General features: G+C 72.2%; 50 protein-coding genes and 1 pseudogene (2 of these 51 running past the window's edge). 30 read left to right on the top strand and 21 right to left on the bottom strand.

Annotated features, from left to right (window positions below):
- Positions 1 to 728, bottom strand: partial view of a 1,2-phenylacetyl-CoA epoxidase subunit PaaA gene (gene paaA, locus EIZ62_RS15865; protein ID WP_156693320.1) — the 5' portion only. It extends 226 nt beyond the left edge of the window; only the first 728 of its 954 coding nucleotides appear in the window; it begins with the start codon at positions 726 to 728; its stop codon lies beyond the left edge, outside the window.
- A 116-nt stretch (positions 729 to 844) separates the two neighbouring features.
- Here paaA and EIZ62_RS15860 point away from each other — a divergent pair, with 116 nt between their 5' ends.
- From EIZ62_RS15860 to EIZ62_RS15850, 3 genes are read left to right on the top strand one after another with little or no spacing between them, the layout of a single operon-like run.
- Positions 845 to 1,777, top strand: a complete 933-nt coding sequence (locus EIZ62_RS15860) for a DUF5819 family protein (RefSeq protein WP_244375732.1) — start codon at positions 845 to 847, stop codon at positions 1,775 to 1,777.
- Positions 1,774 to 2,994: an HTTM domain-containing protein gene (locus tag EIZ62_RS15855; RefSeq protein WP_156693319.1), complete on the top strand. Its 1,221-nt coding sequence runs from the start codon at positions 1,774 to 1,776 to the stop codon at positions 2,992 to 2,994. The genes EIZ62_RS15860 and EIZ62_RS15855 overlap by 4 nt, the downstream gene beginning before the upstream one ends.
- Positions 2,991 to 3,647, top strand: a complete 657-nt coding sequence (locus EIZ62_RS15850) for a TrmH family RNA methyltransferase (RefSeq protein WP_156693318.1) — start codon at positions 2,991 to 2,993, stop codon at positions 3,645 to 3,647. The genes EIZ62_RS15855 and EIZ62_RS15850 overlap by 4 nt, the downstream gene beginning before the upstream one ends.
- Positions 3,648 to 3,660: 13 nt before the next feature.
- On the opposite strand, the gene paaN is transcribed toward EIZ62_RS15850, so the two are convergent.
- The gene (paaN, locus tag EIZ62_RS15845) at positions 3,661 to 5,355 is read right to left on the bottom strand and encodes a phenylacetic acid degradation protein PaaN (protein WP_156693317.1); all 1,695 of its coding nucleotides are present in this window, start codon (positions 5,353 to 5,355) and stop codon (positions 3,661 to 3,663) included.
- A 123-nt stretch (positions 5,356 to 5,478) separates the two neighbouring features.
- On the opposite strand from paaN, the gene EIZ62_RS15840 reads away from it, so the two are divergent.
- Positions 5,479 to 7,011 carry a 3-hydroxyacyl-CoA dehydrogenase gene (locus tag EIZ62_RS15840; RefSeq protein ID WP_156693316.1) on the top strand — a complete coding sequence of 511 codons (1,533 nt, stop codon included), beginning with the start codon at positions 5,479 to 5,481 and terminating at the stop codon, positions 7,009 to 7,011.
- Positions 7,008 to 7,601 carry a TetR/AcrR family transcriptional regulator gene (locus EIZ62_RS15835; RefSeq protein ID WP_156693315.1) on the top strand — a complete coding sequence of 198 codons (594 nt, stop codon included), beginning with the start codon at positions 7,008 to 7,010 and terminating at the stop codon, positions 7,599 to 7,601. Before EIZ62_RS15840 ends, EIZ62_RS15835 begins: the two co-directional genes overlap by 4 nt.
- A gap of 34 nt (positions 7,602 to 7,635) precedes the next feature.
- Here the strand turns inward: EIZ62_RS15835 and EIZ62_RS15830 are convergent, their stop codons facing one another.
- Positions 7,636 to 8,148 carry an Lrp/AsnC family transcriptional regulator gene (locus EIZ62_RS15830; protein ID WP_156696428.1) on the bottom strand — a complete coding sequence of 171 codons (513 nt, stop codon included), beginning with the start codon at positions 8,146 to 8,148 and terminating at the stop codon, positions 7,636 to 7,638.
- Between the two features lie 198 nt (positions 8,149 to 8,346).
- Between EIZ62_RS15830 and pdhA (EIZ62_RS15825) the strand changes: the two genes are divergently transcribed.
- The 7 genes from pdhA (EIZ62_RS15825) (at position 8,347) to EIZ62_RS15795 (ending at position 16,267) form a co-directional block, all read left to right on the top strand.
- Positions 8,347 to 9,480: a pyruvate dehydrogenase (acetyl-transferring) E1 component subunit alpha gene (pdhA, locus tag EIZ62_RS15825; RefSeq protein WP_156693314.1), complete on the top strand. Its 1,134-nt coding sequence runs from the start codon at positions 8,347 to 8,349 to the stop codon at positions 9,478 to 9,480.
- Positions 9,481 to 9,488: 8 nt separating this feature from the next.
- Positions 9,489 to 10,493, top strand: a complete 1,005-nt coding sequence (locus EIZ62_RS15820) for an alpha-ketoacid dehydrogenase subunit beta (protein WP_425281878.1) — start codon at positions 9,489 to 9,491, stop codon at positions 10,491 to 10,493.
- The gene (locus EIZ62_RS15815; RefSeq protein ID WP_156693312.1) at positions 10,493 to 11,875 is read left to right on the top strand and encodes a dihydrolipoamide acetyltransferase family protein; all 1,383 of its coding nucleotides are present in this window, start codon (positions 10,493 to 10,495) and stop codon (positions 11,873 to 11,875) included. Before EIZ62_RS15820 ends, EIZ62_RS15815 begins: the two co-directional genes overlap by 1 nt.
- A 79-nt stretch (positions 11,876 to 11,954) precedes the next feature.
- On the top strand, positions 11,955 to 12,821 hold the full coding sequence (locus EIZ62_RS15810) for an NTP transferase domain-containing protein (protein ID WP_156693311.1): 867 nt from the start codon (positions 11,955 to 11,957) through the stop codon (positions 12,819 to 12,821).
- Complete coding sequence (locus tag EIZ62_RS15805; RefSeq protein ID WP_156693310.1) at positions 12,818 to 14,185, top strand: molybdopterin molybdotransferase MoeA; 1,368 nt, start codon at positions 12,818 to 12,820, stop codon at positions 14,183 to 14,185. The genes EIZ62_RS15810 and EIZ62_RS15805 overlap by 4 nt, the downstream gene beginning before the upstream one ends.
- The gene (locus tag EIZ62_RS15800; protein WP_244375730.1) at positions 14,182 to 15,261 is read left to right on the top strand and encodes a potassium channel family protein; all 1,080 of its coding nucleotides are present in this window, start codon (positions 14,182 to 14,184) and stop codon (positions 15,259 to 15,261) included. Before EIZ62_RS15805 ends, EIZ62_RS15800 begins: the two co-directional genes overlap by 4 nt.
- Before the next feature lie 19 nt (positions 15,262 to 15,280).
- Complete coding sequence (locus EIZ62_RS15795) at positions 15,281 to 16,267, top strand: NAD(P)H-quinone oxidoreductase (protein WP_156693309.1); 987 nt, start codon at positions 15,281 to 15,283, stop codon at positions 16,265 to 16,267.
- Positions 16,268 to 16,363: 96 nt separating this feature from the next.
- Here EIZ62_RS15795 and EIZ62_RS15790 read toward each other — a convergent pair whose 3' ends face one another.
- The 6 genes from EIZ62_RS15790 to EIZ62_RS15765 form a co-directional block, all read right to left on the bottom strand.
- A complete protein-coding gene (locus EIZ62_RS15790) occupies positions 16,364 to 16,915 on the bottom strand; it encodes a bacterial proteasome activator family protein (RefSeq protein WP_156693308.1) in 552 nt (183 codons plus the stop codon).
- A gap of 98 nt (positions 16,916 to 17,013) precedes the next feature.
- Positions 17,014 to 19,878, bottom strand: coding sequence for an ABC transporter permease (locus tag EIZ62_RS15785; protein ID WP_156693307.1), 2,865 nt, complete (start codon positions 19,876 to 19,878; stop codon positions 17,014 to 17,016).
- Complete coding sequence (locus EIZ62_RS15780; RefSeq protein WP_156693306.1) at positions 19,875 to 20,591, bottom strand: ABC transporter ATP-binding protein; 717 nt, start codon at positions 20,589 to 20,591, stop codon at positions 19,875 to 19,877. The genes EIZ62_RS15785 and EIZ62_RS15780 overlap by 4 nt, the downstream gene beginning before the upstream one ends.
- 235 nt (positions 20,592 to 20,826) lie before the next feature.
- Positions 20,827 to 21,474, bottom strand: coding sequence for a PadR family transcriptional regulator (locus EIZ62_RS15775; RefSeq protein ID WP_156693305.1), 648 nt, complete (start codon positions 21,472 to 21,474; stop codon positions 20,827 to 20,829).
- 96 nt (positions 21,475 to 21,570) lie between these two features.
- The gene (locus EIZ62_RS15770) at positions 21,571 to 22,233 is read right to left on the bottom strand and encodes a hypothetical protein (protein ID WP_156693304.1); all 663 of its coding nucleotides are present in this window, start codon (positions 22,231 to 22,233) and stop codon (positions 21,571 to 21,573) included.
- Positions 22,234 to 22,536: 303 nt separating this feature from the next.
- Entirely contained in the window at positions 22,537 to 24,156 is a 1,620-nt protein-coding gene (locus tag EIZ62_RS15765; RefSeq protein WP_156693303.1) for a protein kinase domain-containing protein, read from the bottom strand.
- Between the two features lie 354 nt (positions 24,157 to 24,510).
- On the opposite strand from EIZ62_RS15765, the gene EIZ62_RS15760 reads away from it, so the two are divergent.
- Positions 24,511 to 26,139 carry a protein kinase domain-containing protein gene (locus EIZ62_RS15760; RefSeq protein WP_156693302.1) on the top strand — a complete coding sequence of 543 codons (1,629 nt, stop codon included), beginning with the start codon at positions 24,511 to 24,513 and terminating at the stop codon, positions 26,137 to 26,139.
- Positions 26,140 to 26,165: 26 nt separating this feature from the next.
- On the opposite strand, the gene EIZ62_RS15755 is transcribed toward EIZ62_RS15760, so the two are convergent.
- Both EIZ62_RS15755 and EIZ62_RS15750 read right to left on the bottom strand, forming a co-directional pair.
- On the bottom strand, positions 26,166 to 27,179 hold the full coding sequence (locus EIZ62_RS15755; protein WP_156693301.1) for a phosphotransferase: 1,014 nt from the start codon (positions 27,177 to 27,179) through the stop codon (positions 26,166 to 26,168).
- Between the two features lie 68 nt (positions 27,180 to 27,247).
- The gene (locus tag EIZ62_RS15750; RefSeq protein WP_156693300.1) at positions 27,248 to 27,907 is read right to left on the bottom strand and encodes a response regulator; all 660 of its coding nucleotides are present in this window, start codon (positions 27,905 to 27,907) and stop codon (positions 27,248 to 27,250) included.
- 360 nt (positions 27,908 to 28,267) lie between these two features.
- Here EIZ62_RS15750 and pdhA (EIZ62_RS15745) point away from each other — a divergent pair, with 360 nt between their 5' ends.
- The 3 genes from pdhA (EIZ62_RS15745) to EIZ62_RS15735 are packed head-to-tail and all read left to right on the top strand — an operon-like array spanning position 28,268 to position 31,895.
- Positions 28,268 to 29,437 (top strand): pyruvate dehydrogenase (acetyl-transferring) E1 component subunit alpha, encoded by a 1,170-nt coding sequence (pdhA, locus tag EIZ62_RS15745; RefSeq protein WP_156693299.1) that lies wholly within the window; start codon positions 28,268 to 28,270, stop codon positions 29,435 to 29,437.
- A gap of 2 nt (positions 29,438 to 29,439) precedes the next feature.
- On the top strand, positions 29,440 to 30,420 hold the full coding sequence (locus tag EIZ62_RS15740) for an alpha-ketoacid dehydrogenase subunit beta (RefSeq protein WP_156693298.1): 981 nt from the start codon (positions 29,440 to 29,442) through the stop codon (positions 30,418 to 30,420).
- Between the two features lie 29 nt (positions 30,421 to 30,449).
- The gene (locus EIZ62_RS15735; RefSeq protein ID WP_156696426.1) at positions 30,450 to 31,895 is read left to right on the top strand and encodes a dihydrolipoamide acetyltransferase family protein; all 1,446 of its coding nucleotides are present in this window, start codon (positions 30,450 to 30,452) and stop codon (positions 31,893 to 31,895) included.
- Positions 31,896 to 32,032: 137 nt separating this feature from the next.
- On the opposite strand, the gene EIZ62_RS15730 is transcribed toward EIZ62_RS15735, so the two are convergent.
- The gene (locus EIZ62_RS15730; protein WP_244376211.1) at positions 32,033 to 32,968 is read right to left on the bottom strand and encodes a D-alanyl-D-alanine carboxypeptidase family protein; all 936 of its coding nucleotides are present in this window, start codon (positions 32,966 to 32,968) and stop codon (positions 32,033 to 32,035) included.
- A 257-nt stretch (positions 32,969 to 33,225) separates the two neighbouring features.
- Here EIZ62_RS15730 and EIZ62_RS15725 point away from each other — a divergent pair, with 257 nt between their 5' ends.
- Positions 33,226 to 33,867 (top strand): GntR family transcriptional regulator, encoded by a 642-nt coding sequence (locus EIZ62_RS15725; protein ID WP_156693297.1) that lies wholly within the window; start codon positions 33,226 to 33,228, stop codon positions 33,865 to 33,867.
- Positions 33,864 to 35,180 (top strand): MFS transporter, encoded by a 1,317-nt coding sequence (locus EIZ62_RS15720; protein ID WP_156693296.1) that lies wholly within the window; start codon positions 33,864 to 33,866, stop codon positions 35,178 to 35,180. The genes EIZ62_RS15725 and EIZ62_RS15720 overlap by 4 nt, the downstream gene beginning before the upstream one ends.
- 56 nt (positions 35,181 to 35,236) lie before the next feature.
- Here EIZ62_RS15720 and EIZ62_RS15715 read toward each other — a convergent pair whose 3' ends face one another.
- Positions 35,237 to 36,061, bottom strand: coding sequence for a maleylpyruvate isomerase family mycothiol-dependent enzyme (locus tag EIZ62_RS15715; protein WP_156693295.1), 825 nt, complete (start codon positions 36,059 to 36,061; stop codon positions 35,237 to 35,239).
- 168 nt (positions 36,062 to 36,229) lie between these two features.
- Here EIZ62_RS15715 and EIZ62_RS15710 point away from each other — a divergent pair, with 168 nt between their 5' ends.
- A complete protein-coding gene (locus EIZ62_RS15710) occupies positions 36,230 to 37,030 on the top strand; it encodes a carbon-nitrogen family hydrolase (RefSeq protein ID WP_156693294.1) in 801 nt (266 codons plus the stop codon).
- Positions 37,031 to 37,082: 52 nt separating this feature from the next.
- Here EIZ62_RS15710 and EIZ62_RS15705 read toward each other — a convergent pair whose 3' ends face one another.
- A complete protein-coding gene (locus EIZ62_RS15705) occupies positions 37,083 to 37,568 on the bottom strand; it encodes an LURP-one-related/scramblase family protein (protein WP_156693293.1) in 486 nt (161 codons plus the stop codon).
- A gap of 52 nt (positions 37,569 to 37,620) precedes the next feature.
- The gene (locus tag EIZ62_RS15700) at positions 37,621 to 38,022 is read right to left on the bottom strand and encodes a winged helix-turn-helix transcriptional regulator (protein WP_244375728.1); all 402 of its coding nucleotides are present in this window, start codon (positions 38,020 to 38,022) and stop codon (positions 37,621 to 37,623) included.
- 85 nt (positions 38,023 to 38,107) lie between these two features.
- Here EIZ62_RS15700 and EIZ62_RS15695 point away from each other — a divergent pair, with 85 nt between their 5' ends.
- Positions 38,108 to 38,734, top strand: coding sequence for an NADPH-dependent F420 reductase (locus EIZ62_RS15695; protein WP_156693292.1), 627 nt, complete (start codon positions 38,108 to 38,110; stop codon positions 38,732 to 38,734).
- A gap of 81 nt (positions 38,735 to 38,815) precedes the next feature.
- Here the strand turns inward: EIZ62_RS15695 and EIZ62_RS15690 are convergent.
- A pseudogene (locus EIZ62_RS15690) lies at positions 38,816 to 39,238 on the bottom strand (universal stress protein); the annotation flags it as partial.
- 34 nt (positions 39,239 to 39,272) lie between these two features.
- Here EIZ62_RS15690 and EIZ62_RS15685 point away from each other — a divergent pair.
- Positions 39,273 to 40,622 carry a recombinase family protein gene (locus tag EIZ62_RS15685; RefSeq protein ID WP_156693290.1) on the top strand — a complete coding sequence of 450 codons (1,350 nt, stop codon included), beginning with the start codon at positions 39,273 to 39,275 and terminating at the stop codon, positions 40,620 to 40,622.
- Between the two features lie 315 nt (positions 40,623 to 40,937).
- Here the strand turns inward: EIZ62_RS15685 and EIZ62_RS15680 are convergent, their stop codons facing one another.
- Complete coding sequence (locus tag EIZ62_RS15680; RefSeq protein WP_156693289.1) at positions 40,938 to 41,717, bottom strand: helix-turn-helix domain-containing protein; 780 nt, start codon at positions 41,715 to 41,717, stop codon at positions 40,938 to 40,940.
- Positions 41,718 to 42,056: 339 nt separating this feature from the next.
- On the opposite strand from EIZ62_RS15680, the gene EIZ62_RS15675 reads away from it, so the two are divergent.
- From EIZ62_RS15675 to EIZ62_RS15665, 3 genes are all read left to right on the top strand, one after another.
- Complete coding sequence (locus tag EIZ62_RS15675; protein WP_156693288.1) at positions 42,057 to 42,515, top strand: glycine-rich domain-containing protein; 459 nt, start codon at positions 42,057 to 42,059, stop codon at positions 42,513 to 42,515.
- A gap of 92 nt (positions 42,516 to 42,607) precedes the next feature.
- Positions 42,608 to 43,285 (top strand): class I SAM-dependent methyltransferase, encoded by a 678-nt coding sequence (locus tag EIZ62_RS15670; protein ID WP_156696423.1) that lies wholly within the window; start codon positions 42,608 to 42,610, stop codon positions 43,283 to 43,285.
- A 90-nt stretch (positions 43,286 to 43,375) separates the two neighbouring features.
- Positions 43,376 to 45,220 (top strand): NHL domain-containing thioredoxin family protein, encoded by a 1,845-nt coding sequence (locus EIZ62_RS15665; RefSeq protein ID WP_156693287.1) that lies wholly within the window; start codon positions 43,376 to 43,378, stop codon positions 45,218 to 45,220.
- Between the two features lie 174 nt (positions 45,221 to 45,394).
- On the opposite strand, the gene EIZ62_RS15660 is transcribed toward EIZ62_RS15665, so the two are convergent.
- On the bottom strand, positions 45,395 to 45,619 hold the full coding sequence (locus tag EIZ62_RS15660) for a DUF6458 family protein (protein ID WP_073756639.1): 225 nt from the start codon (positions 45,617 to 45,619) through the stop codon (positions 45,395 to 45,397).
- Positions 45,620 to 45,686: 67 nt separating this feature from the next.
- A complete protein-coding gene (locus EIZ62_RS15655; protein ID WP_156693286.1) occupies positions 45,687 to 46,979 on the bottom strand; it encodes a M18 family aminopeptidase in 1,293 nt (430 codons plus the stop codon).
- Between the two features lie 135 nt (positions 46,980 to 47,114).
- Here EIZ62_RS15655 and EIZ62_RS15650 point away from each other — a divergent pair, with 135 nt between their 5' ends.
- Entirely contained in the window at positions 47,115 to 47,561 is a 447-nt protein-coding gene (locus EIZ62_RS15650; protein WP_244375723.1) for a DUF6083 domain-containing protein, read from the top strand.
- Between the two features lie 127 nt (positions 47,562 to 47,688).
- On the opposite strand, the gene EIZ62_RS15645 is transcribed toward EIZ62_RS15650, so the two are convergent.
- On the bottom strand, positions 47,689 to 49,515 hold the full coding sequence (locus tag EIZ62_RS15645; RefSeq protein WP_156693285.1) for an acyl-CoA dehydrogenase: 1,827 nt from the start codon (positions 49,513 to 49,515) through the stop codon (positions 47,689 to 47,691).
- 219 nt (positions 49,516 to 49,734) lie between these two features.
- Between EIZ62_RS15645 and EIZ62_RS15640 the strand changes: the two genes are divergently transcribed.
- The 4 genes from EIZ62_RS15640 to EIZ62_RS15625 all read left to right on the top strand — a co-directional run bounded on the left by EIZ62_RS15640 (position 49,735) and on the right by EIZ62_RS15625 (position 53,453).
- The gene (locus EIZ62_RS15640; protein ID WP_156693284.1) at positions 49,735 to 50,187 is read left to right on the top strand and encodes an SseB family protein; all 453 of its coding nucleotides are present in this window, start codon (positions 49,735 to 49,737) and stop codon (positions 50,185 to 50,187) included.
- A gap of 199 nt (positions 50,188 to 50,386) precedes the next feature.
- Complete coding sequence (locus EIZ62_RS15635; protein ID WP_156693283.1) at positions 50,387 to 51,367, top strand: pirin family protein; 981 nt, start codon at positions 50,387 to 50,389, stop codon at positions 51,365 to 51,367.
- Between the two features lie 119 nt (positions 51,368 to 51,486).
- Positions 51,487 to 52,482, top strand: coding sequence for an AI-2E family transporter (locus EIZ62_RS15630; protein ID WP_156696421.1), 996 nt, complete (start codon positions 51,487 to 51,489; stop codon positions 52,480 to 52,482).
- 164 nt (positions 52,483 to 52,646) lie between these two features.
- A complete protein-coding gene (locus EIZ62_RS15625; RefSeq protein ID WP_156693282.1) occupies positions 52,647 to 53,453 on the top strand; it encodes a class I SAM-dependent methyltransferase in 807 nt (268 codons plus the stop codon).
- Between the two features lie 145 nt (positions 53,454 to 53,598).
- Here the strand turns inward: EIZ62_RS15625 and EIZ62_RS15620 are convergent, their stop codons facing one another.
- Positions 53,599 to 55,701 carry an ATP-binding SpoIIE family protein phosphatase gene (locus EIZ62_RS15620; protein ID WP_156693281.1) on the bottom strand — a complete coding sequence of 701 codons (2,103 nt, stop codon included), beginning with the start codon at positions 55,699 to 55,701 and terminating at the stop codon, positions 53,599 to 53,601.
- A gap of 143 nt (positions 55,702 to 55,844) precedes the next feature.
- Here EIZ62_RS15620 and aspS point away from each other — a divergent pair, with 143 nt between their 5' ends.
- Positions 55,845 to 56,445: the start of an aspartate--tRNA ligase gene (gene aspS / locus EIZ62_RS15615; RefSeq protein WP_156693280.1), read on the top strand. Its footprint extends 1,166 nt past the window's final position; only the first 601 of its 1,767 coding nucleotides appear in the window; it begins with the start codon at positions 55,845 to 55,847; its stop codon lies off the right edge, out of view.

Here is a 56,445-nt window from a genome sequence, read left to right as displayed (position 1 = left end):
TCGGCCTGCGGGACGCAGATGTCGACGAACCGCTGGCGCAGCTCGTCGTTCGAGTGCCGCTTGATCTTCCAGGCCATCGACTGGGCGGAGTGCGCCGACTCGTCGTCCGGCGGGCCGAACATCATCAGCGACGGCCACCACCAGCGGTCCACGGCGTCCTGCGCCATCGCGTGCTGCTCGGGCGTCCCGCGCGAGAGGGCGAGGAGCGACTCGTACCCCTGGCGCTGGTGGAACGACTCCTCCTTGCAGACCCGCACCATGGCGCGGGCGTACGGGCCGTAGGAGCAGCGGCACAGCGGCACCTGGTTGGTGATCGCCGCGCCGTCCACGAGCCAGCCGATCGCACCGACGTCGGCCCAGGTCAGCGTGGGGTAGTTGAAGATCGAGGAGTACTTCTGGCGGCCGGAGTGGAGCTTGTCGAGCAGCTCGTCCCGGCTGGTGCCGAGGGTCTCGGCGGCGCTGTACAGGTACAGGCCGTGCCCGGCCTCGTCCTGCACCTTGGCCATCAGGATCGCCTTGCGGCGCAGCGAGGGCGCGCGGGTGATCCAGTTCGCCTCGGGCTGCATGCCGATGATCTCGGAGTGGGCGTGCTGCGCGATCTGGCGGACGAGCGTCGCGCGGTACGCCTCCGGCATCCAGTCGCGCGGCTCGATCCGCTCGTCGGCGGCCACCGCGGCGTCGAACGCCGCCTCGTGCGCCTCCTGCGTGTCCGCAGTCACTGCCGTCATCGGGCCCCCTACCGACCGATCGTTCGGTTGAATGACTTCAATGGTGAGTCGGCGGCCCGTATGGTGTCAACCCTGTGGATAACTCCGGCGGACGATGGGGACGGGAACGGGGCGGGATGGACTCGTACGACAAGGAGGCCGGTGCCCACCCCCGGCGCGCCACCGAACCGGAGGGTTCCGCCCCGGTGACGCCCCCGGGCGAGCAGCGCCCCGAGCAGGGCCACGGGCCGCGATCCGCCCGGGAAGCGGGGCCCGCGTCCGCGCCGGCGTCCCCCGGCACATCCGCCGGACCGGACTACGCCGACCGGGCGAGCGCCGCCGGAGGCCCCGTACCGCGGACGCCGGAAGCGCCGGGCCCGCCGGCGGGGAGCCCGCGGCCGGACGGGGCCGGCGGGATCGCCGCGCTGTCGTTGCCGTACCAGGTCGTGGCGGCCGTCTCGCTCGCCGTCGTGGGAATGTTCGCGTGCGTCCACCTGGCCATGGCGTTCCTGCACGTCGCGCCCTCGAACACGCTCACCAAGCAGCACGGCGAGGCCGTGGACGACTGGGTCTTCCCCGAGTTCGAGCAGAACTGGAAGCTCTTCGCCCCCAACCCCCTCCAGCAGAACATCGCCGTCCACGTCCGGGCCGAGGTCACCGGGAGCGACGGCGGCCGGCGCACGACCGGGTGGATCGACCTCTCCGGCGACGACGGGGAAGCGATCCGGGGCAACCTCCTCCCCAGCCACGTGAACCAGAACGAGCTCCGCCGGGGCTGGGACTTCTACGTGAACTCGCACACCAACGACAACCGTCCCAACGGGCTGCGCGGCCGGCTGTCCGAGAGTTACGTCCGGCGCATCGCCATGCTGCGGCTCGAGGAGCACCAGCTGGGCGGCAGGATCGAACGGATCCAGATGCGCTCGGCCACGCAGGGCGTCAAGGCTCCGGTCTGGAGCGACGAGAAGACCGACACCCGGCCCTACTACCGGGTGCTCCCGTGGTGGACCGTGACCGAGGCCGACCTGCCCGGCGGGGTCGACGGCGGCCGTACGGAGGCGGACCAGTGACCCTCGGCAAGGCCCCCACCCGCAGCGAGCCGTTCGACCGGCGGCTGGCCCGCGCCATCCAGCGCGTCACCGGCACCGCCCTCGGCCCGTACCAGACCGCGGTCGTGCGCATCGGCTTCTCCGCCGCCTGGCTGCTGTTCCTGCTGCGGGAGTTCCCCCACCGGCACGAGTTGTACGGGCCGGACGGCCCCTGGTCCTGGGACATGGGCCAGCAGCTCATCGCCAACAACCACGCCTTCACGGTGCTGATGTGGTCGGACAGCACCCTGTGGTTCGAGATCGTGTACGCCCTCGCGGTGCTGTCCAGCGTCCTGCTGCTGGTCGGCTGGCGCACCCGCACCATGTCGGTGCTGTTCATGGTGGGCGTGCTGTCGTTGCAGAACCGCTCCATCTTCATGGGCGACGGCGGCGACAACGTCATCCACCTGATGGCCCTCTACCTGGTCCTGACGCGGTGCAGCCAGGTGTGGTCGCTCGACGCCCGCCGTGCCGCCCGCCCCGGACCCTCCCCGCGCGACCCGCTGGGGCCCGTGCTGTGGGCCGTCCTCGCCCTTGGGCTGGTGGCGGCGACCCTGTTCATCGGCCGCACCGGCGAGACGTGGCTGCTGGTACTGATGTGGGTGCTGTGGGCCGCGCAGGGCGTGTGGTGGCTGGTGTCGCGGTACGCCCCCGGGGAGCCGCGCACCCTGGCCGACGTCCTCGCCAACCTCGCCCACAACGCCGCCCTCCTGGTGATCATGGGCGAGGTGTGCCTGATCTACGCCACGGCCGGCTGGTACAAGATCCAGGGGTCCCGCTGGCAGGACGGCACCGCGCTGTACTACCCGCTCCAGCTGGACTACTTCACCCCCTGGCCGTTCCTCTCCGACCTGCTCGCCGGCAGCGGGCTCGTGGTCATGATCCTGACGTACGGCACGGTGATCGTGCAGGTCGCCTTCCCCTTCACGCTGTTCAACCGGCGGGTCAAGAACGTCCTGCTCGTGGCGATGATGCTGGAGCACGCGGGGATCGCCCTGCTGCTGGGACTGCCCTTCTTCTCCCTCGCCATGATCGCCGCCGACGCCGTCTTCCTGCCGACCGTCTTCCTGGTCTGGCTGGGCGCCCGTGTCCGGCGCGGCCGGGAGCGGCTGCTGCCCCGCTCCGGGGCGGTGCCGCCGGGGCAGCGGCGGGCGACCGAGGACGAGACGGACGAGGCCCCCCGTACCCTCGTGGGGTGACCAGCGAGACCCCCCTGCAGTACGACGACGGCTACGCCCCCGAGATCGGCGTCGGCCCGCACCCCCGGCCGTGGCCGGAGGACGAGCGGTACGACCCCGAGCTCCTCGCCGGGGGCGACCGGCGCAACGTCGTCGACCAGTACCGGTACTGGAGGCGCGAGGCGATCGTCGCCGACCTGGACACCCGGCGGCACGACTTCCACGTGGCCGTGGAGAACTGGGGCCACGACTTCAACATCGGGTCCGTCGTCCGCACCGCGAACGCGTTCCTGGCGCGGCAGATCCACATCGTGGGGCGGCGGCGCTGGAACCGGCGCGGTGCCATGGTCACCGACCGGTACCAGCATGTGCGCCACCACCCGGACACCGAGTCGCTGACCGCCTGGGCGGCCGCCGAGGGGCTGCCGATCATCGGGATCGACAACCTCCCCGGCGCGGTGCCCCTGGAGCGGACCGAGCTGCCGCGCCGCTGCGTCCTGCTCTTCGGGCAGGAGGGGCCGGGCCTCACGGAGGAGGCCCGCAAGCACGCGGCGATGGTCTGCTCGATCGCCCAGTTCGGCTCGACCCGGTCGATCAACGCGGGCGCCGCCGCGGCGATCGCCATGCACGCCTGGGTGCAGCGGTACGCGGAGATCCCCGCGCCGGGCGCCTGACCCTCAGGGACGGTCAGGCCGGGCGGCGCACCTGGACGACGCGGAAGCGGTTGGCCACGAACGCGCTGTCGCACAGCGCGGCGTTCGCCGCCGGGTTGCCGCCCGAGCCGTGGAAGTCCGAGAACGCGGCGGTCTGGTTGACGTACACCCCGCCCGTCAGGTTCAGCGAGAGCTGCGCGGACTCCTCCAGGCAGACCTCCTCGACGGCCCGCTCGACGTCCGGCGAGGTGGTGTACGCCCCGACGGTCATCGCGCCCTTCTCGCGCACCGTGCGCCGCAGCAGCTCCAGGGCGTCGGTGGTCGACTCGACGGAGACCGCGAAGGCGACCGGGCCGAAGCACTCGGACATGTACGCCGCCTCGGCGTCCGGCTTGGAGCCGTCCAGCTTCACCAGGACGGGCGTGCGGACGACGGCGTCCGGGAAGTCGGGGTTGGCGACCTCGCGCGAGGCGAGGGCCACCTCCCCGAGACCGCCGGCGGCCTCCAGGCGGGCCTTAACGTCCGGGTTGACGATGGCGCCCAGCAGCGCGTTCGCCCGGGCGTCGTCGCCCAGCAGACCGGACACGGCGGCGGACAGGTCGGTGACCACCTCGTCGTAGGACTTGGGCCCGGCGTCCGTCGTGATGCCGTCGCGGGGGATCAGCAGGTTCTGCGGGGTGGTGCACATCTGGCCGCTGTACAGCGACAGCGAGAAGGCCAGGTTGGAGAGCATCCCCTTGTAGTCGTCGGTGGAGTCGACGACGACCGTGTTGACGCCGGCCTTCTCCGTGTAGACCTGAGCCTGCCGGGCGTTGGCCTCCAGCCAGTCGCCGAAGGAGGTCGAACCGGTGTAGTCGATGATCCGGATCTCCGGGCGGACCGCCAGGTCCTTGGCGATGCCCTCGCCCGGCCGCTCGACGGCCAGCGCCACCAGGTTCGGGTCGAAGCCCGCCTCCGCCAGCACCTCGCGCGCCACCCGGACCGTCAGCGCCAGCGGCAGCACCGCGCGCGGGTGCGGCTTCACCAGCACCGGGTTGCCGGTGGCCAGGGAGGCGAACAGGCCCGGGTAGCCGTTCCACGTCGGGAAGGTGTTGCAGCCGATCAGCAGGGAGATGCCCCGCCCCACCGGCGTGAACGCCTTGCGCAGCTCCAGCGGGTCCCGCTTGCCCTGCGGCTTGGACCAGTCGGCGACCAGCGGGGTGCGGACCTGCTCCGCGTACGCGTACGCCACCGCCTCCATACCGCGGTCCTGCGCGTGCGGCCCGCCCGCCTGGAACGCCATCATGAACGCCTGCCCGCTGGTGTGCATCACCGCGTGCGCGAACTCGTGGGTGCGGGCGCTGATCCGGGCCAGGATCTCCAGGCACACCAGGGCGCGGGTCTCGGGACCGGCGTCACGCCAGGCGCCCATGCCGGCCCGCATCGCGGGCAGCAGCACCTCCAGGTCGGCGTGCGGGTACTCCACGCCCAGCTGCGGGCCGTACGGCGAGACCTCGCCGCCCGTCCAGCCGTCCGTGCCCGGCTGGTCCAGCTCGAAGCGGGCGCCGAGGGTCGCCTTGTGGGCCTCGAGGCCGTCGGGGGCGCTCAGCGAGCCGTTCTCCCCGTACGCCTTCGGGTGCTCGGGGTGGGGGGACCAGTAGGCCCGCGTGCGGATGGCTTCGAGGGCCTGTTCCAGCGTGGAGCGGTGCCTCTCGGTCAGGTGGTCGGTGGTGAGCTGAGCGGCGGCCATGGCGGACCAACTCCTCGTCGAGCTGGGCAGGGACAGGCGGACAGGGCTAGAGTAACCGAACGATCGGTCGGGACAAGGGGGCCTCCCGAACCTGTGGACAACTCATCGGGGAGGATCACTGTCATGACCGACAGCATGGCCATCGAGCGGAGCGGCACCGTCGCCGTCGTGGGCACCGGCACCATGGGGCAGGGGATCGCCCAGGTCGCCCTGGTCGCCGGCCACCCCGTGCGGCTCCACGACACGGCGCCCGACCGTGCCCGGCAGGCCGCCGAGGCCATCACCGGACGGCTCGGCAGGCTCGTCGAGAAGGGCCGGATGTCGCCGGACGAGCGGGACGCGGCGGCCGCCCGGCTGCACGTCGCGGACACCCTGGAGGACCTCGCCGACGCCGCGCTCGTCATCGAGGCCGTCGTCGAGCGGCTGACGGTCAAGCAGGAGCTGTTCACCGCGCTGGAGCGGACCGTCGCCGACGACTGCCTGCTCGCCACCAACACCTCCTCGCTGTCCGTCACCGCCATCGCGGCGGCCCTCCGCCTGCCCGGCCGCTTCGTCGGACTGCACTTCTTCAACCCCGCGCCCCTCCTCCCCCTCGTCGAGGTCGTCAGCGGCTTCGCCACCGACCCGGCCGCCGCCACGCGCGCGTACGCCACGGTCGAGGGGTGGGGCAAGACCCCGGTGCGCTGCGCCGACACCCCCGGGTTCATCGTCAACCGCATCGCCCGCCCCTTCTACGCGGAGGCACTGCGCCTGTACGAGGAGCGGGCCGCCGACCCGGTCACCATCGACGCCGTCCTACGGGAGTGCGGCGGCTTCGCCATGGGCCCCTTCGAGCTGACGGACCTGATCGGGCAGGACGTCAACGAGGCCGTCACCCGGTCCGTCTGGGAGGCCTTCCACCACGACCCCAAGTTCACCCCCTCCCTCGCGCAGCGGCGCCTGGTCGAGTCGGGGCGGCTGGGACGCAAGACCGGACAGGGCTGGTACGGGTACGCCGAGGGCGCCGAGCGGCCGGTCGTGCCCACCGAGGCCCCGGCGCCCGCCCCCGACAAGATCACCGTCCACGGCAGCCTCGGCCACGCCGAGCCCCTCGTCCGGCTCGTCGAAGAGGCGGGCATCAAGGTCCGGCGCCATCGGCGCGGCAACCACATCGCCCTGCCGGGCGGCGGGCACCTCACCCTCGCGGACGGCGAGGCGGTCTTCGAGTACGAGGGCGAGGAGATCGTCTACTTCGACCTCGCCCACGACTACACGACCGCGACCAGGATCGCCCTCGCGACCGCCCCGACCACCTCGCCCGAGACCCTCCAGGAGGCCGTCGGCCTCTTCCAGGCCCTCGGCAAGGAGGTGACGGTCATCGGCGACGTCCCGGGGATGATCGTCGCCCGCACGGTCGCCATGCTGGTGGACCTCGCCGTGGACGCCGTGGACCGCGAGGTCGCCTCGGCGGAGGACATCGACACCGCCATGCGCCTCGGCGTGAACTACCCGGCCGGCCCCTTCGAATGGGCCGCCAGGCTCGGCTACGAGACGGTGTCCGACCTGCTCGGCTCCCTGCACACGCGCTACCCGACCGGCCGCTACGCCCCCTGCCTCGGCGTTGTGCGCCGCGACTACGAGGAGAGGGCCGCGATGAAGGACCAGGACAGCCGATGACCACCGCCAAGCGCGACACCTACACCCCCGAGACGCTGCTGTCCGTCGCCGTCGGCGTCTTCAACGAACGCGGCTACGACGGCACCTCCATGGAGCACCTCTCCAAGGCCGCCGGGATCTCCAAGTCCTCGATCTACCACCACGTCGCGGGCAAGGAGGAACTGCTGCGGCGGGCCGTCAGCCGGGCCCTCGACGGCCTCTTCGCGGTGCTCGACGAACCCGGTGCCACCCGTGGACGGGCCATCGAGCGGGTCGAGTACGTGACCCGGCGCACCGTCGAGGTCCTCATGGACGAGCTGCCGTACGTGACGCTCCTGCTGCGGGTGCGCGGCAACACCACGACGGAGCGGTGGGCCCTGGAGCGCCGCCGCGAGTTCGACCACCGGGTCGCCGACCTGCTCAAGGCCGCCGCCGCCGACGGCGATCTCCGTGCGGACGTGGACATACGCCTGGCCACCCGGCTGCTCTTCGGCATGGTCAACTCCCTGGTGGAGTGGTACCGGCCGCAGCCGGGCGGTGACGCCGAGCGCCGCCAGGTCGTCGAGACCGTCGTCCACCTGGCCTTCGACGGGCTGCGCACCAGCCACTGACCTGCCCGTTCCCCCGCCGGCCGGCCCGCGCCGCTCAGATCTCGTCGGTCAGGGCCCGCCGGTCGAGGTCGGTCTCCTCGAACACCAGCAGCGTGCGCGTGGAGAGCACCTCGGGAATCGACTGGAGCCTGGTCAGGACCAGCTCGCGCAGCGTGCGGTTGTCCGGCGTGTGCACCAGCAGCAGCACGTCGAAATCCCCGCTCACCAGGGCGATGTGTGCCGCGCCCGGCAGCGCCTGGAGCTGCTCGCGGACCGTGCGCCAGGAATTCTGGACGATCTTGAGCGTGATGTACGCGGAGGCGCCCTGCCCCGCCCGCTCGTGGTTCACGCGCGCGCTGAACCCCCGGATCACCCCGTCCTCGATGAGGCGGTTGATCCGCGCGTACGCGTTGGCGCGCGACACGTGGACGCGGTCGGCCACGGAGCGTATCGAGGCGCGGCCGTCCGTCTGGAGGATCCGGAGGATGTCGCGGTCGATCGCGTCGAGCGGCCGGGGCGGCGGTTGCTGCCCGTCGCCCGGCTGACCCTGCTCCCTGCCGTCGGCCATTTGTTCAGCTGCCATGTCCCCCCGCCTCTCCTGCATGGACGACCTGCCTCTATCCCAGGCTGTGGAGAACCGTTTGTCCACAGACCGAAGGCGCCTGTAGCCAAAATGCCGCCACGACCGAACAATCGGTAGGTGAGGCGCGTCACAGTCGACGCCGTCTCCGGGTCTTATGCCCGCTCCCCACGAGGAGGTGCTGTCATGACGGTCCAAGAGCTGCCCGGTGCCGCTTCCTACCGGCCCACCCCGCCCCCGGCGTGGAAGCCGCGCACCGACCCCGCACCGCTGCTCCCGGACCCCGAGCCGTACCGGGTACTGGGCACGGACGCCGTGGACGGCTTCGCGCCCGAGCTGCTGCGCCGGCTGTACGCCGAGCTCGTGCGCGGCCGCCGGTACAACGCTCAGGCGACGGCCCTCACCAAGCAGGGCAGGCTGGCGGTGTACCCGTCGAGCACCGGCCAGGAGGCGTGCGAGGTCGCCGCCGCTCTGGCGCTGGAGGACCGGGACTGGCTCTTCCCGTCGTACCGCGACACCCTCGCCGCCGTGGCGCGGGGCCTCGACCCCGTACAGGCGCTGACCCTCCTCCGGGGCGACTGGCACACCGGGTACGACCCGCGGGAGCACCGCGTCGCGCCGCTGTCCACGCCGCTCGCCACCCAGCTGCCGCACGCCGTGGGGCTGGCGCACGCCGCCCGCCTCAAGGGCGACGACGTGGTGGCCCTCGCCATGGTCGGCGACGGCGGCACCAGCGAGGGCGACTTCCACGAGGCGCTCAACTTCGCGGCGGTCTGGCAGGCCCCGGTCGTCTTCCTCGTGCAGAACAACGGCTTCGCGATCTCCGTCCCGCTCGCCAAGCAGACCGCGGCCCCCTCCCTGGCCCACAAGGCCGTCGGGTACGGCATGCCGGGCCGGCTGGTCGACGGCAACGACGCGCCGGCGGTGCACCAGGTGCTGTCCGAGGCGGTCGCCCGCGCGCGCCGCGGCGGCGGACCCACCCTCGTGGAGGCGGTCACCTACCGCATCGACGCCCACACCAACGCCGACGACGCCACCCGCTACCGCGGCGACGGCGAGGTCGAGGCGTGGCGGAACCACGACCCGATCCGGCTGCTGGAACACGAGCTGACCGAGCGCGGCCTCCTCGACGAGGACGGCGTCCGCCGGGCGGGCGAGGACGCCGAGACGATGGCCGCGCGCCTGCGCGAGCGGATGAACGCGGACGCCCCACTCGACCCGATGGACCTGTTCGCGCACGTCTACGCCGAGCAGACCGCACAACTGCGGGAGCAGGCCGCCCAACTGCGCGCCGAACTCGACGCCGAAGGTGATGCCTGATGACGACCGTGGCAAAGGTGGCGGCCAAACCCGCCACCATGGCGCAGGCGCTCCAGAGCGCCATGCGCGACGCGATGGCCGAGGACCCGTCCGTCCACGTCATGGGCGAGGACGTCGGTACGCTCGGCGGGGTCTTCCGGGTCACCGACGGGCTCGCCAAGGAGTTCGGCGAGGACCGCTGCACGGACACCCCCCTCGCCGAGGCGGGCATCCTCGGCACGGCCGTCGGCATGGCGATGTACGGGCTGCGGCCGGTCGTCGAGATGCAGTTCGACGCCTTCGCCTACCCGGCCTTCGAGCAGCTGATCAGCCACGTCGCCAAGATGAGGAACCGCACGCGCGGCGCGATGCCGCTGCCGATGGTGGTGCGCGTGCCGTACGGCGGCGGGATCGGCGGCGTCGAGCACCACAGCGACTCGTCCGAGGCGTACTACATGGCGACTCCGGGGCTCCATGTCGTCACGCCCGCGACGGTCGCCGACGCCTACGGGCTGCTGCGGGCGGCGATCGCCTCCGACGACCCGGTCGTCTTCCTGGAGCCGAAGCGGCTGTACTGGTCGAAGGCCGAGTGGTCACCGGACGCGCCCGACCCGGTCGCACCCATAGGCCGTGCGGTGGTGCGGCGCACCGGGCGCAGCGCCACGCTCATCACGTACGGACCGTCCCTGCCGGTGTGCCTGGAGGCCGCCGAGGCCGCCTCCGCCGAGGGCTGGGACCTGGAGGTCGTCGACCTGCGCTCGCTGGTGCCGTTCGACGACGAGACGGTCTGCGCGTCGGTCCGGCGCACCGGGCGGGCGATCGTCGTGCACGAGTCGGCCGGGTTCGGCGGGCCGGGCGGGGAGATCGCCGCCCGCGTCACCGAGCGGTGCTTCCACCACCTGGAGGCGCCGGTGCTGCGGGTGGCCGGGTTCGACATCCCGTACCCGCCGCCGATGCTGGAGCGGCACCACCTGCCCGGCGTGGACCGGATCCTGGACGCGGTGGCGCGGTTGCAGTGGGAGGCGCAGAGCTGATGGCCCAGGTACTGGAGTTCAGACTGCCGGACCTCGGCGAGGGCCTCACCGAGGCGGAGATCGTGCGCTGGCTGGTCGACGTCGGGGACGTCGTCGCCATCGACCAGCCGGTCGTCGAGGTCGAGACGGCCAAGGCGATGGTCGAGGTGCCCTGCCCCTACGGGGGCGTGGTCACCGCGCGGTTCGGCGAGGAGGGCACGGAACTGCCCGTCGGCGCCCCGCTGCTGACGGTCGCGGTGGGCGCCACGTCGATGCCCGAAACGGCACCGGCGGGCGCCTCGGCGGGTGCGGCCGGTTCGGCCGGGACGGGCGCCTCGGCGGCCTCCTCGCCGGCCGGCTCGTCGGGCGAGGGCTCGGGGAACGTGCTCGTGGGGTACGGCACGGCCGCCCCGGCGGCACGGCGGCGGCGGGTGCGGCGCGACACGACCGGCCCGCAGGCGCAGGCCGCGAACGGGTCACCGGTCGCGGCGCCCGCGGCCGTGACGGTCGTGCCCTCCGACGGGCCGGTGCCGGTCATCTCCCCGCTCGTCCGGAAGCTGGCCCGCGAAAAGGGCGTCGACCTGCGGCAGTTGCGCGGGTCGGGGCCCGACGGGCTGATCCTGCGCGCCGACGTGGAGCGGGCACAGGCAGTGCCCGCCGCCGAAGCCGGCCCCGCCCCCACGCCCGCGCACGCGGCGGCGGGGCCCGCCGTCGCCGGTGAGCGCGTGCCGCTGCGCGGTGTGCGCGGCGCTGTCGCCGACAAGCTGTCCCGCAGCCGGACCGAGATCCCCGACGCGACGTGCTGGGTCGACGCGGACGCCACCGAGCTGATGGCCGCGCGTGCCGCGATGAACGCGGCGGGCGGCCCGAAGATCTCCCTGCTGGCGCTCCTCGCCCGGATCTGCACCGCCGCGCTCGCCCGGCACCCGGAGCTCAACTCCAGGGTCGACACGGCCGCGCGGGAGATCGTGCGGCTGCCCGAGGTGCACCTGGGATTCGCGGCGCAGACCGACCGGGGCCTGGTCGTCCCCGTCGTCCGGGACGCCCACCTCCGCACGGCGGAGTCCCTGTCGGCGGAGTTCACCCGCCTGACGGAGGCCGCCAGGGCCGGCACGCTCACGCCCGCCCAGCTGACGGGCGGGACGTTCACGCTGAACAACTACGGCGTGTTCGGGGTGGACGGCTCCACGCCGATCATCAACCACCCCGAGGCGGCGATGCTGGGCGTGGGACGGATCATCCCCAAGCCCTGGGTGCACGAGGGCGAACTGGCCGTCCGGCAGGTCGTCCAGCTGTCCCTGACCTTCGACCACCGGGTGTGCGACGGAGGCACGGCGGGCGGCTTCCTCCGGTACGTGGCGGACTGCGTCGAACACCCGGCGGTGCTGCTGCGCACCGTGTGACGGCCGGGGCCGGGGCCCGCACCCCGGCCCCGGCCGCCCCGGGGGCCGGGGCGCGAGGGCGCCTGGGGATACTGGTGCCGTGACCCCATTTGACGTCGTCGTGCTCGCCGGGGGTGCCGCCAGGCGGCTCGGTGGCGTGGACAAGCCAGGCGTGAGTGTCGGTGGGCGCGCCCTCCTGGACCGCGTACTGGGCGCCTGCCGCGAGGCCGGACGCGCCGTCGTCGTGGGCGGGCGGCGGACCACGGTGCGCCCCGTGGTGTGGGCGCGGGAGGAGCCGCCCGGCAGCGGGCCGCTGGCCGCGCTCGCGGCCGGCCTGCGGCACGTGGAGGCCGACACCGTGGTCGTCCTGAGCGGCGACCTGCCGTTCCTCCGCGCCGACGGCGTCCGCACGTTGGTCGACGCGCTGGCCGACGGAAGCGCCGAGGGCGTGCTGTCCGTGGACCCCGACGGGCGGGACCAGCCGCTCGTCGCCGCCTACCGCACCGAGCCGCTGCGCCGCGAACTCGCGCTCCTGGCGACCGAACACGGCAATCTGACCGGCCTGCCGCTGCGCCTGCTCGTGCGGGAACTCCAGCTCCTGCGGCTCCCGGTCGGGCCCCTCGCCTCCTTCGACTGCGACACCTGGGACGACATCGCCGCGGCCCGGGCCACGATCAGGGAGCATGGGAACGTGCTGGACGAATGGATCACCGCCGTCAAGGACGAGCTCGGCATCGACGTGGACGTCGACACCGGGCTTCTGCTCGACCTGGCCCGCGACGCCGCGCACGGCGTCGCCCGGCCCGCCGCGCCGCTCACCACCTTCCTGGTCGGCTACGCGGCGGCCAGGGCCGCCGGCGACGGCCCCGAGGCCGTCTCCGCCGCCGTCGCCGATGCCTCGCGCAAGGCGTCCGCCCTCGCGGCACGGTGGGCGGACGAGACCGACAGCGGGACCGGCGCGGGATGACCGACCCGGACGCCGACGGCGTCGACGAAGCGCTCGCCCTGCTCGGGCCCCAGGCCCCGAAGCCGGAGCCGCACCGGGCCCTGCCCTGGGCCGAGGCGCGCTCCGTCGCGGCCCGCCTGGGCACGGCGCACCCCACCCGGACACGGCGCGTACCCCTGGGGCGGGCCCTGGGCGAGGTGCTCGCCCAGCCGCTCGCCGCGCTCACCGACCTCCCGTCGTTCGACACCTCCGCCATGGACGGGTGGGCCGTCGCGGGACCCGGCCCCTGGCGGATCCGCGAGGACGCCTCCGTCCTGGCGGGCCACGCCCCGACGGGCCCCCTCCCCGACGGGGAAGCGGTACGCATCGCCACCGGCGCCCGCGTACCGGCCGGCGCCACCGCCGTCATCCGCAGCGAGCACGCCCGGGCGGACGCGACCGGCCGGCTGCACGCCCACCGTGACGTGACGCACGGGCAGGACGTCCGGCCGCGCGGCCAGGAGTGCCGCTCGGGCGACCGGCTGCTGCCGGCGGGAACGGTCGTCACGCCCGCCGTGATCGGCCTCGCGGCCGCCGCCGGGTACGACGAACTGGACACGGTCGAGCGCCCCCGCGTCGACGTTCTGGTGCTCGGCGACGAACTCCTCACCACGGGACTCCCGCACGACGGGCTGATCCGCGACGCCCTGGGCCCGATGCTCGCTCCCTGGCTCCGGGCGCTCGGCGCGGACGTCGGGGCGACCCGGCGCCTGGGGGACGACGCCGACGCGCTGCACACGGCGGTGAGCGAGTCCGAGGCGGACGTGCTGATCACCACCGGCGGTACCGCTGCCGGACCCGTCGACCACGTCCACCCGGTGCTGGGCAAGGCGGGCGCCGAGCTGCTGGTCGACGGGGTGAAGGTCCGCCCCGGCCACCCGATGCTGCTCGCCCGGCTCGCCCCCGGCAGGTGCCTGGTGGGCCTGCCGGGCAACCCGCTCGCGGCCGTCTCCGGCCTGCTGACCCTGGCCGAGCCCCTGCTGCGCGGCCTCGCCGGGCACCGGGCCCCGGGCCCGTACCGGGCCGTCGTACGGGACGAGGTGCACGGCCACCCCCACGACACGCGGCTCGTTCCGGTCGTCCACGCGGCCGGACGGGGCACCGCCCGCGACACCGCCCGCGACGCTCTCCGAGCGGCCGGGCAGGGCTCGGGGTCCGGGCCAGGCTCCGGGACCGGCGGCTTTCCGGTCGTCGTACCGCTGCACTACAACGGGCCGGCCATGCTGCGTGGGATCGCGGCGGCGGACGGGCTCGCCGTCATCCCACCGGGCGGTGCCCGGCCCGGTGACCCGGTGGAGATCCTCGACCTGCCCTGGTCGGCGACGAGCGAGGGGTGTTTCACGTGAAACTTCCTGGCCAGGACGCGATGGCCCGCCGGGCCGACGAGCATCTCGTCGGCGGCAAGATCCGGCTGCCGAACCCGATCGTGCAACGCCCCCTGAGGCAGGTGGGGGCACGGCTGCTGATGGCGCTGTTCGTCCTCGCGCTGACGGTGATGATCGTCTACCTCGATCGTGGTGGCTACCACGACAACGCCGACGACAGCGTCGACTTCCTCGACGCCCTCTACTACGCGACCGTGACCCTGTCGACGACGGGTTACGGCGACATCGTTCCGCACAGTGACAGCGCACGGCTCGTGAACGTCCTGCTGGTGACTCCGCTGCGTGTGCTCTTCCTGATCATCCTGGTCGGTACCACTCTTGAGGTCCTCACCCAACGGACCCGGGAAGAGTGGCGGCTCAAGCGCTGGAGGTCCACCTTGCGCGACCACACCGTCATTATCGGCTTCGGCACCAAGGGCCGGTCCGCGATCCAGACCCTGTGCGCCACCGGCCTCAAGAAGGACCAGATCGTCATCGTCGACCCCAGCGGCAAGGTCATCGAGGCGGCGAACGCTGACGGCTTCACCGGGGTGGTCGGGGACGCGACCCGCAGCGACGTCCTGCTCCAGGCCGAAGTGCAGCGCGCCCGGCAGATCGTGATCGCGACCCAGCGCGACGACACCGCCGTCCTGGTCACGCTGACGGCACGCCAGCTCAACCGCGGCGCGAAGATCGTCGCGGCGGTACGGGAAGAGGAGAACGCACCGCTGCTGCGACAGTCCGGCGCGGACGCCGTGATCACCAGCGCCAGCGCGGCCGGCCGACTGCTGGGCCTGTCGGTGCTGAGCCCGAGCGCGGGCACCGTGATGGAGGACCTGATCCAGCAGGGAAGCGGACTCGACCTGGTCGAACGGCCCGTCATAAAGGCCGAGGTGGGCAAGAACGTACGCGAGACGGACGACCTGGTGATCAGCGTCCTGCGGGGCCACCGGCTGCTCGGCTACGACGACCCGGCCGCGAGCCCCATCCAGTTGACGGACCGTCTGATCACCATCGTGCGGGCCAGGAGTGTGCCGCCCCTGAGCACTCCGGACTAGCGGGAGTAGCCTCGCGGCCATGCATGCGATCACGATTCCCGAACCCGGTGGTCCCGAGGCGCTCGTCTGGGCAGAGGTGCCCGATCCGGTGCCCGGCGAGGGCGAGGTCCTCGTCGAGGTGGCGGCCAGCGCCGTCAACCGCGCCGATCTCCTGCAACGACAGGGCTTCTACAACCCGCCCCCCGGCGCGTCCCCCTACCCGGGGCTCGAATGCTCCGGCCGGGTCGCGGCCCTGGGGCCCGGCGTCAGCGGGTGGACCGTCGGCGACGAGGTCTGCGCGCTGCTGGCCGGCGGTGGCTACGCCGAGAAGGTCGCCGTACCGGTGGGGCAGCTGCTGCCCGTGCCGGACGGGCTGGACCTGGTGACGGCGGCGGCGCTGCCCGAGGTCGCCGCGACGGTCTGGTCGAACGTCTTCATGGTGGCGCACCTGCGGCCGGGCGAGACGCTGCTGGTGCACGGAGGGGCGAGCGGTATCGGCACGATGGCCGTCCAGCTCGCCAAGGCGGTGGGCGCCCGTGTCGCGGTCACGGCGGGCGGTCCGGAGAAGCTGGCCCGCTGCGCCGAGCTGGGCGCGGACATCCTGATCGACTACCGCGAGCAGGACTTCGTCGAGGAGCTGCACCGGGCGACGGACGGTGCCGGCGCCGACGTCATCCTCGACATCATGGGCGCCAAGTACCTGGAGCGGAACGTGAAGGCGCTCGCCGTGAACGGGCGGCTCGCCGTGATCGGCCTCCAGGGCGGCCGGAAGGCCGAGCTGGACCTGGGCGCCCTGCTGGACAAGCGCGCGGCGGTGACCGCGACGTCACTGCGGAAACGGCCGCTGGAGGAGAAGACCGCGATCATCGCGGCGTTGCGCGAGCACGTCTGGCCGCTGATCGCCGCGGGTACGGTCCGGCCGGTCGTGGACCGCTCGTACCCGATGACGGAGGCGGCGGAGGCCCACCGGACGCTGGAGTCGAGCTCCCACGTCGGCAAGGTCCTGCTCGTCACCCCGGCCGCCTGACCCTACGCCCCCGCCCGGCAGCCCCCGCCCGGCCGCCGTCGTGGCCCGGCGCGCACGAGGTGCGCCGGGCCACGGGCACGGGCACGGGCACGGGCACTACAGGTACGGGCCCGAGCGGATCGCGCCGTGACCGTGTCCGCGGTCGTCGTCGTCATCGTCGGTCGGCGCGCCCGGCGGCAGCGCGCGGCGCATCTGCTCCAGCTGCGCGCGGGCCGCCATCTGCTGGGCGAACAGCGCCGTCTGGATGCCGTGGAACAGGCCCTCCAGCCAGCCGACCAACTGGGCCTGCGCGATCCGCAGTTCCGCCTCGGAGGGGATGGCCTCGTCCGTGAACGGCAGGGAGAGCCGTTCGAGTTCCTCCACCAGCTCGGGCGCCAGGCCGTCCTCCAGCTCCTTCACCGAGCCGCGGTGGATCTCCTTCAGGCGCACCCGGCTGGCCTCGTCGAGAGGGGCCGCGCGGACCTCTTCAAGAAGCTGCTTGATCATGCTGCCGATGCGCATGACCTTCGCGGGCTGTTCGACCATCTCCGTCACCGGGACCTCGCGCGACTCGTCGTCACCGTCACCGCCGCCGAGAGCCATTCCGTCCTGCCCTACGACCAGGATCTGGGGGTTCTCATGCGACCGTTCATTCCTCGGCATCTCCATGCCAGCCATTCTCTCGCACAGATGCGTCACCAGACGGTCTGCCCCCGTACGAGGGTGATCCACCCTCGTACGGGGGCACAACCGCCGGACGCCTCCCGTCAGGTCGCCGCGCGGCGGGCCAGCGCGCCTCGTGAGCGCGTGACCAGGGCGGCGAGGAGCGCGGCGCCCAGCGGGACCGCGACCAGGAGAGCGGCCAGCGTCTCCCACGGAATGATGATCGGCACGTGCGGCGCGTCCATCGTGCCGCCGCTGTCCAGCGCCTGCTCGTACCAGGACGTCTGCTGACGCTGCTCGGTGAGCCGCAGGCCGATCGCCGGCAGGACGCCCGCCGCCGATCCCAGCAGCACACCCATCACGGCGACCACCCCGCACTGGAAACCGCTCAGCGTCCGCCGCACCCGCGGCGGCGCACCGACCGCGGCCAGCGTCTTCAGGTCGGCCTCGGCGTCCGCCTGGGCGAGACCGGTGGCGATACCGGCCGCACCGATGGTGATCAGGCCCGCGAAGACGGTCAGCGACAGCAGGACGATGCTGTTCTTGCTGACGAACCCCTCCTCCACGTGGAGATCGACGGCGGCGCCCGTCCTGGCGAGTTCGTCGTCGAGCTTCTGCCGCTGCTCCGTGCTCGGCATCCGGTCCGTCGAGAAGTACGCGCCGAGCGGCACCGTGGTGAGGCCCGCCGCCTTGGCCGCCGCCGGCGGCACGATGCCCGCCACGCCGTACGACTGGGTCCCCTTGGCGACCTGGTACGCCGCGAACGACGTGACCTTGCCCGGCGGCTCCTTGCCCTCGGCCATGGCCTCCTCGGCCTTCGCCGAGTCGGTGATGACCTTGACGGCGAGCTTGCCGTCGGCATCGACCAGCGTCCGGGAGAACGACACGACCTTGCCCTCGCCCAGCGCCTTCGCCGCGGCCGGGTCCTTGATCCCCAGCACCGTCAGCAGCTTGGCGTCACCCACCACCAGGCCGCTCTCGGTGTACGTCACCCCCGGCATCTCCTTGCAGCGCCAGTCCTGGGCGAGCTTGCGGCGTTCGGCCTTGGTGTACTTGTCGGCCGGATCCGAGCCGTCGGCGGTCGGAGCCCACAGCGGGCAGACGTTGGCCGGCGGCGTGACGACCTCGTGACGGCCGCAGCCCTCCCCGTCCCCGTACATCTCGCAGCTGGCCTTGCCCACCACGATCCGGTCCACGTCGGCCCGCACGGCGACGGGCAGGTTCTTCTGCACCGCGTCACGCACCACCGGGACGTCCCGGCCGCCGCCCTCGCCGACCATGACGGAGACCGCGCCGTGCGGCAGCCGCGCCTCGTACGCGGCGCGCTGCTGGGCGTCGTCGCTCGCCTGGTACGTGGCCACGGCGACCGTGCCCGCGACGGCGGCCAGCACGGCGGCGACCGCGGGAGCCGTGCGCCCCCGGTTGCGTACCGCGTCCCGCAGCGCGAGCCGCGGCGACAGGGGCAGCCAGCGGCCGGTGCGCCCGAACAGGCCCACCAGCGCCGGGGTCATCGCGACGACTCCCAGCTCGGCGAGGGCGCTGCCGCCCGCGACGAGGGCGAACTGGCTGGAGTACACCGATCCGTACAGGGCGATCGCGGCACCGAGCAGCACGGCGCCCAGACCCACGAGCGGCAGTACGCGGCTGCTGCGGCGCACCCCTCGGCGGCCGGTGAGCGAGGCGAGCACGGTCTGGCGGGACGAGGTGACGGCCGGGACGACGGCGGCCAGCAGGCCGGTCAGTACGGCCAGCAGGCCGATACCGAGCAGCTCCAGCGGGCGGACGTCGAAAGCGCCGAAGCGCTGGCCGAAGGACTCCTCCAGTACCGGTTGCAGCACGAAGGCCAGGATCAGTCCGAGGACGGTGCCCACCACGGCGGCCGCCAGGCCGATCACCAGGCCACCGGCGAGGACGATCGCCCGGATGTGCCGGCGGTCGCCGCCGTTGGCGCCCACCAGCCCCAGCTGGCGCCGCGAGCGGCGGGCCCCGACGGCGAACGCCGGGCCGGCCAGCAGGCAGATCTCCAGCATCGCGAGGCCGACGACGGTTCCCACGGCCGCGAGCGCGGCGGCGTCAGCGGCTCCGCTGCCGGCGTAGTTGCCCCAGCCCTCCTGCTGGAACAGCGGCACGTCGGCGTCGGCCGGCGGGGCGAGCGCGACCGCACGCGACAGCACCACCACGCCCTTGGCGTTGGCCTGCTGGACCATGTTCCACGTGAAACCATCCGTGTCCGCCGACCGGGCGAGGCTCAGCAGATGGGTGGTGGTCGTCTGCGTGCCGGGCAGTCCGGCCTTCTCCAGCGCCTTGCCCAGCGGGGCGAGGAAGGCGCCGGGGAGCGCGTTGACCTGAACGGCCTTCAGGTCGTCGGGCAGCTCGTACGATCCGACGATCCGGTACTCGCGCTCAAGTCCGCGCGCGGCCACCGTCGAGCCGATGCCGAGCCCGCTGGACTCCAGGAAGCGCGTCGTCGCGGCGACCTCGTCGGCCCGCTCGGGGAACCGGCCGTCCTGGAGCGACATGATGCCCCTGGCCATCGGATCGGCCGCCTTGAACTCCCGGATCTCGGTCTGGAGCAGGCCGTGCGCGGTGCGCAGCTTGCCCGCACCGGACGAGTCGGCCAGCACCTTGGCGTTCGGCGGGAAGACCTTCGCGACATCCGTCTCGCCCTGCGGCCATGGCTTGTTGTCGAAGTCGCCCACCGGCATGGAGTCCTGCTCCACCGGGTTCTGGTAGATCGGTGCCCCGCCGTAGCCGGGGTCCACGACCCGGGCGTCGGCGGCACCCATGGAACGGGCCAGCTTCTCCCCGGTGGACAGCTCGGAGCTGCGCAGGGTCAGGTCGGCCGCGCTCACCCCCAGGATCGGCAGGGCGATCATCGCCAGGACGAGGAAGCTGCGGCCCTTGTAGCGCCAGGCGTCGCGGCGGGCGATGCGCACCGCCGCACGCCAGGAGTGGAACCAGTTGTTCACCGTTCGGCCGCCTGGCTCGTGAGCAGGGAGTCGGCGTCGCTGCGGATCGTCTGGTCGACCACCGCGCCGTCGCGCAGGAACACCACCCGGTCGGCCCAGGCGGCGAACCGGGGCTCGTGGGTGACCAGGACGCCGGCTGCACCCGCGTCGCAGCGGGAGCGCAGCAGGGCGAGCACCGACTCGCCGGTCTCGGAGTCGAGGGCGCCGGTCGGCTCGTCGGCCAGGACCAGCTGCCGGTCGCCCACCAGCGCCCGGGCTATCGCCACCCGCTGCTGCTGGCCGCCGGACATCTCGTCGGGGAAGCGGTCGGCGAGGTGCCCGAGGCCCATCTCCTCCAGCGCGGCGACGGCCTCGCGGCGCGCCTTGCGTGCGGTGGTGCCGTCGAGTTCGCGCGGCAGGGCGATGTTCTCGGCGGCGGTCAGCGCCGGGATGAGGTTGTAGTCCTGGAAGACGTACCCGATGCTCCGGCGGCGGAGGGCGGCGAGCGTCTTGCGGTCCGCGGTCGTGATGTCGGTGTTCTTCACGATCACCCGGCCGGAGCTGGGGGTGTCCAGGCCGCCCGCAATCGTCAGCAGGGTGGACTTTCCGGAGCCCGAGGGGCCCATCACGGCGACCAGCTCACCGGGGAAGACATCGAGGTCGACGCCGCGCAGGGCGTGCACCTCGGTGGCCCCCGACCCGTGGACACGGGTCAGGTTCTGGAGCTGTAGCACGGGCTGCTCACGGCGCCGCTCGTGGTGCGGGTCAGGCTGCTGAGACCCCTGCGGCCCCTGAGGTTGCTGCGGCTGTGGTGACGAGACTGGTGACATGGGTGAGGGGTCCCCCCTTGGACGTACGCGAGCGGCGCAGGCGTACGGAGCGGATGTGTGCGGGAAGGTCGGCGCGGGACGATCAGTCCGGGACGGTCGGTGCGGGAATCGGTGTGGCGGCGGAAGCGGACGGGGCCGGTCAGGTCCCCGGCCGGGACACCGCCCCGCTCGGCTCGGACACGTGCGGGGGTCCGGCCTGGCCGGCGGTTGCCGGAGCCGCCGGTGCGGCGCCCTGGGGCGCGGTGGCGGAGAGCCGGATCAGGCGTGCCTCGCAGTGGTCCAGCCACCGCGCCTCCGCCTCCGTCTGGAAGATCAGCTGTTCCAGGACGAGCAGCCACGCCACGTCGTCCCGTTCCTGTGTCGCCCCGCTCTCCAGCGCGGTGATGGCCTGCGCCTTGAGCCGGGTGTAGTCCTGCATGGCCTTGATGGTGTGGCGCCGCTGCGACTGGATCACGTTCCGGATGTCGACCCCGGGCGCGCCGACCGCCATGGCGAGCTTGATGGCCAGTTCGTCACGGGCGGGGCTGGTGCGGTCGACCGGCTGCGCGAACCAGACCCTCAGCTCCTGGCGGCCGGCGTCGGTGATCGCGTACAGCGCGTGGCCGGCCTCGTCCGCACCGCCCTGCTCGATGAGGCCGTCACGCTCCAGACGGCTGAGCGTCGTGTAGACCTGACCGACGTTCAGCGGCCAGGTCGAGCCGGTGCGCGACTCGAACTCCGAGCGGAGCTGGGAGCCGTAGCGAGGGCCGTGTTCGAGGAGGGCGAGAAGCCCGTGACGGATGGACATACTCAGTATGTATACCGAGTATGCCGGAGCCGACAAGCGTCCTGAGGGGGACCCGGAACGTCCCCCTCAGGGAGGACACGCAAGATCACCGAGCGGTCAGCGGCGCCTGATCCGCAGCCCCAGGAAACCGAGCCCGAGCCCCATCATGGCCAGCCCCACGCCCAGGGTGAGTACGGGAATCTGCCGGTCAGCGAGGGTGTCGGCGGTCGTCGCGGTGGGCTCGTACGCGGCGGCGGGCGGCGAGTGCGGCGGGTCGGCCACCGCGGGGGACTCCGACTCGGGTACCGCTTCGGACTCCTGCTCCTCGTGCCACGGCGGCTTCGGCGCTGTTGCCGTTTTGGTACGGGAGGCGGTGGCGGAGCCGGACGGCGAACCCGGCGACGTCCCGTCCGAGGGCGTCGCGGACGGAGACACGGGCCGCCCGGGCCGCTGCCGCCCCTCCCCGGCGGGCCGCCCGGCCAGCGACGGCGACACGGCGTGCCGCGTGGGGCCCAGCACGGCCCCGGCACCGGCCCCCGGCCCCGCCCCGGAACCGTCACCGGGACGGGCGCCCGGGCGGGAGGCGGAGGGGGACACGGAGGGCGGCGCGGCGGACGGTGCGCCGGACTCGGCGGCACCGGGCCGTAGGACGCCCACGCCCGCGTCCGCCGCGGGCTCGGTCTCCTCCGCGTGCGCGGCGGGGACGCCGCACAGCGAGGAGGCGGCCAGCATCAGGACGGCGACCGCCGTCGCACATCGTGAGTCGAGTCCTGGAGCCACCGGGTGACCCCCTCCCGTGCCGAGCTGCCAGGAGCCCGCACTGAGGGCTCCCATCCGCGCTCAGCGTCACACGGTGCCGACGCCCCGGCATCCCGGGGCGGCCCCACAGCCACCCACAGGGGTTACGCCCCCGGGAACCCGCCCGGCCCGACGGCCCCGACGTCACCGCGCGGGAGCCCCGGAGGGCAGCCAGCGGACCGGCACGCCAAGAAGGGCACCCCCCGACCGGCAGCCAGCGGACCGGCGGCCCCGGAGGTCAGCCCCCGACCCGCAGCCCCCGACCGGCGCCCCCGTCAACCGGGGTCACTGACCCGGGTCACCCGTCGCGATGGTCAGCTCGAACGTCTGGTTGCCGGGCACCACGGCCGTCCCCTCGGTCGGGAACTGGGAGATCACCTGGTCCTCGGCGAACTGGGGGTCGTCCACTTCCTTGATGTTGAACTTCCAGCCGGCCGCCTGGAGGCAGCTCTTGACCGAGATGACGTCCTTGTAGGTGAAGCTCGGCGCCTGCACCTTCGACGGGTCGTCGCTGTCCTCCGAGGCGTCGGTGCACTTCGTCGTCTCGATCGTCCGGTTCCGCTCCGGCGGCTTGTGTCCGGCCGCGGGCTCCTCGGCCGACTGGCTCGCGCCGCCGCCGCTTCCCTGCGCGCCCGGGTCCTCGTCGTCACCGTTCAGGGCGATGGCCGCGACGAGGCCGCCGATCGCGAGCAGGGCGACCGCGATCGCACCGACGATCACCGGCATGTTGCTCTTGCCGCCACCACCACCGCTCGTCGGCTGCGTCGGCTGCGGGGAGATCGTGTACGGCGGCGGCGCGGGGGTCTGGTACGCGGGAGCCTGCGGCTGCGGCTGGGGCTGCTGCGGGTACCCGTAAGAAGGAGTGGGCGCCGGCGTGCCGTACGGCTGGTACGGCGTCTGGACGCCCTGCGGGCCCGGCGCCGGGGTCGAGTGGTCGACCGGCGGGAACACCGCCGAGCCCACCCCCGAGCCGCTGTTCGCGTGCGGCGCGCCCTGCACGATGACCGGCGCGCCCGTCTGGCCCTGACCGGCCGACAGCAGGCGCAGGCACTCGTCCCGCATGGCGGCGGCGCTCGGGAAGCGCTCGTTCGGGTTCTTCTTCAGCGCGCGCGCCACCAGCGCGTCCATCGCCGGGGTGATCGAACGGTTGATGGAGGACGGCGCGACCGGCTCCTCCTGCACGTGCGCGTACGCGATGGCCAGCGGCGAGTCCGCGTCGAACGGGATCCGCCCGGTCAGCAGCTGGAACAGCATGATGCCGACCGAGTACAGGTCGGAGCGGGCGTCCACGCCCCGGCCCAGCGCCTGCTCGGGGGACAGGTACTGCGGGGTGCCGACGACCATGCCGGTCTGCGTCATGGAGGTGACGCCCGACTGCATGGCGCGGGCGATGCCGAAGTCCATGACCTTGACGACGCCGCGCTTGGTCATCATCACGTTGCCCGGCTTGATGTCCCGGTGGACCAGGCCCATCTCGTGGCTGGTCTCCAGCGCGGCGAGCACGTCCGCCGTCACCTTGAGGGCCTTGTCGGCGGGCATCGCGCCGTGCTGCCGGATGTCCGCCTGGAGCACCGACCCGAGGGGCTGGCCCTCCACGTACTCCATGACGATGTACGGCATCAGCGAGCCGCCGAGGTCGTCCTCGCCGGTGTCGAACACCGACACGATGTTGGTGTGCTGGAGCTTGGCGACGGCCTGCGCCTCGCGGCGGAAGCGCTCGCGGAACGACTGCTCGCGGCCCAGCTCGGTGTGCAGCGTCTTGATGGCGACCTGCCGGTCCAGCGCACTGTCGTACGCCAGGTACACGGACGCCATGCCGCCCTCGCCGAGCAGGTCGCGAAGCTGGTACCGGCCGCCCGCCACCGAGCCGCCCGCATAGCGGCCCTGTGCGCCGTCCTGGCTCATGTCTTGCTCCCCCGTGCGCGCGCGTCCGTCGTGGCCGCGGTGGCCGCGGTATCTCGCGGTGATCCGGTTTTTACGGGCCAAGTCTGCCCGAGGGCACTGACACGTCAAGCCGGGTGCCCGTTCCGTGACCGTACGCACGGGAAGCGTCTCGGAAGTGTTACCGGACCCGTACCGGACCGCCATGGAACCGGTGGGAGATTTGCACAGGTGTACGGGGAAACGGTTGGATGGCCGGTCAATCTCGAATCGGCGCGGCGGCTGAAGGCTGTAGCGTGACGTGACGTAGTACCCCTTAAGACACGGCGGCACACCGCAGCGCGCAGAGCAAGCGGACAGAAACGACGGCGAGGACTGATGGCATCCGAATCCGGGGCAGGCGGCGGCGGAGCGCCGGAGTCCGCCGAGTGGGGCGTCGGCGGACTCGTCGGAGACGGCCGGTACCGGCTGACCCATCGTCTCGGCCGCGGCGGCATGGCCGAGGTGTTCGCGGCGGAGGACGTACGGCTGGGCCGCACCGTGGCCGTGAAGCTGCTGCGCGCGGACCTCGCCGAGGACCCGGTGTCGAAGGCCCGCTTCACCCGCGAGGCACAGTCGGTCGCCGGCCTGAACCACCACGCCATCGTCGCCGTGTACGACTCCGGCGAGGACGTGGTGAACGGCCAGTCCGTGCCGTACATCGTGATGGAGCTGGTCGAGGGCCGCACCATCCGCGACCTGCTGATCAACGCCGAGGCGCCGCCGCCCGAGCAGGCGCTGATCATCGTCTCCGGTGTGCTGGAGGCCCTCGCCTACTCGCACCAGCACGGCATCGTGCACCGTGACATCAAGCCCGCGAACGTGATCATCACGCACAGCGGCGCCGTCAAGGTGATGGACTTCGGCATCGCGCGCGCCCTGCACGGCGCGCAGTCGACGATGACCCAGACCGGCATGGTCATGGGCACCCCGCAGTACCTCTCGCCGGAGCAGGCCCTCGGCAAGGCGGTCGACCACCGCTCCGACCTGTACGCCACCGGCTGCCTGCTGTACGAGCTGCTCGCGCTGCGCCCGCCCTTCACCGGTGAGACGCCGCTGTCGGTGGTCTACCAGCACGTCCAGGACATCCCGGTCCCGCCGTCGGAGGTCTCCGACGTCGCCCCGCCGGAGCTCGACGGCCTGGCCATGCGCGCCCTCGCCAAGGACCCGGACGACCGGTTCCAGAGCGCCGAGGAGATGCGCGGCCTGGTCCAGTACGGGCTCCAGATGCTCCAGCAGCAGGGCAGCCACTCCGGGACCTGGAACACCGGCCCCGTCGAGATGTACGAGGGCGGCCGCACCCCGGCCGGCGGCGTCACGGCGACCACCGCGATGGGCCACCCGACGCACGGCGACACCTCGCAGGGCCCGCTCCTGCCGCCGCCCAACCCCGAGGACGGCGCCTACGCGTACGACGGCGGCCAGGGCCGCAAGAGCGGCCGCGGCAAGATGATGCTGTTCGCGGCGCTCGCGCTGATCGCGATCGTGGCGGGTGTGGCGTACGCCCTCGACCAGACGAAGAAGCCGTCGGACGACAACAAGCAGAAGCCGCCCAGCTCCACCGCGCCCTCCAAGCCCGGTGACACCACCAGCCCCTCGCCGTCCGACGAGAAGACGGACGAGAAGACCGAGGACCCGGGCGATTCCACGGGTGGCGGCAACGGCGGCAACAACGGCAACTGGGGCAACCAGAACCCCGACTATCCGTCGCAGCCCGAGAGCAACAACCCGCCCCCGCCCACCGGCGGCACGCCGTCCACCCCCGGCACCACCGAGGGCACCGACCAGGGCGGGACCACGGACGGCGGCACGACGGACGGTGGCACCACGGACGGTGGCACCACCGACGGCGGGACCACGGACGGCGGGACGACCGACGGCGGGACCACGGACGGCGGTACGGACCCGGGCGGTGCGACCGGCGCCACCGACCAGGGCGCGACCACCACGGGCACCGGCGGCGCCTGAGCGACGCCGCCCCGGGGCCCGGACGGTCATCCGGCGAAGGCGTCGCACACCGCCTCGTACTCCCGGGTCCACCACACCACCAGGGCCGACACCGCGGGGAACTGCGGGTCGGCCCTGCTGTCGTGCAGCTGGTAGCGCCAGCGCAGTATCCAGAAGTCGTTCAGCCGCTCCCACCACACGCGGTGCACCGCCGCAGCCAGCTCGGCCGGGTCCGCCCCGGCCGCCCGCCGGTACGCGCGCGCGTACGCGCGTACCTTCTCGAGCTCCAGACGGCCGGCCGGCTGTACGAAGAAGATCGCGGCCGCGCGGACGGCCTCCTCCGCGCGCGGCTGCACGCCCAGCCGGTCCCAGTCGATGATCGCGGCGGGCTCCGCGCCCCGGTAGAGCAGGTTCAGCGGGTGGAAGTCCCCGTGCACCCAGCCGGCCGCGGACGCCGGCGGCGGGCGGCGGTGCGCGTGGTCGGCGAGCAGCCTGCGCCGCTCCACCAGCCGGTGCTCGGCCAGCTCGTCGAAGGCGTCCCGCGGCCGGCGGGCCCGCGCCAGGCGCAGCAGCCGGTCGATGACCCGGAACGTGTCCTCCGGGTCGGCGCTGCGGTGCTGGTGGTCGCCGTGCGGTTCCATGACCTGCTCCAGGCAGGTGTGGACGAGTCCGAGCAGCGCGCCCAGCCGCCGCGAGCCGGTCGCCGTCAGCTGGGCGCCGCCCCGGTGGCTTCCCTCGACCCAGGGGTGCAGGGCGTAGCAGCGGCCGTCGATCTCCGCGACGGTGTCGCCCTCCGCGTCGGGCAGCGGCGGGGCCACGGGGACGCCGAGGGCGTGCAGGCGCTGGGTGGCGCGGTGCTGGCGGACGATGGTGGCCCGGTCGGCGGTGGGGGCGTCCAGGTGCTGTTTGAGGAAGTACGCGCCGTGGGTGGTGGCGAGACGGTAGCCGCGGTTGAGGAGGCCCTGGGTGACGGGAACGCAGGAGAGGGGCTCGCCCGGATCGTCGTAGCGGCGCAGGAGCGCCCTCACGGGTGGGGCGGTGGTTGCAGATGAGCGCGGCACTCACCATATGTTAGGTCACGGAGCGTGGTGATCACGTCGCTCCGGGAAGCCCCTGGGCGGGTGCCCGATCAGTGCCGCTCCGCCTGCATCCGGGCGACGTACGCGGCCGCCTGGGAGCGGCGTTCCATGCCCAGCTTGGACAGCAGGCTGGACACATAGTTCTTGATCGTCTTCTCGGCGAGGTGGAGCCGCTCACCGATCGCGCGGTTGGTCAGCCCCTCCCCGATCAGGTCGAGGATCCGGCGCTCCTGCTCGGTCAGCGCGGCCAGCCGGTCGTCGCCCTTCGGGCCGTTGCCGTCGCGCAGCCGCTCCAGGACACGAGCGGTGGCCACCGGGTCGAGCAGGGACCGGCCGGCCGCCACGTCCCGTACCGCCGAGAGGAGTTCGCTGCCGCGGATCGCCTTCAGGACATAACCGGAGGCACCGGCCATGATCGCGTCGAAAAGGGCTTCGTCGTCCGCGTACGAGGTGAGCATCAGGCACTTGATGGACTCGTCCATGGCCCGGACCTCGCGGCACACCTCCACACCGCTGCCGTCGGGGAGGCGCACGTCGAGCACGGCCACGTCCGGACGGGTCGCCGGAATCCTGACCAGGGCATCTGCCGCCGTACCGGCCTCTCCGACCACCTCGATGTCACCCTCGACGGAGAGCATTTCGTGAACACCGCGCCGCACGACTTCATGATCGTCCAGCAGGAAAACAGTGATTTTTCCTCTTTCGCGCACGGAATCAGTCTCACATACTCACTCTTCCCGTGCCCGGGGTCCGCGGGATAACGTGCCCCCTGTTCCGGCGTCCCACAAGGCTCTGACCAGTCATTTGTCCACCCCTTTGCGATTTACTTGGAAATCCAAGCAAAAACGCAGGTCAAAGGGGGTTTCGCAGTAATGCGGTGCACTGGGTAACGTGCCTATGACAGGGGGCTCGCCGGGGCACCTGTCACGCCTGTTCCCGGTCGAGGGCACCCACCCCGTGCACACGTACGGAGACAGGCGAGCCGCTCTCCCGCGCTCCGCATCGGAGCAAGGGAGAACCCCAGCCCACCCGGCGGACCCCGGGGGCCGGACAGACGGAGGAGCACGCACGTGACCGTGGAAGGCACTGCCGCGCGCAAGCCGCGTCGCAGCAGTAAGCGCACCAGCGCGAGCGCAACCAAGGCAACCGGCGCCCGGAGCGCCGAGCCCCAGCTCGTACAGCTGCTGAACCCCGAGGGTGAGCGCGTCCAGCACCCGGAGTACGACATCGACCTCAGCCCCGAGGAGCTGCGCGGCCTGTACCGCGACATGGTGCTGACCCGCCGCTTCGACGCCGAGGCGACGTCCCTCCAGCGCCAGGGAGAGCTGGGCCTGTGGGCCTCGCTCCTCGGCCAGGAGGCCGCCCAGATCGGCTCAGGCCGGGCCCTGCGCGACGACGACTACGTGTTCCCGACCTACCGCGAACACGGCGTCGCCTGGTGCCGCGGGGTCGACCCGACCAACCTGCTCGGCATGTTCCGTGGCGTGAACCACGGCGGCTGGGACCCCACCAGCAACAACTTCCACCTGTACACGATCGTCATCGGCTCGCAGACCCTGCACGCCACCGGCTACGCCATGGGCGTCGCCAAGGACGGCTCCGACAGCGCCGTGATCGCCTACTTCGGCGACGGCGCGTCCAGCCAGGGCGACGTCGCCGAATCGTTCACCTTCTCCGCCGTCTACAACGCCCCGGTCGTGTTCTTCTGCCAGAACAATCAGTGGGCGATCAGCGAGCCGACCGAGAAGCAGACCCGCGTCCCGCTCTACCAGCGCGCGCAGGGCTTCGGCTTCCCCGGCGTCCGCGTCGACGGCAACGACGTCCTCGCCTGCCTGGCCGTGACCCGCTCCGCCCTGGAGCGCGCCCGCCGCGGCGAGGGCCCGACGCTCGTCGAGGCGTTCACCTACCGCATGGGCGCCCACACCACCTCCGACGACCCCACCCGCTACCGCCTCGACGACGAGCGGGCCGCGTGGGAGGCCAAGGACCCGATCCTGCGCCTGCGCACCTACCTGGAGAAGGAGGGGCTCGCGGACGCCGCCTACTTCGAGGAGCTGGAGACGGAGTCGGAGACGCTCGGCAAGCGCGTCCGCGAGGCCGTCCGCGCCATGCCCGACCCCGACGACATGGCGATGTTCGATCACGTCTACGCCGACGGGCACGCGCTCGTCGACGAGGAGCGCGCGCAGTTCGCCGCGTACCAGGCATCGTTCGCCGACGCGGACGGGGAGGGCAAGTAATCATGGCCGTCCAGAAGCTCCCCCTCGCCAAGGCGCTCAACGAGTCGCTGCGCACCGCCCTGGAGACCGACCCGAAGGTCCTCGTCATGGGCGAGGACGTCGGCAAGCTCGGCGGCGTGTTCCGCGTGACCGACGGGCTCCAGAAGGACTTCGGCGAGGAGCGGGTCATCGACACCCCGCTCGCCGAGTCCGGCATCGTCGGCACCGCCATCGGGCTCGCCCTGCGCGGCTACCGCCCGGTCGTCGAGATCCAGTTCGACGGCTTCGTCTTCCCCGCGTACGACCAGATCGTCACGCAGCTCGCCAAGATGCACGCCCGCGCACTCGGCAAGATCAAGCTGCCGGTCGTCATCCGCATCCCGTACGGCGGCGGCATTGGCGCGGTCGAGCACCACAGCGAGTCGCCCGAGGCGCTGTTCGCGCACGTCGCGGGCCTCAAGGTGGTCTCGCCCTCGAACTCCTCGGACGCCTACTGGATGCTCCAGCAGGCCATCCAGAGCGACGACCCGGTGATCTTCTTCGAGCCGAAGCGGCGCTACTGGGACAAGGGCGAGGTCGACACCGAGGCCATCCCGGGCGAGCTGCACAAGGCACGCACCGCGCGCGAGGGCACGGACCTGACCCTCGCGGCCTACGGGCCCATGGTGAAGGTCTGCCTGGAGGCCGCCGCGGTCGCCGCGGAGGAGGGCCGGTCGGTGGAGGTCCTCGACCTGCGGTCGATGTCCCCGATCGACTTCGACGCCATCCAGGCGTCGGTGGAGAAGACCCGCCGCCTGGTTGTCGTCCACGAGGCGCCGGTCTTCTACGGCTCCGGTGCCGAGATCGCCGCCCGCATCACCGAGCGGTGCTTCTACCACCTGGAGGCGCCGGTCCTGCGGGTCGGCGGCTACCACGCGCCGTATCCGCCGGCACGGCTGGAAGAGGAGTACCTGCCGGGCCTCGACCGGGTGCTCGACGCCGTCGACCGCTCGCTCGCGTACTGAGGAGACCCACTGTGATCCGCGATTTCAAGATGCCGGACGTGGGCGAGGGCCTCACCGAGGCCGAGATCCTCAAGTGGTACGTCCAGCCCGGCGACACCGTCAGCGACGGCCAGGTCGTCTGCGAGGTCGAGACGGCGAAGGCGGCCGTCGAACTGCCGAGCCCGTACGACGGGATCGTGCACGAGCTGCGCTTCCCCGAGGGCACGACGGTCGACGTCGGCGAGGTGATCATCTCGGTGAACGTCGGCGGTGACGCCCCCGGCGAGCCGGGCGCCGCCCAGCCGCAGACCGCCCAGCCCGCGGCCGCGGAGCCGGCCGCCAAGGACGCCGCCGGGTCGGCCGCCGCCGAGGACGCCGCGCCGGCCGGCCGCCAGCCCGTCCTGGTCGGCTACGGCGTGGCCGAGACGTCCACCAAGCGCCGCCCGCGCAAGGGCGCCACGGCCCCGGCCGTCCCGGCCGCCGCCGCGCAGGCCGCCGTCCAGGGCGAGCTGAACGGCCACGCGGGCACCGCGCAGGCCGCTCCCGCCCCGGCGGCCCCCGCCGCCCCCGGCTCCCGCCCCCTCGCCAAGCCGCCCGTGCGGAAGCTGGCCAAGGACCTGGGCGTCGACCTGGCGACGGTGACCCCGACCGGACCGGACGGGATCATCACCCGCGACGACGTGCACGCCGCGGTGTCCGTGGCCGCCGCCTCGGTCGCCGCGCCCGCGGCCGTACCCGTACAGCCGCAGGCCGTCGAGGTCCCGCAGGCCCAGCCGCAGGCACAGCCGGCGGCCGCCCGCGAGACGCGCGTCCCGGTCAAGGGCGTCCGCAAGGCCACCGCCCAGGCGATGGTCGGGTCCGCCTTCACCGCGCCGCACGTCACCGAGTTCGTCACGGTCGACGTCACCCGCACGATGAAGCTCGTCGAGGAGCTCAAGGCCGGCAAGGACATGGCCGGGCTGCGGGTGAACCCGCTGCTGCTCGTCGCCAAGGCGCTGCTCGTCGCGATCAGGCGCAACCCGGAGATCAACGCCTCCTGGGACGAGGCCGCCCAGGAGATCGTGCTCAAGCACTACGTCAACCTGGGCATCGCCGCCGCCACACCGCGCGGCCTGATCGTGCCGAACATCAAGGACGCGCACGACAAGACGCTGCCCGAACTGGCCGCGTCGCTCGGTGAACTGGTGTCCACCGCCCGCGAGGGGAAGACCACCCCCGCGGCCATGCAGGGCGGCACGGTGACCATCACCAACGTCGGCGTCTTCGGCGTCGACACCGGTACGCCGATCATCAACCCGGGCGAGTCCGCGATCCTCGCGGTCGGGGCGATCAAGCTCCAGCCGTGGGTGCACAAGGGCAAGGTGAAGCCCCGTCAGGTGACCACGCTGGCGCTCTCGTTCGACCACCGGCTGGTCGACGGGGAGCTGGGCTCCAAGGTGCTCGCGGACATCGCCGCGATCCTGGAGCAGCCCAAGCGGCTGATCACCTGGGGCTGATCCCGGCCCGAGCGCCTGACGGCCTGAGGGCCTGATGGCCTGACGGCCTGACGGCTCGGCCCCCGGCAGCCCCGGGGCAAGGACGAGGGCCCGGACGCGACGGCGCGTCCGGGCCCTTCCCTGTGCGGGGATCCTGGTCAGTCGCGCTGGGCGCCCGCCGGGAGCGAACGCAGCTCCATGGTCCGGGCCGTGGTGGACCCGAAGCCGAAGTCCAGCAGCTTGGCCGCGTCGTTGAAGCGGTCGGGGGCGTTCAGCACGACGCCCACGTAGGTCTTGGTGCCGCGGGTCGCCGCGAAGACCAGGCACGGCCCGGCGGACGTGCCGGTGCCGGTCTTGATGCCGACGGCGCCGCTGTAGGAGCCGAGCAGCTTGTTGGTGTTGTACCAGGTGTACGTGCGCGTACCGCCGCTGCTGGTGGTCGCCGTGGTCTTGTACGAGGTCGCCTTGACGACGTCGCGGAACGCGGCGCTGCTGAACGCGTGGCGGGCCATCTTCGCCAGCTCGGGCGGGGTCGTGTAGTTGTTCCCGGTCGTCGAGATCCCGTCGAACGAGTCGAACTTCGTGTTGACCAGGCCCAGCTGCTTGGCCTTGGCGTTCATCTTCCCGATGAACGACTTGGTGCGGGCGGCGCTGGTCGTGCCGGTGCCGAAGGTGTCGGCGAGCGCGTACGCGGCGTCGCAGCCGGAGGGCAGCATCAGCGCGGACAGCAGCTGCCGGACGGTCACCTTGTCACCGGTCTTCAGGTCGGCGGTGCTCGCGCCGGTCCTGACGACGTAGTCGCGGTACTCCTGCTTGATGGTCACCTTGCGGTTGAGGTCCACGCCGGGCGTGGTGAGCACCACGATCGCCGTGGTGACCTTGGTCGTGCTGGCCATCTGGCGGCGCGTGGTGTTCGCCTTGCCGTAGATGGCCTTGCCGTCGGCCTGGTCCACCATGAAGCCGCCCTTGGCGCTGATGGACGGGATGGGCGGCGCGGCGGCCGCAGCCGGTGCGGCGAGGGGGGAGGCGGTCAGCAGCAGACCGCCCGCGAGGGCGACCGTGGCGGCGCGGCGCACGGCCGTGTTCGTCGATATCAAAAGAAACGCTCCGAGTTCGAGTCCCGCGTACCCGCGCACCCGGTTCCCTCGAGTACGCCGGGGAACGCCCCAACAACCTGGCGGACCGGCAAGCCGGTGCCGTAGAGAAGACCCACGAACGCGCCGGAAGGATGTACGAAGCACCTGACGCGTGCCATGTGACGCGAGTCACAGGCGGTCTGGCGCACGGGCTCGGCCGTGCCGGCCCGCCCCCGGACTGTATGTTGCACCCCTCTTGTATCTATGCTGTGTGCATGCCTGCCGCCCCGCCCGCCGCCCACCGCGTCTACACCCACGTCAAGCAAGCCGTCCTCGACCGCCGCTACCAGGGCGGGACGCTCCTCACCGAAGGGGAACTCGCCGAGGCCGTCGGGGTCTCCCGCACGCCGGTGCGCGAAGCGCTGCTGAAACTGGAGATGGAAGGGCTGCTCAAGCTCTACCCCAAGAAGGGCGCCCTGGTCCTCGCCGTCTCCGCGCAGGAGATCGCCGACGTCGTCGAAACCCGCCTCCTGGTCGAGGAGTTCGCCGTACGCAAGGCGGTCCCCGCCCCCGCGCGGCTCCTGGAGCGGCTGGCGGAACTGCTGGACGAGCAGCGGCTCCACGCCGACGCCGGCGACCTCGCGGCCGTCGCCGTCACCGACCGCTCCTTCCACGCCGAGATCGTCCGCCACGCCGGCAACGAGATCCTCTCCCGCCTCTACGACCAGATGCGCGACCGGCAACTGCGCATGGGCGTCGCCGTGATGGAGGCCCACCCCGACCGCGTCGCCAAGAACATCGCCGAGCACGCCCAGATCCTCGACGCCCTGCGCGCCGGCGACACCGAGGGCGCCGCCCGCTGCGTGCACCGCCACGTCAGCCGCGTCAAGGTCCTGGTCCGGGGGGAGGACCGGTGAGCGGCGGCGACTCCGCGGCCGCCGCAGCCACGCCGGCCGATCCGCCCGGCGGCCGCCGCGCCGCCCTCGTCTGGGGCGTCGGCGTCTGCGTCTACCTGGTCGCCGTCATCTTCCGAACGTCCCTGGGCGTCGCCGGGCTCGACGCCGCCGACCGCTTCGGCGTCAACGCCTCCGCCCTGTCGACGTTCTCCATACTCCAGCTCCTCGTCTACGCCGGCATGCAGATACCCGTCGGCCTGATGGTCGACCGGCTCGGCACCAAGAAGGTCCTCACCCTCGGCGTGGTCCTCTTCACCGTCGGCCAGCTCGGCTTCGCGCTCTCCCCCTCCTACGGCATGGCCCTCGCGTCCCGCGCCCTCCTCGGCTGCGGCGACGCGATGACGTTCATCTCCGTGCTGCGGCTGGGCACCCGCTGGTTCCCCGCCCGGCGCGGCCCCCTGATCGCCCAGGTCGCCGCGCTCTTCGGGGTCGCCGGCAACCTCGTCTCGACGATCGTGATCGCCCGGACGCTCGACGGGCTGGGCTGGACGGCGACGTTCGCCGGCAGCTCCCTCGCCGGAGTGATCGTCCTCGTCCTGCTCCTGCTGTTCCTGAAGGACCATCCAGAGGGCCACGAACCGGAACCCGCGCCCCACGCGGGCGCCGCGTACGTCCGCCGCCAGATCGCCCTGTCGTGGCGCGAGCCCGGCACCCGGCTCGGCATGTGGGTCCACTTCACCACCCAGTTCCCGGCGATGGTGTTCCTGCTGCTGTGGGGGCTGCCGTTCCTCGTCGAGGCGCAGGGCCTGCCCCGGGGGACGGCCGGCGACCTGCTGACGCTGACGGTGCTGTCGAACATGGTCTTCGGCATGACGTACGGCCAGCTGATCGCCCGCCACCACGGGGCACGCACACCGCTCGCGGTCGGTACGGTCGCGGCGACCGCCGCCGCATGGGCGGCCACCCTGCTGTACCCGGGCGCCCACGCCCCCATGTGGCTCCTGGTCACCCTGTGCGTCGTCCTCGGCGCCTGCGGACCCGCGTCGATGATCGGCTTCGACTTCGCCCGGCCGGCGAACCCGCCGGAACGGCAGGGCACGGCGTCCGGCATCGTCAACATGGGCGGCTTCACCGCCTCCATGACCACGCTGCTCGCCGTCGGCGTCCTGCTGGACGCCACCGGCGACGACTACCGGATCGCCTTGAGCGCCGTCTTCGTCCTCCAGGCCCTCGGCCTCGCGCAGATCATGCGCCTGCGGGCGCGCACGGCCCGCCGCGAACGCGACCGGCTGGTCGCCAGCCGCGTGGAGACCGTCCACGTCCCGGTCGCGTAGCGGCGGCTCCCCGCGAGCCCTACGGGTGGCCGGCGCCTCTACGGGTGGCCGGCGCCCTACGGGGTGACCGCGAAGGCGCCGAGGATCGCGGCCGCCAGCTCCGCGTCGCCCTCCACCTTGACCTGGCCGGCGACGGCCGCGGGCCGCACCCGCCCGCAGGCGAGGCGCACGTACGTCTCCCAGTCCATCGCGATGGTAGCCGCCGGTCCCAGCGACGGCGCCCCGTCGATGGAGCCACGGCCCTCCGCGTCCACCCGCACCGTCCGGAGGAACTCCACGGGGCCGTGCACGTCGAAGACGACCGCCGTGTTCGGCGGCGCGCCCGCGTCCTTGGCGACGACCCTCGGCAGGACGGTCAGGAGGTTGTCGCGGGCGACGTACGCGCCCGGGGAGTCCAGGTTGCCCGGCCGGCCCAGCGCCGTACGGAGGTCCTGCTCGTGGCACCAGACGTCGAAGGCCCGCATCCGGTAGGCCAGTTCGAGGGACTGCTCGGCGCCGAGAGGGGCGCGGATCAGGGTGTCGGGGGAGCGGTTCTCGTTGCGCAGCTGGCGGGCGCGGCGGATGAGCGTGTACTCGAGCTCCGCGGTCATCTCCGGCCCGGTGTGGTGCCGGCGCACGTCGACCTGCATCTCCATGTAGCGCGCGAAGTCACTGCGCACGTGGTAGAGATCGCGCGGCAGCGAGTGGATCGGCCGCGGGTCGCCCAGCATCTCGCACTCCATACCGATGATGTGCGACACGATGTCGCGCACCGACCAGCCGGGGCAGGGAGTGGCTCGATTCCACTCACCCTCGACCAGTGGCTGCACCAGCTCGGATATCGCTTCGATGGAGTGGGTCCAGGCGTCGGCGTAGGGCTGGAGGCTGGGATGGACGGTCACGTGACCCCTCGGGCGGTTCGTACGCGGGCTGAAGCTGTGGCAGCTGCCGGGGGTCCGGGGGTGGCCCCCGGGGAGAAACAGTACGCTGGACGCAGGCACCCCGGCAGTGCTTTCGTGTGACGATCGTAGGGCCCGTGTTGACGGCTCGAATGCCAGGACGGTGGTAGCGTGCGCGCCTCGTTGCTCCAGATCGCAGTAGACCCGGACGAAACGCCGAACACCCGCCGGGACCGCGTCAGTTCCCTGGTGGCCGAACAGCGTGGGGTCGCCGAGCTGGTGGTCCTCCCGGAACTGTGGCCGGTGGGGGCGTTCGCGTACGAGTCGTTCGAGGCCGAGGCCGAGCCGCTGGCCGGCCCGACGCACGAGGCGATGGCGAAGGCGGCCGCCGCCGCGGCCGTGTGGCTGCACGCCGGGTCCATCGTGGAACGCGCGCCCGACGGCTCCCTCTACAACACCTCCCTCGTCTTCTCCCCGTCCGGCGACCTCGTCTCCTCGTACCGCAAGATCCACCGCTTCGGCTTCGACCAGGGCGAGGCCGTGATGATGGGCGCGGGCGACACCCTCGTGACCGTCCCCGTGCCGGGCCTGCCCCTCGGCGTCGCCACCTGCTACGACCTCCGCTTCCCCGAGCTGTTCCGCGGCCTGGTCGACGCCGGCGCCCTCGCCTTCGCCGTCCCCGCCGGCTGGCCCGCGCGCCGCCGCGAACACTGGACGCTGCTGGCCCGCGCCCGCGCGGTCGAGAACCAGGCGTACGTCCTCGCCTGCGGCACCGCGGGCACCCACGCGGGCGTCCCCCAGGCCGGGCACAGCATCGTCGTCGACCCCTGGGGCGAGGTCCTCGCGGAGGCGGGCGACGCGGAGGAGACCCTCACGGTCGAACTCGACCCGGCCCTCGTCGCCACCACCCGCGACCGGTTCCCCGCCCTCAAGGACCGCCTCCTGGGCCTCCCCCGCCCGGGCGGGGCCTGATCGGATCACCCGCCGGCGGACGCAGGGCCCGCCCGCGCGGAGCCCGCCCGGGTCAGTCCTTCTCCGCCATCCGGATCACGCACACCGTCACCGCGATCAGCAGTGCCGTGTCGGCCACGCCCTCGTCGACGACGTCGACCGCGTACGTGTCCCGCACCCGGAACCACTTGCGGGACACCCGGGCCAGCGCCTTCCCGTCCCGCTCGATGCCGAACTCGCGGTCGAGGATCCGCCCGCTCACATCGAGGTCCGGCCCCTCGGCCAGGGCCACGCGGTAGTGGTTGCGCAGCAGCGACAGCCGCTTGCGGCTGACCGTGGCGAGCACCTCCCCGTCCCGCTCCACGGTCATCGCCCCGCGCAGGCTCAGCACCTTCGCCCGCAGCGTCACCAGCACCCGCCCCGCCGGGTCCTTCAGCTCCAGGGTGTCGCGCAGCCGCAGCGCCTTGCCGTCGACGAGGAACGCCTGCCGGCCGTTCTCGTCCTCGATCCAGTAGTCGTCACCGATCGCGAAGATCTTGTCGCGCACCAGGTATTTCATGCCGGATGCCTACCCGCCCGGGCCGTACAGCCCCCTCGCGGCACCCGGATGGCTACGCCGTGGCCGACGCCTCGTCGGCGCGGTCCTGGGCCTCCAGGACGCGATGGCCGTGTTCCGCCGACCACGTGCCCAGCGCGCGGATCGGGACCAGGAAGCTGCGGCCCAGGTCGGTCAGCTCGTACTCGACGCGCGGGGGCGCCTCCGCATGGGCCCGCCGTGCGACCAGCCCGTCGTACTCCAGTCGGCGCAGCGTCTCGTTGAGCACCTTGGCGCTGATGCCGCCGATGACCGTGCGCAACCGACCGGGACGCACCGGGCCGTCCGCGAGGGCGAACACGACCACGCTGTTCCACCGGTGGCTCAACAGGTCGAAGCCCACCCGCGCCGGACAGTCCGCCAGGTACTCGCCGTAATCGCCGTAATCGCCGTCGCTCCCCATCACTCCACCGATCATGGGCCCCCGATGGGAACCGAATGGTTCCCGTCGCCCGGCCTAGATTCGTGCGAACGAACCGGCAGGTCAATCAAGGGGGATCGAGATGCGGATCGGAATCTTGGGTGCGGGAGCCATGGCCGAGGCCCTCGGAGCGGGCTGGGCACGGGCCGGGCACGACATCGTGGTCGCGGCGCGCGACGCGGACAGGGTGACGGCCGCCGCCGCCCGGATCGGGGCCCGCGCGGGCACGTTCGCCGAGGCCGCCGCACACGGGGACGCGGTGCTCGCCGCGCTTCTCCACACCGCGACGCTCGACGTGGTCGCGCCACTGGCCGGCGCGCTCGCGGGGCGGGCCGTGATCGACTGCTCGAACCCGGTCGCGGCGGGCCCGGGCGGGCTGATGCTCACCACCGACGGCGGCCCCTCCGCGGCTCGCCGGATCGCCGCCGCCGTGCCGGGCGCGCACGTGGTCAAGGCGTTCAACGTGTGCGCCGCCGAGGTGTGGGCCAACTGCCCCGGCGGCCTGGCGGTGCCGCTGTGCGGGGACGACGCCGGTGCCCTGGACGTGGTACGCGCGCTGGTGACGGACGTGGGCGCCATCCCGCTGGACGCGGGCGGCCTGGACCGGGCCGGTTACGTGGAGGCCACCGCGGCGTTCGCGATCGGGGTGTGGTTCGCGGGCGGTGACCCGCGCACGGTGCTGCCGCGCGTGGAGCACGCACAGGGTTGACCGGCCAGGGCGGGCCGGCCGATTCGACGTGGAGGTTTCGGCAGCGAGACCGACGCTCGCCTCAGCCCGCCGCGGGTCCGGTCACGCCTTGCCGCCCACGACGGTGACCGAGCAGTGCCCGTGGTGCAGCAGGGCCTGGCTGACCGACCCCAGGAGCAGCCCGGTGAAGCCGCCGCGTCCCCGGGATCCGACGACCATGAGCCGGGTCGTCCTGCTGGTCTCGATCAGTGCCTCACGCGGTTCGCCGCTCAGCACCTCGTGTCTGACCCGGACGTCGGGATACCTCTCGGCCCGGCCGGCGAGTGCCTGTGCCAGCAGACGCTCCGCGCTCTCCGGGCTCGCACCGGGCGGCGCGTAATCCGGGCGCCACGCGTGCACGGCGAGGATCTCGCCCCCGTGGAGCGCCGCCTCGGCGAAGGCGAACTCGATCGCCTTCTCCCCGGCGGGGGAACCGTCGACGGCCAGCGCGATCGGTCCGCCGCCGGCCGGGCCCTCGCGGACCACCCACATCGACCGTGGACGTTCCGGCTACAAGAACGTGGGCGTTCTGATCGTCTGGAAGCTCGACCGCCTGTCCCGCAAGGGCATCGGCGAGGTCGGCAAGGCGCTGGACGACATAGGGCGGGTCGGCGGACGGCTGGTCTCCGTCATGGACGGCCTCGACACGAGGAACGACAGCGCCCGGGTCACCATCGCGATGCTGGCGGAACTGGCGCGCAACGAGTCGCGCAACCTTGGGATGCGCGTCGGCAACGCCAAGCAGTACCTACGCCAGCGGGGCCAGTGGATCGGCGGCCAGCCGCCTTACGGGCTGCTGGTGGACCCGGAGGCGAAGAAGCTCGTCCACGACCCCGAGACCGCCGTCTACGCTCGCCTGATCGCCGACGAGGCGCTGTCCGGGAAGGCCCTCGTCCACATCGCCCGGCTGCTGAACGAGCACGGGGTGGAGTCCGCTCGTGGAGGCGAGTGGAACTCGTCCAGCGTCATGCAACTCCTCCGCTCACCGGCCTTCGCCGGTCTCATGCCGCAGACCGAGTATGAGGAGCAGCCGGACGGGACGCGGAAGTACATGGACCGGGTCTCCCCCTACCGGGACCCGGAGACGCTGGAGACCGTGAGCATCGGCGAGGGCATCATCACGCTCGGGGAGCGCGAACTCATCCTCCGCCAGCTCGAAGCGCGCACGTTCCCCCTGGCGGGGAAGCGGCACGGTCACAAGCAGGGGAAGTCTCTGCTCACCGGGATAGCGCGTTGTGGGCTCTGCGGGGCCCGGATGAGCAAGGCCGGCACGTCGTACCAGTGCTCCAGCCACCGGATGGGGCGAGGATGCTCCGGCGTATCGGCTCGGGTGGAGAGCATCGACGACTACGTGACCCGGGCGTTTCTCTCCCGCCTGCCATCCCTGGAGCCCCGGGACCCGCTGCTCGCCGTGATCGCCGACCGCTGGGTGCAGAGGGAGGACCCGGAGGTCTTCGCGAAGAGGGACGCGATCGAGGCGGAGATCGCGGACGAGGGGGCCCGCCTGGCGGACCTGGAGGAGGCCAGGTACGTCCGCGGCGAGTTCACCGGCGCAGACGCGATCGACCGGTACAACCGGCTCGCAGGACGACTTCGTAACCGGATCGAGGGGCTGCGCGCAGATCTACTGCGGATGCCGACTCCTTCCGTGGACATCTCTCCTCTCCTGGATGCGGGTCTGCTTCGTGAAGCTTGGGAAGCCGATGATGCGGCCGGAAGACGTGGACGCCTTGGCCTCGCAATCGATCGAGTGGAAGTCCGGCGAGGCAGGGTGGGCGTGAGGTTCGACGGTGACGAGCGCTGCCGGATCGTCTGGGCGACGAGAGACGGTGCTGGGGCGGAGTCGGCGGGTGACGAAGTGACGGAATGACGGTCGAAGTCCACTACCTCCTTAAGAGATGTTCTGAGTCTCTATGGATGGAATAGAACTAAACGTCATTCCGTCACTTCGTCACTGGGGCAGCCCGAGGGTCGGCGCGAAGTTGCGCTGTGATCACCATCCCGACCCCGGCCGCAGCTCGGAACGCGCACGCTGGGTGTGACCCCGATTTTCGGGCCCATCGTGGGCTCTGACCAGCGCATATCGACTGCCGAAGGCGCGAGAGCGGCACAGTTAACGCCCTGCAAAGCCCGCCGAAGGCCCCACCCCGTGGGGTCTTCGCCCCATCAGGTGCCCCGTCGGATGTCACTCCGGCGGCTGGCTGTACCTCTCCAGCGTCGCCTTGCTCGTGGACCGGTCCACCAGCCGCAGTTCCCAGGGGCCGGTATTCACGTCGAAGTCCTTGCCGAAGCCGACCCACTTTCCGGCCATGCGCCGTCCGGTCGGCTCGACCAGGAGTTGGATGGCCCCGTGGTAGCGGGCCCCGTTGTAGTAGCCGTCTGCGGCAGTCTGCTCGACCCACGTACCCGTGACCACGTTGCGATCGACAGTGAGATCCAGCGTGAGCGGGCTGTCAGGGTTGCTGCTCGCCCCGGGCAGACTCTGAACGGTCAGCCGGTTCCCGTGCTGGACGATCACTACGTAGTGCTTGCCCTCGTACGAGTCGCCCCGGCTCGAAGAGAAGAACTCGTAGCGGCTGAGCCACACTCCCGAAAACGTCTCCTCACCCGTCTGCGCGGTGGGCTGCGCGCCTACAGAGGCAGACGCGACACCGGTTGTGCCGGTCTCCATGTCATGCCCTCCCTTCCCGTCTGCGTGGACTCGTGCCGTCGGCACCGGCAGGGCGAACCCCAGTGCCTCGACCGGACGCCCAGTGACCCGTTCTAAGGCCCTGGCGTAAACGCCCCGAGGCGTCTTGCTCGTGCCGGACTCCCAGCGCTGCACCAGCCGCTTGGAAGCCTCGTTCGGCTCCCCCAGTTCCGCACCTGCCCGGCGGAGCGCCTTGGCGAAGTCGTCTTGGCTTAAGCGCAGGCCGATACGCACGGCCCGCAGCACATCATTCGGCACCACGGCGGTCGTCGTCATGACGTCAAAGCTAGACCGAACAGCCATGCAATGACACCGGTTTGACGCCCTGGAGGGCGTCATTGACACCCCACTGAGTGACGCCCAGGCGACGCCCGAAGCGTCGTCGTTCCGACCGACCGGCGGCGGGAACATCGCTTCACCAACCGGACCGGGCAAGCGGAAGGCCAACGATGACCATGACCGTGCGGGTGTCTCGCGACTCCGGCCAGACGTTCGGCTCTGAGGTGATCTACCCCAGCAGCAGCGCCGAGAAGCCGTTGACCCCCATGGCCTCCTCCGCCTGGCCCCCCCCTGCAAGTGCCCCCGATGTTCCTCACAGACCAGGAAGGCACAGACGTGACGATCACCGACACGACGAAGACCGTGTACGACCTCATCACCCCGGAGCTGAGGGCCGACCTCATCACCATGGTCCGCGAGGACTCCTGGCCGGAGATGACCGACGACCAGGGCCAGCGCGGCGTCAACCAGGTGGCGGCCTTCCTCGCCGTCGCCGCGAACACCACGGAGAGGGCCACGCCCAGCCTTCGCGTGGACCTCTTCTGGCACGCACTCGTGCTCCACACCAAGGACTACGCCAGGGTCTGCGACGCGCTCGGCGGCGGATTCATCCACCACGTCCCCGACCGCAACAACGGCCACGACCCCGCCGAGGGCCGGGCCGCGATGCGTCGGACGACCGAGGTGATCCGATCGGCCGGCTTCGACGTGGACCCGGAGTTCTGGCCGATCAACGGCGCAGCCGACTGCACCCAGAGCTACGCGGGCTGCTCCGACAGCCCCGTTGCCAAATAGCTCCGACTCAAGCGGAGCGACTGACCCACGAGAGCTTCAGCCGCCCGGTATCGTGCCGGGCGGCTGTCGCCGTGAACGAGAACGGACAGGTAGTGACTGACGCTCGCAGCACCGCATGGGACACCTACTCGCAGAGCAAGCCCCAGCGGCGGAAGACCAATGCCAAGGGCGAGACCACATGGTTCAACTGGACCCAGTACCCGGACCACGGCCCCAGGGCCGACGTGCTCAACCTCAACCCGGGAGACCGCGTGCTCGATCTCGGGTGCGGGTCTGGAGGGAACGCCGCTCATCTCGCAACGCTCGGCATGAAGTCCGTCGGGATCGACCTCTCCGCCAAGCAGCTCGACAAGGCACGCGAGCGGTGGCCGGGCGTGGACGGGATGGAACTCCACCAGGCCGACGCGCTCACCTATCTCGGAGACACGTTCACGATCTTCGATGCGGTCTACAGCGTGTTCGGCGCTGCCTGGTTCACCGACCCCGGTCTTCTGCTGCCGATGGTTCACGCGAACCTCAAGCCGGGTGGCGTCTTCGCCTTCTCCCAGCGTCCCCCGGTTGAAGGGTGCTACGGCTGCCAGGCGTCATACATCCCGCGCGGGCCCGAAGAAGACCCCGCTGTCGTCAAGCGGTGGGACTACGAACCCGATGTGTGGGCGCTGATTCTCAAGGAACACGGCTTCGTGGACGTGTCAGCGTCCGTGCTTGCCCCACCCGCCGGGAGTCGGCGCACAGGAACCCTGTTCGTCCGGGGCGTCCAAGGAGGCTAGTCCGTGGTGGAGCGGATCCCGTAGCTGCGCAGGACAACGGCGTCGTACGGTCGTGATCCGGTGTTCATGGGCCAATGGCAAGCTTGAACCATGAACGATGCCGCCCCGGCGCCCACCCCCGCGCCCGCACCCCGCAAGCGTGCCCGTGTCCGTGCCCCCGAGCTGATCGGCAAGGGCGGCTGGATCAACACCGGCGGGAAGGACCTGAAGCTCGCCGACTTCCGAGGTCGCACATTGATCCTCGACTTCTGGACCTTCTGCTGCATCAACTGCCTGCACGTCCTGGACGAGCTGCGCGAGCTGGAGGAGAAGCACCGGGACACGGTGGTGATCGTCGGCGTGCACTCGCCGAAGTTCGTCCACGAGGCCGAGCACCAGGCCGTCGTGGACGCCGTCGAGCGGTACGAGGTGCACCACCCCGTCCTCGACGACCCCGAGCTCGCAACCTGGAAGCAGTACGCCGTGCGGGCCTGGCCGACGCTGGTCGTGATCGACCCCGAGGGGTACGTCGTCGCCCAGCACGCGGGCGAGGGGCACGCAGGCGCGATCGGGACGCTCGTGGCGGAGCTGGAGGCCGAGCACGAGGCGAAGGGCACCCTGCGGCGCGGGGACGGGCCCTACGTACCGCCGGAGCCGGTCGCCACGCACCTGCGGTTCCCGGGCAAGGCGCTGCTGCTGGAGAGCGGGCACCTGCTGGTCACGGACACCACCAGGCACCAGGTGGTGGAGCTGGCGGCGGACGGCGAGACGGTCGTGCGCCGGTACGGCACCGGTGAGCGCGGGTTCGCCGACGGGAAGGCGGACGAGGCGAGGTTCAACGAGCCGCAGGGGCTGTGCCTCCTGCCGGACGGTCACGTCGTCGTGGCCGACACGGTCAACCACGCCCTGCGTGCCCTGGACCCCGCCACCGGGGAGGTCGGCACGCTCGCCGGAACCGGCGCGCAGTGGTGGCAGGGGTCCCCGGCGTCCGGCCCCGCCCGTGAGGTGGCCCTGTCGTCGCCGTGGGACGTCGCCTGGTGGCGGGGCGAGGTGTGGATCGCCATGGCGGGCGTCCACCAGCTGTGGGCGTACGACCCGGAGCGGGGCACCGTGCGGGTGGCGGCCGGGACGACGAACGAGGGGCTCGTCGACGGGCCCGCCACCGAGGCCTGGTTCGCCCAGCCCTCCGGGCTCGCCGCCACCGCCGAGCGCCTGTGGGTCGCCGACTCCGAGACCAGCGCCCTGCGGTGGGTCGACGCCGAGGACGCCGTCCACACCGCCGTGGGCTCGGGGCTGTTCGACTTCGGCCACCGGGACGGCGAGGCGGGCCAGGCGCTGCTCCAGCACCCACTGGGCGTCACCGCCCTGCCGGACGGGTCGGTCGCCGTCTCGGACACGTACAACCACGCCCTGCGCCGCTACGACCCGGCCACGGGCGAGGTCACCACCCTCGCCACCGACCTGCGCGAGCCGAGCGACGCCGTGCTCGTCGGCGACGACATCGTGGTCGTCGAGTCGGCCCGCCACCGGCTGACCCGGCTGCGGCTGCCGGACGAGGCCGTACACGTGGACGCCGTCGCCCACCGCACCCGGCGCGAGGCGACCGAGATCGCGCCCGGCACGCTGAGGCTGGACGTCGTCTTCCGAGCGCCGACCGGCCAGAAGCTGGACGAGCGGTACGGCCCGTCCACGCGGCTGCTGGTGTCGGCCACGCCGCCCGGGCTGATCGCCTCCGGCGAGGGGACGGGCACGGACCTGTCACGGGAGCTGACGCTGAACCCGGACGTCACCGAGGGCGTACTGCACGTCTCGGCGATGGCCGCGTCCTGCGACGACGACCCCGCCAACGAGTACCCCGCCTGTCACGTGCACCAGCAGGACTGGGGCGTCCCGGTGAAGGTCACGCCGTCGGGCGCCGACCGGCTGCCGCTGATCCTGGCCGGCCTGGACACCTGATCCTGGCCGGTGATCCTGGCCGGCCTGGACACCTGATCCTGGCCGGACAGAGCACCGCCTGAGGCACGCCCGCCCGGCGCCACGCGCGCGTGGACCGGTCCGGTCCGCACGCGCGCGTGGTCCGGGCCCGCGCCACGCGCGCGTGCGCCGGCGGGTGTGCCGGGCTCGGCGTGCTCAGTAGCGGCGCTCGTCCGTCGGGTCGACCACCGTCGGCGCGACCGGCGGGACGACCGCCCGCCGGCGCCTGGCGATGCTGGTGAACGTCGCGACGCCGATGATGCCGACCGCCATCAGGATCAGCCCCACCAGGTCCAGGTTCACGCCCTGTGCTTCCCAGTCGGTCGCGAAGGTGAGGATCGCCCCGACCGCTATGAGAATGATGCAGCCACCCAGGCCCATGATTCCCGCCTCCTCGTCTGCGTAGGTGTTGCGCGTACCCCGACCCGCAACACCTACGCGGGGCGGGCTACTTCAGGAACGCCACCAGCGCGTTGGCCAGCAGGTACGGGTCTTCGGCGCCGCACAGTTCACGGGCGCTGTGCATCGACAGGATCGCCACGCCGATGTCGACGGTCCGGATGCCGTGACGGGCGGCGGTGATCGGGCCGATCGTCGTGCCGCACGGCATGTCGTTGTTCGACACGAACGTCTGCCACGGCACGCCCGCCTTCTCGCACGCCGCCGCGAACACGGCCCGTCCGCTGCCGTCCGTGGCGTACCGCTGGTTGACGTTCACCTTGAGGATGGGGCCGCCGCCCACGCGCGGGTGGTGCGTCGGGTCGTGCCGTTCGGCGTAGTTGGGGTGCACGGCGTGGCCGGTGTCGGAGGACAGGCAGACCGTTCCGGCGAAGGCCCGCGCCCGGTCCTCGTAGCCGCCGCCGCGCGCGAAGACGGACCGCTCCAGGACACTGCCGAGGAGGGGCCCCTGGGCGCCCGTGTCGGACTCCGAGCCGTTCTCCTCGTGGTCGAACGCGGCGAGCACCGGGATGAACTCCGCCTCCCCCGTGGCGGATACGGCGGCGAGCGCGGCCACGCCCGCGTGCACCGACAGCAGGTTGTCCATGCGCGGGCCGGCCAGCAACTCCTGGTCGCGGCCCAGGTAGGCGGGCGCCTCCAGGGCGTGGACCATCAGGTCCCAGCCGGCCACGTCCCCCGCGGCCAGGCCCGCCTCCTCGGCCACGAACCGGATCAGGTCGCCCTCGCGGACGTCGTCGCCCAGGCCCCAGATCGGCTGCATGTGCCGCTGACGGTCCAGTTTCAGGCCCTCGTTGACCTGCCGGTCCAGGTGGATGGCGAGCTGCGGCACGCGCAGCAGCGGCCGGTCGACGCTCACCAGCCGGTGGTCGCCGTCGCGCAGCGTCAGCCGGCCGGACAGGCCCAGGTCCCGGTCGAGCCAGGTGTTGAGCAGGGTCCCGCCGTACGTCTCGACGGCGACCTGCCGCCAGCCGTGCGCGCCCATGTCGGGCTGCGGCTTGACCCGGAGGTTGGGCGAGTCGGTGTGGGCGCCGACGATGCGGAACGGGGTGTGCGGAGCGGCGCCTTCCGGTACGTACCAGGCGATGATCGCGCCGCCGCGGACGACGTACTTGCCGCCGCTCGTACCGTCCCAGGCGGCGGTTTCGTCGAGCTTGCGGAAGCCGGCCTTCTCCAGCCGTTCACCGGCGTTGGCCACCGCGTGGTACGGCGTGGGGGACTCGGCCAGGAACGCCATGAGGTCGTCGGTGTGGCCGCGGTCGAAGCGGGGGGGTGAGCTGCTCATGGGCTTCACTTTACGGGCGGGTCAGTTGGGGAGGGGCCGTTGTGAACGGCCCGTTGTCAGTGGTGACTGCGACTATCGGAAGACGTAGCGGGACAGCAGTCCGCTGACTCGCCGGTCGCGACCGGAGGTGCACTGGTGACCACGACGACCATGCCCGTCTCGCCCGTCTGTGCCGCATGCGAAACACCCGGGGCCGAGTGGAGCGTTCAGCTCGGGATGCCGCTCTGCGCGGCGTGCACGACCGCGGCGACGGGGACCCCGGACCGGGACCCCGTGCGCCTCGGGGACATCCTGCGGGTGACCGCGGCGACGCTGCGCGTCCCGATACCCGCGCCCGCGCCGCGTCCGCCGGGCACCGGGTCGTTCACGACCTGCCGGTCCTGCGGCTCCCCGGCCCGCCGGCACCGCACGGCCGGGGGCCGCTGGGTGGCCCTGGAGCCGGGCGAGCGCCCCGTCGCGGGCGTCCCGCGCGCCGAGCGGTGGTACGTGGCGGCGGACGGCACCGCGGTGCCCCTGCGCGGCGCGGCACCCTCGGGCCGCTGCCGGGTGACCCACCTGTCGGTCTGCCCCGCCCGTCCCTGACTGCACGGCACAGCACGGCACGGCGCCCCGCGCATGACGGCGGCCCGTGCATGACGGCGGCCCGCGCCCCGGGACGTGGGGTGCGGGCCGCCGTGGACCGATCGCGCGGAGGTGGCGCGGAGGTGGCCTAGAAGGCGGCCTCGTCCAGCTCCATCAGCGAGTTGTCGACGCCCTCGGCGAGGGCGCGCTCGGTGGAGACGCCCGGCAGGACGTTGGCGGCGAAGAACTTCGCGGCCTCGATCTTGCCCCGGTAGAACGCCTCGTCCTTGGAGGACGCCGTCTCCAGCTTCTCGGCCGCGACGGCGGCACCGCGCAGCAGCAGGTAGCCGACGACCACGTCACCGGAGACCATCAGGAGGCGGGTGGTGTTCAGGCCGACCTTGTAGATGTTCTTGACGTCCTCGCCGGTGGCGGTGAGGTCGGTCAGCATCGTGCCGACGATCGCCTCCAGGTCGACGGCCGCCTTGGCGAGGGCGTCGCGGGCCGGGGCCAGCTCCTCGCCGCCGGTGCCGACGGCCAGGAACTTCTTGATCTCCTCGGCGAGCGCGTTCAGCGCCGCGCCCTGGTCGCGGACGATCTTGCGGAAGAAGTAGTCCTGGCCCTGGATCGCGGTGGTGCCCTCGTAGAGGGTGTCGATCTTGGCGTCCCGGATGTACTGCTCGATCGGGTACTCCTGGAGGTACCCGGAGCCACCGAAGGTCTGGAGCGACTGGGCGAGCTGCTCGTAGGAGCGCTCGGAGCCGTAGCCCTTGACGATCGGCAGGAGCAGGTCGTTCAGGCCGATCAGGGCCTTGGCGTCCTCGCCGGCCGCTTCCTTGACCTGGATCTCGTCCTGGATCGCGGCGGTGTACATGACGAGGGCGCGCATGCCCTCCGCGTACGCCTTCTGCGTCATCAGCGAGCGGCGCACGTCGGGGTGGTGCGTGATGGTGACCTTGGGCGCGGTCTTGTCCATGAAGTTCGCCAGGTCGGGACCCTGGACGCGCTCCTTGGCGTACTCCAGCGCGTTCAGGTAGCCCGTCGACAGGGTGGCGATGGCCTTCGTGCCGACCATCATGCGGGCGAACTCGATGATGCGGAACATCTGGCGGATGCCGTCGTGCTTGTCACCGATCAGCCAGCCCTTGGCGGGGTGCTGGTCGCCGAAGGTCATCTCACACGTGTTGGACGCCTTCAGGCCCATCTTGTGCTCGACGTTGGTCGCGTAGACGCCGTTGCGCTCGCCCAGCTCGCCGGTCTCCCAGTCGAAGTGGAACTTGGGCACGAGGAACAGCGACAGGCCCTTGGTGCCGGGGCCGTGGCCCTCGGGGCGGGCGAGGACGTAGTGGAGGATGTTCTCCGACATGTCGTGCTCACCGGAGGTGATGAAGCGCTTCACGCCCTCGATGTGCCAGGAGCCGTCGTCCTGCTGCACGGCCTTGGTGCGGCCGGCACCGACGTCCGAGCCGGCGTCCGGCTCGGTGAGCACCATGGTGGAGCCCCACTGCTTCTCGACGGCTATCTGCGCGACCTTCTTCTGCGCCTCGTTGCCCTCCTCGAAGAGGATGCCGGCGAAGGCGGGGCCGGAGGAGTACATCCAGATGGCCGGGTTCGAGCCGAGGATCAGCTCCGCGTACGCCCAGATCAGGGAGCGGGGCGAGGTGGTGCCGCCGATCTCCTCGGGCAGCCCGAGGCGCCAGTACTCGGAGTCCATGAAGGCCTGGTAGGACTTCTTGAACGTCGCCGGGACCGGCGCGGTGTTCGTCTCGGGGTCGAAGACCGGCGGGTTGCGGTCGGCGTCCGCGAAGGACTCGGCGAAGTCGTTCTCGGCGAGACGGCGCATCTCGTCGAGGACGCTCTTCGCGGTCTCGACGTCCATCTCCTCGAACGGACCGGTGCCGTACACCTTGTCGCGCCCGAGGACCTCGAAGAGGTTGAACTCGATGTCGCGGAGATTCGACTTGTAGTGCCCCATGGCGACGGCTCCGTAAGGCTCGGGGAGGCGGAATCCTCGTACACGTACCAGCTAGTAGCTACGATGATGCTACCCGTCGGTAATAAGAGCAACCCCTATGGGGCAATCTGTGACGCGTCACGCGTCACGCGCGGCGCATGCGACGGGTGGGGCCGGGGTGCCGGGTGTGATGGCTGAGCGCCGCCACGGGGCAGGCCCCCGCTCGGTAGTCTTACGGCCATGTACGGCTACGACCAGAACCCGGGTGCCCAGCAGCAGTACGCCCCGCCCCAGCAGGGGTACGCGCAGCAGCCGCCGCTGTACCCCGAGCCGTCGCCGCCCTCGCTCGCGGACGCCGTACGGGCCTTCACCACCGGGTCGTTGTCGGCCGAGGACTTCCAGCAGATCTTCGCGACCTCCAAGGTCTACTGTCCGCGCGGCGACAACCCCGGCTTCCTCGCGCTGCACAACACCCAGCAGCCCGTCATCCCGATGTTCACCTCCCTCAAGGAGCTGCGCCGGTACGCGGGCAAGGAGTCCAAGTACTTCGTCATCACCGGCGCCGAGGTGATCGACCTGCTGCCCACCGGGTACGGCTTCGTCCTCGACATGGAGGGCGACCACCGGATGGTGTTCGACGCGAAGGCCGTGGAGCAGATGGTCGACTTCGCGATGCGGCGGATGTACGGCTGATCCGCCCCGGCCGCCCCGGCCGCCCGTGACGGTGCGGGCCGGGGTCACCGCGTACCCGTAGTCGGTCACTGTGCGCAGTGGCTCATATGCGTACGGCATCGAGAGGGGCGGGAATGCGGAGCGGGGAGGGGGCGTTCCCCTGGCAAGAAGTTCAGCTTTCAACTAAAGTGGGAACACGCCGCTCCGAGGAGGACCCGTCATGCCTGCCGTAACCGTCGAGAACCCGCTCACCCTGCCGCGCGTGGACGCGCCCACGGGCGCCGTCCCGCGCCCCGTGCTGGCCGTCACCACCGCGCCCAGCGGTTTCGAGGGCGAGGGCTTCCCGGTCCGCCGCGCGTTCGCCGGCATCAACTACCGCTACCTCGACCCGTTCATCATGATGGACCAGATGGGCGAGGTGGAGTACGGGGTCGGCGAGGCGAAGGGCACGCCCTGGCACCCGCACCGCGGCTTCGAGACCGTCACGTACCTGATCGACGGCACGTTCGTCCACCAGGACAGCAACGGCGGCGGCGGCACCATCCGCAACGGCGACACCCAGTGGATGACCGCCGGGTCGGGGCTGCTGCACATCGAGGCCCCGCCGGAGAAGCTCGTCGCGTCCGGCGGCCTCTTCCACGGACTCCAGCTGTGGGTGAACCTCCCCGCCAAGGACAAGATGATGGACCCCCGCTACCAGGACATCCGCGGCGGCCAGGTCCAGCTCCTCACGTCCCCCGACGGCGGCGCGCTGCTGCGCGTCATCGCCGGCGAGCTCGACGGCCACGAGGGCCCCGGCATCACGCACACCCCCATCACCATGATCCACGCGACCCTGCGCCCCGGCGCCGAGGTCACGCTCCCGTGGCGGCAGGACTTCAACGGCCTCGCGTACGTCCTGGCCGGCCGCGGCACCGTCGGCACCGACCGCCGCCCCGTCCACATGGGCCAGACGGCCGTCTTCGGCGACGGCGGCTCGCTGATCGTCCGCGCGAACGCCAAGCAGGACGGCCACACCCCCGACCTGGAGATCATCCTCCTGGGCGGACAGCCCATCCGGGAGCCCATGGCGCACTACGGCCCGTTCGTCATGAACACCCGCGAAGAGCTCCAGCAGGCCTTCGACGACTTCCAGGCCGGCCGCCTCGGCCGCGTCCCCGCCGTCCACGGCATGGGCGAAACGGGCATCGAGACCGGCTGACGGGGCGTCACCCGCCCGGGGCCCGTCCACGGGCGGGCACCGGGCCGGCGTGGTGGCGTGGAGGAGTGCACACGCTCCTCCCCGAGCCCGTCCGGCGCGTCGCCGCCTGGTGCGCCGTCATGCTGCTGGTCGCCGGCGTGGCGGCGATCGGCGTGTGGCTGTGCGTGACGTTCCGGACCGCCGTCACCTCCGTGCTGCTCGCCCTGCTCGGGACCGCGCTGCTCGGGCCGCTGTACCGCAGGCTCGTCGCCATGAAGGTCCAGCGGTCCCTGGCCGCCGGGCTGACCTGCGCGGCCGTCGTCGCCGTGGTCGGCGGCGTCACCTACATCGTGGTCGCCGCGCTCATCGACACCGGCGACCAGATCGTCACCTCCGTGCGCCGCGCCGCCGAGGACCTCACCGAGCACCTCGGCGCCGCCGGCACCTCCCTGGACGACGTCGCGGGCAACGCCAAGGAGCTGCTGGGCAAGTTCGGCGGCACGGCGGCGTCCGGCGTCATCAGCGGGCTCAGCGTCGTCGGCGAGGTGATCGCCATGGCCGTCCTCGCCCTGCTCCTCGTCTTCTTCTTCCTCCGCGACTCCGGCCGCGCCCTGCGCGCCCTCCGCTCCTCCGTGCCCCGGGGCAGCGCGGACCACGTCGAGGCCATGGCCCGCCGCGCCTTCGGAGCCGTCGAGGGCTTCATGCGCGGTACGACGTTCATCGCGCTGATCGACGCCCTCCTCATCACCGCCGGGCTGCTCGTGCTGCGCGTTCCGGGCGCGGTCGGACTGGGCGCCCTGGTCTTCGTCGGCGCGTACATCCCCTACCTCGGCGCGTTCATCTCCGGCGCGGTCGCGATCCTCGTGGCACTCGCCGACCGGGGCGTCGCCATCGCGCTGTGGACGGTCGGCGTCGTCCTCGCCGTACAGCTCCTCGAGGGGCACGTCCTCCAGCCGCTGATCCAGAGCCGTACCGTCCAGATGCACCCGGCCGTCGTCATGATCACCATCACGGCCGGCGCGTCCGTCGCCGGGATCCTCGGCATGCTGCTCGCCGTGCCGCTCACCGCCGCCGCGTTCGGGGTGATCGGCGAGCTGCGGCGGCTGTACGGGGCGGAGGCGGGCGGCGGCACGTAGGCCGTGTCCCGGGTATGCCGTGTCCCGGGTATGCCGTGTCCCGGGTAGGCCGTGTCCCCGGGCCGGACTCGCGCCCCCCGGTTAGCATCCGCAGCAGGGGGCAGCCCCGGAACGCACCCGAGGCCGTCATGCGACACGCAGCCCCCGGGCGCACGGAGGCCGTCATGGAGAACCGGACACCACCCGACCCACGCCTGCTGCGGAACCGCTCCCGGCTCGGCCACAAGATCCGGTACGCGCTCACGCACCCTGGGCGCGTGGTGCCCCACCTGCGCCGGGCGGGCCGGGACGGCTGGCTCCGCCTGAAGCACCGCGGCAGCCACGTCGCCTTCTACCGCGCGGTCATGGCGTCCGACACCGCCCGCAGCCCGGAGGCCGCCGTGGGCGGCGTACCGTCGCACGCCCGCTGGCTCGCCATCGGACAGATGCAGTACGACTACCTCGCCGGCCACGGCCTGCGGCCCGAGGACCGCATGCTGGAGATCGGCTGCGGCAACCTGCGTGCCGGGTGGCGGTTCATCGAGCACCTGGAGCCCGGCCACTACTACGGGATCGACATCTCGCCCGACATCCTCATCGAGGCCAAGAAGACCCTCGTGCGGTACGGACTCCAGCGGAAGGTGCCGTACCTGACGCCCGTGGAGAACCTGAAGCTGGACTTCCTCCCCGACTCCTGGTTCACCGTCGTCCACGCGCACAGCGTGTTCTCCCACTCGCCGCTGCACGTCATCGACGAGTGCCTGGCGCACGCCGGACGGGTGCTGGCCCCCGGCGGCTTCTTCGACTTCACGTACGACCGCACCGAGGGCCACGAGCACCACGTGCTGGGCGAGGACTTCTACTACCGCACGGAGACGCTGGTGCGGCTGGCGGAGAAGCACGGGCTGACCGCCCACGTCATGGACGACTGGGAGCGGCTCCCGCACGGCCAGTCCAAGCTCCGCCTCAGGCACCCGGCGCCGACGGCGTAGGCCGACCCGGCCCGCGCGGTCCCTCAAGGGCCACGCCCCAGGAGGGGCCCCAGGCCACGCCCAGGAGCACCCCGGGCCCCGCCCCAGGGAGCACCCCGGGCCCGGCCCCAGGGGCACCCCGGGCCACGGCCCAGCACGACACGCCCTAGAAGGCCACGCCCTGCAAGCCCTCTCCGTCCCGGTCCTCGAACAGCTCGAACCAGATCGACTTGCCCTCGCCGCGCGGGTCGACGCCCCACTCGTGCGCCAGCATCTCCATCAGGATCAGCCCGCGCCCCGAGGACGCCATCTCGCCGGGGCGCCGCCGGTGCGGCAGCTCGTCGCTGGCGTCCGCGACCTCGACGCGCAGCCGCCGCTTGCCGTGGTCCCCGGTCGCCTCCGCGACCAGCAGCGCGTCACCGTCGGTGTGCACCAGCACGTTGGTGACCATCTCCGAGAGCATCAGGACCGCCGAGTCGACCTGCTCCGGGTCCGCCCAGTCGTGCAACAGCTCCCGCAGGTGCCGGCGGGCCGCCGCGATCCGCTCGGGCTCCGCCTGCGCGATCGTCATCGCGGTACGCCGGGCCGCGGCCGCCCGCAGCGGCTCCCCGGTCCGCGACAGCAGCAGGACCGCGATGTCGTCCTCCCGGCGGTCGGCGAGCGGACCGGTCGTGTAGTGCGAGCCCGGCCCGTGCACCGCCTGCACCAGGTTGTCGGCCAGCACCTCCAGCGACTCGCCCTCGGCGTCGTGCCGCTCCAGCAGCGTACGGATGCGGGACCAGCCGGTCTCCAGGTCGTGCCCGCCGGTCTCCAGCAGCCCGTCCGTGCAGATCATCAGCGTCTCGCCCGGCTCCAGGGTGAGCCGGGTCGTCGGGTAGTCCGTGTCCGGGACGATGCCCAGCGGCAGGCCGCCCGCCGTCGGCCGCAGCATCACCGTCCCGTCCGCCATCCGGATCGCCGGGTCGGGGTGGCCCGCCCGCGCGATGTCGAGCGTCCCCGACGCCGGGTCCACCTCCAGGTACAGGCAGGTCGCGAAGCGCGCCGCGCCGTGGTCGCCCTCGGCCCCGTCGGTGATGCCGTAGAGGAAACGGGACGCCCGGGACAGCACCGCGTCGGGGCGGTGGCCCTCGGAGGCGTACGCGCGCAGGGCGATCCGCAGCTGGCCCATCAGCCCGGCCGCCCGCACGTCGTGCCCCTGGACGTCGCCGATCACCAGCGCGATACGGCCTCCGGGCAACTGGATCATGTCGTACCAGTCACCGCCGACCTGGAGCCCGCCGCCGGTCGGAACGTACCGGGCGGCCACCTCCATGCCGGGGATCGCCGGGCCCAGGACCGGCATCATCGTGCGCTGGAGGCCCAGCGACAGCTCCCGCTCCGACTCGGCGACCCCGGCCCGGGCCAGCGCCTGCGCCAGCATCCGTGCCACGGTCGTCAGCACGGACCGCTCGTCGGGCGTGAACGACACCGGGTAGGTGAACGCCGCCATCCACGCGCCCATCGTGCGCCCCGCCACGATCAGCGGCAGGAACGCCCACGACTCCCGGTCGAAACGCTGCGCCAGCGGCCAGGTCGCCGGGAACCGCGTCCGGTACTCCTCCGGCGTCGGCAGGTAGATCGCCCGCCCGGTGCGCACCACCTCCGCCGCCGGATAGTCGGTGTCCAGCGGCATGTCGGAGAAGGGGCCGTCGTCGCCCGCGTTGTGCCCGTGGTGGCCGATGATCGTCAGCCGGTCGCCGGAGACGCCGAAGACGGCGAGCCCGTCCGGCGAGAACCCGGGCATCGACAGCGAGGCCGCCACCCGCAGCACCTCGGCCGTCGACCGCGCCTCCGCCAGCGCCCGCCCCGCGTCCAGCAGGAACGCCTCGCGCGAGCGGCGCCAGTCACCGGTGACGGGAGTCCGCGCCGCCGTGCCCGGCTGTGTCTCGGCGACCTCCTGGAGCGTGCCGACCAGCTGGTAGTCGGTCCCCTCGATGAACGGCTTCGACCGCGTGCGTACGGTACGGATCACCCGGCCGCTCTCGTCCATGATCCGCAGCCGGGCCTCCGCGAGGGTGCCCTCCGCCACGGCGAGGTTCACCACGCCGTCGATCTCGTTCCAGTCGACCGGGTGGAACCGGGAGCGCACGGCGGCCTCGGACAGCTCCGCCGGCTCCGCGGGCAGCCCGAGCAGCCGGGCGGCCTCCGCGTCGAGCGAGACGATCCCGGATGCGTTGTCCCAGCGCCACAGGCCGGTCGCGATGGCGGCCAGGACGTCCTCGGTGCGCATTGCCCCACTCTAAGAAGACGGACGGACCGGCCGCCACCGAGCTCCCGGGCGGCTCGGACCCCGACCGTGAGCGGCCCGGTACTCTGGGGGCTGCGTTTCACGTGAAACAAGCCCCCCGATCCGCGAAGACTGGATGAACGACGATGCATCGGTACAGGTCCCACACCTGCGGCGAGCTCCGCGCCTCTGACGTCGGCACCGACGTCCGGCTGAGCGGCTGGCTGCACAATCGGCGCGACCTGGGCGGCATCCTCTTCATCGATCTGCGCGACCACTACGGCATCACGCAGCTCGTCGCGCGTCCCGGCACCGCCGCGTACGAGACGCTCGACAAGCAGACCAAGGAGTCGGTCGTCCGCATCGACGGCAAGGTCGTCTCCCGCGGTGCCGAGAACATCAACACCGACCTCCCGACCGGTGAGATCGAGGTCGAGGTCGCGGACGTCGAGGTGCTCGGCGCCTCCGCCCCGCTGCCGTTCACGATCAACACGGACGACGGCGTCAACGAGGAGCGGCGCCTGGAGTACCGCTTCCTGGACCTGCGCCGCGAGCGCATGCACCGCAACATCATGCTGCGGTCCGCCGTGATCGCGTCCATCCGCTCCAAGATGGTCGCCCTCGGCTTCAACGAGATGGCCACGCCGATCCTCACCGCGACGTCCCCCGAGGGCGCCCGTGACTTCGTCGTCCCGTCCCGCCTCAACCCGGGCAAGTTCTACGCCCTGCCGCAGGCGCCGCAGCAGT

Origin of the sequence: Streptomyces ficellus (assembly GCF_009739905.1) — a bacterium.
GTDB lineage: Bacteria > Actinomycetota > Actinomycetes > Streptomycetales > Streptomycetaceae > Streptomyces > Streptomyces ficellus_A.
This window is presented reverse-complemented; position numbering and strand designations above follow the sequence as displayed.

Excerpts from the sequence above, each read along its gene's own strand:
- EIZ62_RS15860 (WP_244375732.1), top strand. The coding sequence starts at position 845 with ATGGACTCGTACGACAAGGAGGCCGGTGCCCACCCCCGGCGCGCCACC.
- EIZ62_RS15830 (WP_156696428.1), bottom strand. The coding sequence starts at position 8,148 with ATGGCCGACGGCAGGGAGCAGGGTCAGCCGGGCGACGGGCAGCAACCG.
- EIZ62_RS15815 (WP_156693312.1), top strand. The coding sequence starts at position 10,493 with ATGGCCCAGGTACTGGAGTTCAGACTGCCGGACCTCGGCGAGGGCCTC.
- EIZ62_RS15795 (WP_156693309.1), top strand. The coding sequence starts at position 15,281 with ATGCATGCGATCACGATTCCCGAACCCGGTGGTCCCGAGGCGCTCGTC.
- EIZ62_RS15635 (WP_156693283.1), top strand. The coding sequence starts at position 50,387 with ATGCCTGCCGTAACCGTCGAGAACCCGCTCACCCTGCCGCGCGTGGAC.
- EIZ62_RS15645 (WP_156693285.1), bottom strand. The coding sequence starts at position 49,515 with ATGGGGCACTACAAGTCGAATCTCCGCGACATCGAGTTCAACCTCTTC.
- EIZ62_RS15630 (WP_156696421.1), top strand. The coding sequence starts at position 51,487 with ATGCTGCTGGTCGCCGGCGTGGCGGCGATCGGCGTGTGGCTGTGCGTG.
- EIZ62_RS15660 (WP_073756639.1), bottom strand. The coding sequence starts at position 45,619 with ATGGGCCTGGGTGGCTGCATCATTCTCATAGCGGTCGGGGCGATCCTC.
- EIZ62_RS15665 (WP_156693287.1), top strand. The coding sequence starts at position 43,376 with ATGAACGATGCCGCCCCGGCGCCCACCCCCGCGCCCGCACCCCGCAAG.
- EIZ62_RS15705 (WP_156693293.1), bottom strand. The coding sequence starts at position 37,568 with ATGAAATACCTGGTGCGCGACAAGATCTTCGCGATCGGTGACGACTAC.
- EIZ62_RS15625 (WP_156693282.1), top strand. The coding sequence starts at position 52,647 with ATGGAGAACCGGACACCACCCGACCCACGCCTGCTGCGGAACCGCTCC.
- EIZ62_RS15695 (WP_156693292.1), top strand. The coding sequence starts at position 38,108 with ATGCGGATCGGAATCTTGGGTGCGGGAGCCATGGCCGAGGCCCTCGGA.
- EIZ62_RS15725 (WP_156693297.1), top strand. The coding sequence starts at position 33,226 with ATGCCTGCCGCCCCGCCCGCCGCCCACCGCGTCTACACCCACGTCAAG.
- EIZ62_RS15805 (WP_156693310.1), top strand. The coding sequence starts at position 12,818 with ATGACCGACCCGGACGCCGACGGCGTCGACGAAGCGCTCGCCCTGCTC.
- EIZ62_RS15775 (WP_156693305.1), bottom strand. The coding sequence starts at position 21,474 with ATGTCCATCCGTCACGGGCTTCTCGCCCTCCTCGAACACGGCCCTCGC.
- pdhA (WP_156693314.1), top strand. The coding sequence starts at position 8,347 with ATGACGGTCCAAGAGCTGCCCGGTGCCGCTTCCTACCGGCCCACCCCG.
- EIZ62_RS15640 (WP_156693284.1), top strand. The coding sequence starts at position 49,735 with ATGTACGGCTACGACCAGAACCCGGGTGCCCAGCAGCAGTACGCCCCG.
- EIZ62_RS15765 (WP_156693303.1), bottom strand. The coding sequence starts at position 24,156 with ATGAGCCAGGACGGCGCACAGGGCCGCTATGCGGGCGGCTCGGTGGCG.
- EIZ62_RS15740 (WP_156693298.1), top strand. The coding sequence starts at position 29,440 with ATGGCCGTCCAGAAGCTCCCCCTCGCCAAGGCGCTCAACGAGTCGCTG.
- EIZ62_RS15735 (WP_156696426.1), top strand. The coding sequence starts at position 30,450 with ATGCCGGACGTGGGCGAGGGCCTCACCGAGGCCGAGATCCTCAAGTGG.
- EIZ62_RS15790 (WP_156693308.1), bottom strand. The coding sequence starts at position 16,915 with ATGGAGATGCCGAGGAATGAACGGTCGCATGAGAACCCCCAGATCCTG.
- EIZ62_RS15680 (WP_156693289.1), bottom strand. The coding sequence starts at position 41,717 with ATGACGACGACCGCCGTGGTGCCGAATGATGTGCTGCGGGCCGTGCGT.
- EIZ62_RS15620 (WP_156693281.1), bottom strand. The coding sequence starts at position 55,701 with ATGCGCACCGAGGACGTCCTGGCCGCCATCGCGACCGGCCTGTGGCGC.
- EIZ62_RS15840 (WP_156693316.1), top strand. The coding sequence starts at position 5,479 with ATGACCGACAGCATGGCCATCGAGCGGAGCGGCACCGTCGCCGTCGTG.
- paaN (WP_156693317.1), bottom strand. The coding sequence starts at position 5,355 with ATGGCCGCCGCTCAGCTCACCACCGACCACCTGACCGAGAGGCACCGC.
- EIZ62_RS15835 (WP_156693315.1), top strand. The coding sequence starts at position 7,008 with ATGACCACCGCCAAGCGCGACACCTACACCCCCGAGACGCTGCTGTCC.
- EIZ62_RS15655 (WP_156693286.1), bottom strand. The coding sequence starts at position 46,979 with ATGAGCAGCTCACCCCCCCGCTTCGACCGCGGCCACACCGACGACCTC.
- EIZ62_RS15760 (WP_156693302.1), top strand. The coding sequence starts at position 24,511 with ATGGCATCCGAATCCGGGGCAGGCGGCGGCGGAGCGCCGGAGTCCGCC.
- EIZ62_RS15700 (WP_244375728.1), bottom strand. The coding sequence starts at position 38,022 with ATGATCGGTGGAGTGATGGGGAGCGACGGCGATTACGGCGATTACGGC.